This window comes from Euzebyales bacterium, from assembly GCA_036374135.1.
Lineage (GTDB): Bacteria > Actinomycetota > Nitriliruptoria > Euzebyales > JAHELV01 > JAHELV01.
The window spans coordinates 1-56346 of the sequence record DASUUK010000067.1; the positions used below are offsets into that span (position 1 = coordinate 1).

The 56346-nt window shown below is 70.4% G+C and carries 56 protein-coding genes and 1 tRNA gene (1 of these 57 only partly in view); 27 read left to right on the plus strand and 30 right to left on the minus strand.

The window, feature by feature from the left end; all coding sequences use genetic code 11:
* The first annotated feature begins 367 nt into the window (after positions 1 to 367).
* On the plus strand, positions 368 to 1513 hold the full coding sequence (locus VFZ70_10955; protein HEX6256314.1) for a M14 family zinc carboxypeptidase: 1146 nt from the start codon (positions 368 to 370) through the stop codon (positions 1511 to 1513).
* A 795-nt stretch (positions 1514 to 2308) separates the two neighbouring features.
* The gene (locus VFZ70_10960) at positions 2309 to 3133 is read left to right on the plus strand and encodes a MerR family transcriptional regulator (GenBank protein ID HEX6256315.1); all 825 of its coding nucleotides are present in this window, start codon (positions 2309 to 2311) and stop codon (positions 3131 to 3133) included.
* Between the two features lie 30 nt (positions 3134 to 3163).
* Here VFZ70_10960 and VFZ70_10965 read toward each other — a convergent pair whose 3' ends face one another.
* From VFZ70_10965 to VFZ70_10975, 3 genes are all read right to left on the minus strand, one after another.
* Positions 3164 to 4342, minus strand: coding sequence for a cystathionine gamma-synthase (locus tag VFZ70_10965; protein HEX6256316.1), 1179 nt, complete (start codon positions 4340 to 4342; stop codon positions 3164 to 3166).
* 17 nt (positions 4343 to 4359) lie between these two features.
* Positions 4360 to 5733, minus strand: a complete 1374-nt coding sequence (locus VFZ70_10970; GenBank protein HEX6256317.1) for a cystathionine beta-synthase — start codon at positions 5731 to 5733, stop codon at positions 4360 to 4362.
* An 81-nt stretch (positions 5734 to 5814) separates the two neighbouring features.
* Positions 5815 to 6540 carry a histidine phosphatase family protein gene (locus VFZ70_10975; GenBank protein HEX6256318.1) on the minus strand — a complete coding sequence of 242 codons (726 nt, stop codon included), beginning with the start codon at positions 6538 to 6540 and terminating at the stop codon, positions 5815 to 5817.
* Positions 6541 to 6804: 264 nt separating this feature from the next.
* Between VFZ70_10975 and VFZ70_10980 the strand changes: the two genes are divergently transcribed.
* The 7 genes from VFZ70_10980 to VFZ70_11010 all read left to right on the plus strand — a co-directional run bounded on the left by VFZ70_10980 (position 6805) and on the right by VFZ70_11010 (position 14536).
* Entirely contained in the window at positions 6805 to 7845 is a 1041-nt protein-coding gene (locus VFZ70_10980) for an aldo/keto reductase (protein ID HEX6256319.1), read from the plus strand.
* A gap of 130 nt (positions 7846 to 7975) precedes the next feature.
* On the plus strand, positions 7976 to 8278 hold the full coding sequence (locus VFZ70_10985; GenBank protein ID HEX6256320.1) for an antibiotic biosynthesis monooxygenase family protein: 303 nt from the start codon (positions 7976 to 7978) through the stop codon (positions 8276 to 8278).
* A gap of 10 nt (positions 8279 to 8288) precedes the next feature.
* Entirely contained in the window at positions 8289 to 9044 is a 756-nt protein-coding gene (locus tag VFZ70_10990; GenBank protein ID HEX6256321.1) for a hypothetical protein, read from the plus strand.
* Positions 9045 to 9831: 787 nt separating this feature from the next.
* The gene (locus VFZ70_10995; GenBank protein HEX6256322.1) at positions 9832 to 10638 is read left to right on the plus strand and encodes a hypothetical protein; all 807 of its coding nucleotides are present in this window, start codon (positions 9832 to 9834) and stop codon (positions 10636 to 10638) included.
* A 268-nt stretch (positions 10639 to 10906) separates the two neighbouring features.
* Entirely contained in the window at positions 10907 to 12025 is a 1119-nt protein-coding gene (locus VFZ70_11000; protein ID HEX6256323.1) for a low temperature requirement protein A, read from the plus strand.
* A gap of 77 nt (positions 12026 to 12102) precedes the next feature.
* On the plus strand, positions 12103 to 12555 hold the full coding sequence (locus tag VFZ70_11005) for a peroxiredoxin (GenBank protein HEX6256324.1): 453 nt from the start codon (positions 12103 to 12105) through the stop codon (positions 12553 to 12555).
* A gap of 4 nt (positions 12556 to 12559) precedes the next feature.
* Positions 12560 to 14536 (plus strand): acetoacetate--CoA ligase, encoded by a 1977-nt coding sequence (locus VFZ70_11010; GenBank protein HEX6256325.1) that lies wholly within the window; start codon positions 12560 to 12562, stop codon positions 14534 to 14536.
* 7 nt (positions 14537 to 14543) lie between these two features.
* Here VFZ70_11010 and VFZ70_11015 read toward each other — a convergent pair whose 3' ends face one another.
* Positions 14544 to 15077 (minus strand): DUF4916 domain-containing protein, encoded by a 534-nt coding sequence (locus VFZ70_11015; GenBank protein HEX6256326.1) that lies wholly within the window; start codon positions 15075 to 15077, stop codon positions 14544 to 14546.
* Positions 15078 to 15260: 183 nt separating this feature from the next.
* Between VFZ70_11015 and VFZ70_11020 the strand changes: the two genes are divergently transcribed.
* Together VFZ70_11020 and VFZ70_11025 are read left to right on the plus strand one after the other, a co-directional pair.
* Entirely contained in the window at positions 15261 to 16406 is a 1146-nt protein-coding gene (locus tag VFZ70_11020; GenBank protein ID HEX6256327.1) for an acyl-CoA dehydrogenase family protein, read from the plus strand.
* Positions 16403 to 17539: a CaiB/BaiF CoA-transferase family protein gene (locus VFZ70_11025; protein ID HEX6256328.1), complete on the plus strand. Its 1137-nt coding sequence runs from the start codon at positions 16403 to 16405 to the stop codon at positions 17537 to 17539. Before VFZ70_11020 ends, VFZ70_11025 begins: the two co-directional genes overlap by 4 nt.
* Positions 17540 to 17550: 11 nt before the next feature.
* Here the strand turns inward: VFZ70_11025 and VFZ70_11030 are convergent, their stop codons facing one another.
* From VFZ70_11030 to fbaA, 6 genes are all read right to left on the minus strand, one after another.
* Positions 17551 to 18249, minus strand: coding sequence for an SdpI family protein (locus tag VFZ70_11030; protein HEX6256329.1), 699 nt, complete (start codon positions 18247 to 18249; stop codon positions 17551 to 17553).
* Positions 18239 to 18532, minus strand: coding sequence for an autorepressor SdpR family transcription factor (locus VFZ70_11035; protein HEX6256330.1), 294 nt, complete (start codon positions 18530 to 18532; stop codon positions 18239 to 18241). Before VFZ70_11035 ends, VFZ70_11030 begins: the two co-directional genes overlap by 11 nt.
* A gap of 124 nt (positions 18533 to 18656) precedes the next feature.
* On the minus strand, positions 18657 to 19448 hold the full coding sequence (locus VFZ70_11040) for a VOC family protein (GenBank protein HEX6256331.1): 792 nt from the start codon (positions 19446 to 19448) through the stop codon (positions 18657 to 18659).
* Between the two features lie 66 nt (positions 19449 to 19514).
* Complete coding sequence (locus tag VFZ70_11045; GenBank protein HEX6256332.1) at positions 19515 to 19949, minus strand: DMT family transporter; 435 nt, start codon at positions 19947 to 19949, stop codon at positions 19515 to 19517.
* A 340-nt stretch (positions 19950 to 20289) separates the two neighbouring features.
* Complete coding sequence (locus VFZ70_11050) at positions 20290 to 20988, minus strand: dienelactone hydrolase family protein (protein ID HEX6256333.1); 699 nt, start codon at positions 20986 to 20988, stop codon at positions 20290 to 20292.
* A gap of 227 nt (positions 20989 to 21215) precedes the next feature.
* Complete coding sequence (gene fbaA, locus VFZ70_11055) at positions 21216 to 22253, minus strand: class II fructose-bisphosphate aldolase (GenBank protein ID HEX6256334.1); 1038 nt, start codon at positions 22251 to 22253, stop codon at positions 21216 to 21218.
* A 631-nt stretch (positions 22254 to 22884) separates the two neighbouring features.
* Between fbaA and thrS the strand changes: the two genes are divergently transcribed.
* Entirely contained in the window at positions 22885 to 24147 is a 1263-nt protein-coding gene (thrS, locus tag VFZ70_11060) for a threonine--tRNA ligase (protein ID HEX6256335.1), read from the plus strand.
* A 179-nt stretch (positions 24148 to 24326) separates the two neighbouring features.
* Here the strand turns inward: thrS and VFZ70_11065 are convergent, their stop codons facing one another.
* Positions 24327 to 25799, minus strand: coding sequence for a helix-turn-helix domain-containing protein (locus VFZ70_11065; GenBank protein HEX6256336.1), 1473 nt, complete (start codon positions 25797 to 25799; stop codon positions 24327 to 24329).
* Positions 25800 to 25908: 109 nt separating this feature from the next.
* On the opposite strand from VFZ70_11065, the gene aceA reads away from it, so the two are divergent.
* Positions 25909 to 27201, plus strand: a complete 1293-nt coding sequence (aceA, locus tag VFZ70_11070; protein ID HEX6256337.1) for an isocitrate lyase — start codon at positions 25909 to 25911, stop codon at positions 27199 to 27201.
* A 200-nt stretch (positions 27202 to 27401) separates the two neighbouring features.
* Here the strand turns inward: aceA and VFZ70_11075 are convergent, their stop codons facing one another.
* The 5 genes from VFZ70_11075 to dnaK all read right to left on the minus strand — a co-directional run bounded on the left by VFZ70_11075 (position 27402) and on the right by dnaK (position 32444).
* Positions 27402 to 28094 carry a CAP domain-containing protein gene (locus VFZ70_11075; GenBank protein ID HEX6256338.1) on the minus strand — a complete coding sequence of 231 codons (693 nt, stop codon included), beginning with the start codon at positions 28092 to 28094 and terminating at the stop codon, positions 27402 to 27404.
* Positions 28095 to 28321: 227 nt separating this feature from the next.
* Entirely contained in the window at positions 28322 to 28726 is a 405-nt protein-coding gene (locus VFZ70_11080) for a MerR family transcriptional regulator (GenBank protein ID HEX6256339.1), read from the minus strand.
* A 45-nt stretch (positions 28727 to 28771) separates the two neighbouring features.
* Positions 28772 to 29950 carry a molecular chaperone DnaJ gene (dnaJ, locus tag VFZ70_11085; protein HEX6256340.1) on the minus strand — a complete coding sequence of 393 codons (1179 nt, stop codon included), beginning with the start codon at positions 29948 to 29950 and terminating at the stop codon, positions 28772 to 28774.
* 8 nt (positions 29951 to 29958) lie between these two features.
* A complete protein-coding gene (grpE, locus tag VFZ70_11090; protein ID HEX6256341.1) occupies positions 29959 to 30591 on the minus strand; it encodes a nucleotide exchange factor GrpE in 633 nt (210 codons plus the stop codon).
* On the minus strand, positions 30588 to 32444 hold the full coding sequence (gene dnaK, locus VFZ70_11095; protein HEX6256342.1) for a molecular chaperone DnaK: 1857 nt from the start codon (positions 32442 to 32444) through the stop codon (positions 30588 to 30590). Before dnaK ends, grpE begins: the two co-directional genes overlap by 4 nt.
* A gap of 219 nt (positions 32445 to 32663) precedes the next feature.
* On the opposite strand from dnaK, the gene VFZ70_11100 reads away from it, so the two are divergent.
* Positions 32664 to 33719 (plus strand): aldo/keto reductase, encoded by a 1056-nt coding sequence (locus tag VFZ70_11100; protein ID HEX6256343.1) that lies wholly within the window; start codon positions 32664 to 32666, stop codon positions 33717 to 33719.
* Between the two features lie 10 nt (positions 33720 to 33729).
* Here VFZ70_11100 and VFZ70_11105 read toward each other — a convergent pair whose 3' ends face one another.
* Positions 33730 to 34974 carry a saccharopine dehydrogenase NADP-binding domain-containing protein gene (locus VFZ70_11105; protein HEX6256344.1) on the minus strand — a complete coding sequence of 415 codons (1245 nt, stop codon included), beginning with the start codon at positions 34972 to 34974 and terminating at the stop codon, positions 33730 to 33732.
* Between the two features lie 63 nt (positions 34975 to 35037).
* On the opposite strand from VFZ70_11105, the gene VFZ70_11110 reads away from it, so the two are divergent.
* Positions 35038 to 35406: a VOC family protein gene (locus VFZ70_11110; protein ID HEX6256345.1), complete on the plus strand. Its 369-nt coding sequence runs from the start codon at positions 35038 to 35040 to the stop codon at positions 35404 to 35406.
* Between the two features lie 61 nt (positions 35407 to 35467).
* Here the strand turns inward: VFZ70_11110 and VFZ70_11115 are convergent, their stop codons facing one another.
* Genes VFZ70_11115 through VFZ70_11125 form a run of 3 tightly spaced genes read right to left on the minus strand, consistent with a single transcriptional unit; the run spans position 35468 to position 36961 of the window.
* Positions 35468 to 36232 carry an SDR family oxidoreductase gene (locus VFZ70_11115; protein HEX6256346.1) on the minus strand — a complete coding sequence of 255 codons (765 nt, stop codon included), beginning with the start codon at positions 36230 to 36232 and terminating at the stop codon, positions 35468 to 35470.
* A gap of 43 nt (positions 36233 to 36275) precedes the next feature.
* Complete coding sequence (locus VFZ70_11120; GenBank protein ID HEX6256347.1) at positions 36276 to 36422, minus strand: hypothetical protein; 147 nt, start codon at positions 36420 to 36422, stop codon at positions 36276 to 36278.
* On the minus strand, positions 36419 to 36961 hold the full coding sequence (locus VFZ70_11125) for a DUF192 domain-containing protein (GenBank protein ID HEX6256348.1): 543 nt from the start codon (positions 36959 to 36961) through the stop codon (positions 36419 to 36421). The genes VFZ70_11120 and VFZ70_11125 overlap by 4 nt, the downstream gene beginning before the upstream one ends.
* Before the next feature lie 80 nt (positions 36962 to 37041).
* Between VFZ70_11125 and VFZ70_11130 the strand changes: the two genes are divergently transcribed.
* The 4 genes from VFZ70_11130 (at position 37042) to VFZ70_11145 (ending at position 40518) form a co-directional block, all read left to right on the plus strand.
* Positions 37042 to 37260: a CopG family transcriptional regulator gene (locus tag VFZ70_11130; protein HEX6256349.1), complete on the plus strand. Its 219-nt coding sequence runs from the start codon at positions 37042 to 37044 to the stop codon at positions 37258 to 37260.
* 2 nt (positions 37261 to 37262) lie between these two features.
* Entirely contained in the window at positions 37263 to 37685 is a 423-nt protein-coding gene (locus VFZ70_11135; GenBank protein HEX6256350.1) for a type II toxin-antitoxin system VapC family toxin, read from the plus strand.
* 214 nt (positions 37686 to 37899) lie between these two features.
* On the plus strand, positions 37900 to 40014 hold the full coding sequence (locus VFZ70_11140) for a (Fe-S)-binding protein (protein ID HEX6256351.1): 2115 nt from the start codon (positions 37900 to 37902) through the stop codon (positions 40012 to 40014).
* 333 nt (positions 40015 to 40347) lie between these two features.
* Positions 40348 to 40518 carry a hypothetical protein gene (locus tag VFZ70_11145; protein HEX6256352.1) on the plus strand — a complete coding sequence of 57 codons (171 nt, stop codon included), beginning with the start codon at positions 40348 to 40350 and terminating at the stop codon, positions 40516 to 40518.
* A gap of 153 nt (positions 40519 to 40671) precedes the next feature.
* Here VFZ70_11145 and VFZ70_11150 read toward each other — a convergent pair whose 3' ends face one another.
* Positions 40672 to 41124 carry a nucleoside 2-deoxyribosyltransferase gene (locus VFZ70_11150; GenBank protein ID HEX6256353.1) on the minus strand — a complete coding sequence of 151 codons (453 nt, stop codon included), beginning with the start codon at positions 41122 to 41124 and terminating at the stop codon, positions 40672 to 40674.
* A 71-nt stretch (positions 41125 to 41195) separates the two neighbouring features.
* Between VFZ70_11150 and VFZ70_11155 the strand changes: the two genes are divergently transcribed.
* Positions 41196 to 42089 carry an ROK family protein gene (locus VFZ70_11155; protein ID HEX6256354.1) on the plus strand — a complete coding sequence of 298 codons (894 nt, stop codon included), beginning with the start codon at positions 41196 to 41198 and terminating at the stop codon, positions 42087 to 42089.
* 47 nt (positions 42090 to 42136) lie between these two features.
* On the opposite strand, the gene VFZ70_11160 is transcribed toward VFZ70_11155, so the two are convergent.
* A complete protein-coding gene (locus VFZ70_11160; GenBank protein HEX6256355.1) occupies positions 42137 to 44812 on the minus strand; it encodes an MMPL family transporter in 2676 nt (891 codons plus the stop codon).
* Positions 44813 to 45001: 189 nt separating this feature from the next.
* On the opposite strand from VFZ70_11160, the gene VFZ70_11165 reads away from it, so the two are divergent.
* Positions 45002 to 45072: transfer RNA gene (locus VFZ70_11165), tRNA-Gly, on the plus strand.
* A 286-nt stretch (positions 45073 to 45358) separates the two neighbouring features.
* Here the strand turns inward: VFZ70_11165 and VFZ70_11170 are convergent.
* From VFZ70_11170 to VFZ70_11180, 3 genes are read right to left on the minus strand one after another with little or no spacing between them, the layout of a single operon-like run.
* Entirely contained in the window at positions 45359 to 45679 is a 321-nt protein-coding gene (locus tag VFZ70_11170) for an AzlD domain-containing protein (GenBank protein HEX6256356.1), read from the minus strand.
* Complete coding sequence (locus VFZ70_11175) at positions 45676 to 46425, minus strand: AzlC family ABC transporter permease (protein HEX6256357.1); 750 nt, start codon at positions 46423 to 46425, stop codon at positions 45676 to 45678. The genes VFZ70_11170 and VFZ70_11175 overlap by 4 nt, the downstream gene beginning before the upstream one ends.
* Positions 46422 to 46661, minus strand: coding sequence for a hypothetical protein (locus VFZ70_11180; GenBank protein ID HEX6256358.1), 240 nt, complete (start codon positions 46659 to 46661; stop codon positions 46422 to 46424). The genes VFZ70_11175 and VFZ70_11180 overlap by 4 nt, the downstream gene beginning before the upstream one ends.
* 123 nt (positions 46662 to 46784) lie before the next feature.
* On the opposite strand from VFZ70_11180, the gene VFZ70_11185 reads away from it, so the two are divergent.
* On the plus strand, positions 46785 to 48254 hold the full coding sequence (locus VFZ70_11185) for a PLP-dependent aminotransferase family protein (GenBank protein HEX6256359.1): 1470 nt from the start codon (positions 46785 to 46787) through the stop codon (positions 48252 to 48254).
* Between the two features lie 6 nt (positions 48255 to 48260).
* Here VFZ70_11185 and VFZ70_11190 read toward each other — a convergent pair whose 3' ends face one another.
* Positions 48261 to 49472 (minus strand): patatin-like phospholipase family protein, encoded by a 1212-nt coding sequence (locus tag VFZ70_11190; protein HEX6256360.1) that lies wholly within the window; start codon positions 49470 to 49472, stop codon positions 48261 to 48263.
* 142 nt (positions 49473 to 49614) lie between these two features.
* Between VFZ70_11190 and VFZ70_11195 the strand changes: the two genes are divergently transcribed.
* Positions 49615 to 50565, plus strand: coding sequence for an L-lactate dehydrogenase (locus VFZ70_11195; protein HEX6256361.1), 951 nt, complete (start codon positions 49615 to 49617; stop codon positions 50563 to 50565).
* Positions 50566 to 50622: 57 nt separating this feature from the next.
* The gene (locus tag VFZ70_11200; protein ID HEX6256362.1) at positions 50623 to 50838 is read left to right on the plus strand and encodes a DUF2905 domain-containing protein; all 216 of its coding nucleotides are present in this window, start codon (positions 50623 to 50625) and stop codon (positions 50836 to 50838) included.
* A 33-nt stretch (positions 50839 to 50871) separates the two neighbouring features.
* Here the strand turns inward: VFZ70_11200 and VFZ70_11205 are convergent, their stop codons facing one another.
* On the minus strand, positions 50872 to 51222 hold the full coding sequence (locus VFZ70_11205) for a LysM peptidoglycan-binding domain-containing protein (GenBank protein HEX6256363.1): 351 nt from the start codon (positions 51220 to 51222) through the stop codon (positions 50872 to 50874).
* A 248-nt stretch (positions 51223 to 51470) separates the two neighbouring features.
* On the opposite strand from VFZ70_11205, the gene VFZ70_11210 reads away from it, so the two are divergent.
* Positions 51471 to 52415 (plus strand): DMT family transporter, encoded by a 945-nt coding sequence (locus VFZ70_11210; GenBank protein ID HEX6256364.1) that lies wholly within the window; start codon positions 51471 to 51473, stop codon positions 52413 to 52415.
* An 88-nt stretch (positions 52416 to 52503) separates the two neighbouring features.
* Here VFZ70_11210 and VFZ70_11215 read toward each other — a convergent pair whose 3' ends face one another.
* Together VFZ70_11215 and VFZ70_11220 are read right to left on the minus strand one after the other, a co-directional pair.
* Positions 52504 to 53544, minus strand: a complete 1041-nt coding sequence (locus VFZ70_11215) for an S-adenosylmethionine:tRNA ribosyltransferase-isomerase (GenBank protein ID HEX6256365.1) — start codon at positions 53542 to 53544, stop codon at positions 52504 to 52506.
* Positions 53541 to 54281: an SDR family oxidoreductase gene (locus VFZ70_11220; GenBank protein HEX6256366.1), complete on the minus strand. Its 741-nt coding sequence runs from the start codon at positions 54279 to 54281 to the stop codon at positions 53541 to 53543. Before VFZ70_11220 ends, VFZ70_11215 begins: the two co-directional genes overlap by 4 nt.
* A 124-nt stretch (positions 54282 to 54405) precedes the next feature.
* Between VFZ70_11220 and soxR the strand changes: the two genes are divergently transcribed.
* The gene (gene soxR / locus VFZ70_11225; GenBank protein HEX6256367.1) at positions 54406 to 54921 is read left to right on the plus strand and encodes a redox-sensitive transcriptional activator SoxR; all 516 of its coding nucleotides are present in this window, start codon (positions 54406 to 54408) and stop codon (positions 54919 to 54921) included.
* A 68-nt stretch (positions 54922 to 54989) separates the two neighbouring features.
* On the opposite strand, the gene VFZ70_11230 is transcribed toward soxR, so the two are convergent.
* Positions 54990 to 55412, minus strand: coding sequence for a CBS domain-containing protein (locus tag VFZ70_11230; protein ID HEX6256368.1), 423 nt, complete (start codon positions 55410 to 55412; stop codon positions 54990 to 54992).
* Between the two features lie 422 nt (positions 55413 to 55834).
* On the opposite strand from VFZ70_11230, the gene VFZ70_11235 reads away from it, so the two are divergent.
* A protein-coding gene (locus VFZ70_11235; GenBank protein ID HEX6256369.1) for a response regulator transcription factor crosses the window boundary here: on the plus strand, positions 55835 to 56346 show its 5' portion. It continues 226 nt past the right edge of the window; only the first 512 of its 738 coding nucleotides appear in the window; it begins with the start codon at positions 55835 to 55837; its stop codon lies beyond the right edge, outside the window.

Genomic DNA, 56346 nt, shown 5'->3' on the forward strand with positions numbered 1-56346 from the left:
GCCTCGAGACCGACCGCACCACGCCCTCGACCCTCGTAGGACGCCCGCCACCGTTGTAGGTCGGGTGGAAGCCAGTTCTCGCCGCGCTGCCACCGCGCGATCACTTCTTCCCATGTGCTGGGCATCTCGTTGAGCGTCGCCATGGCCGGAGGTCGCACATGGCCTGCGTTAGGTGGATCAGGCAACTCACCTGCCATAAGACCACCGACGTTCTGACTAGTTCCTCTTTCGCAGGCTCCTGCGGTCTGTTACACCTGATGCCGGAGCGTCGCGAAGGGCTCGCAGGGTGGGCGGCCAGCGATGCGGTCGACCCCCTCCGGCACCTGGCGCGACATTTAGGCGCATGACGGCAAGGGGGCGTGGTGTGATGACGATCCGACGACGTACGTTCGTGCTCTGGCTGTGCATCGCGGCGGTGCTGCTGGTCGCAGCACCGGTGGCCGCACAGGTACCCCAGAGCACGCCGAACGGTCCGTGGCCCACTGACGAACAGACGATCTCGTTGGAGGGCCTGCGCAGCTACGAGCAGCTGTGGTCGACGCTCGAGCAGATCGAGGCGACGGCGAAGGGTGCCTTCGATCTGTCACCCGCGCCGCGCCAGAGCAACCTCGGGCGCGACATCCCGGTCGTGACGATCGGCGACGGCGACAAGGACATCATGATCATCGCCCAGCAGCACGGCGACGAGTACGTCGTGAGTGACGCGATGATCGACCTGGTGCGGACGCTGTCGAACAACTCGGCGGCCTCACGCGCCATCCGTGACGAGGTCACCCTGACCGTGGTTCCCAGGGTCAACGTCGACGGCTTCGACGGCGACGTGACCGATGCCTTCGGCAACACGACGCCGTGGCGCCAGAACTACGACCCGTTCTGCGTCGAGGGCCCGTGTCCGCCCTTCTACCAGCGCGGACGCGGCTACGACATCAACCGCTACCACTCGTACTTCCCCGAGGCGGACGTGGATCCGTACGACCCGAGCCAGCCGAACCCGGTGCCCGAGGCGCTGGCGATGCGGCTGCTGTTCGACGAGCGCGACCCGCTGGTCGTCATCGACTTCCACCACCAGGGCTCCTACGTCGACGACGACGGGGACCTGATCACGGGTTCGACGCTGTGGCCGAACGCCACCGAGGCCGCTGCCGACCTGGGGGTCGAGGCGCAGTTCGCCGAAGCGGTCGAGCTGGCCAAGCGGGTCGTATCCACCATGGTCACCGAGCTCGACCAGTACGGCTACGCGAACATCACCAAGTACCCGGGGACGACGACGCCCGGCATCGCCCGCAACGCGTACGGGCTGCTCGGCGCGGGGTCGGTCCTGTTCGAGATGCGGGGCGGCATCGGGCAGAAGTCCAACGGCTACATCACCCGCACGGCGTACAACGCGGCCCTGTCCGTGGTGAGCGCGCTGGCGGACGACTCGCTGTTCTCCGCCGACATCGGCGTCGCCGAGTCCCTGCCGGAGCGCGGCGACTTCATCAGTGCCCCGAACGACGAGGAGCACGCGGGCTGATCCATCGGCGCACCGGTCCCCGGCGGCAACCGCCGGGGACCGCGTGTGTGGGGGGGCGATCTCGGCAGGCGGGCGGTGGGGATGCGCCCCGACGACTGGACGTTCTGCACCTAACGCGGCCACAACCACACGTTGGGGCGGGGCGCGCGATGGCGGATCGTGGGCGCGCACCTGCCATCCGACCGTTCGGCGGCGTACGGGCTCGAGCCGATCCTGCTGGACGGCAACAACGTCGAGGTCACCGACGAGCGCATCGGCGGCGCGATCGCGAAGGCACGCCAGGGGCGGTGGCCCGACCCTGATCGAGGCCCGAGACCTACCGGCACAGCGGTCACTCGCGGGCCGATCCCGGCAAGCACCGCCGCAGGAGGAGGTCGACTCATGGCTGGCGCGACCCGATCGCGGCCAACCGCGAGCAGTTGCTGTCCGACGGCGTCGACGCCGCGGCGTTGGACCAGATCGACGTCGACGCGGCCGAGGAGGTCGACGCCGCGGAGGCCGAGGCGTCGGCGGCGCCACCACCGGATCCCTCGGTGACCACCACGGAGTGTGGGCGGATGGAGGCTCGTCATGGCGGAACTGAGCTGCCGCGAGGCCCCTGGACCTCCGCACGTTGTCGGAGTCGGTCGTCAAGACGAGCCGGCTCGTCACCGCGGACGACCTGGAGGACCGGACGATCCCCACCGTCGACCGGGTCGTCGAGACGGTCCGCCGCCTGCGGTGAACGCCCTGGGGCGATCGCTTGACTCGTCCCCTGGGGGAGACGGCACGTTAGGGTCGGCAAGGGAGGAACCCATGGACCTGCTCGTCCCCATCGGCCGGTTCTCGGAGATGACCCGACTCACGGTCAAGGCGCTGCGGCTCTACGCCGAGTCCGGCCTGCTGCCGCCCGCGCACGTCGACCCGTTGTCCGGCTACCGCTACTATCGCCTCGGCCAGGCGAACCGCGCAGAGGCCATCAGGATCCTGCGCGGGGTCGACATGCCGCTGTCGGAGATCGCCGAGGTGCTGGCCACCGACGAGCCCGAGCTGATCCGCAAGCAGCTGGATCGCCATCGGGATCGTCTGGCCGCACGACTGGCCGATGACGAGCGCAGGCTGCGGTTTCTCGAACGTCTCATCGAACGAGGAGAGGGAGTCATGCCGTACGACGTCGAGCTGAAGGAGACCCGACCCGAGACCGTCGCCACGGTGCGCCGCCACACCGACCTGGCGGGCATCGGCGCCGCGCTGGACGAGGGCTTCGCGACGGTCGTGCACGCGGTCGGCAGCGCCGGTGGCACGCCGGTCGGGACGCCGTTCGTCGTCTACCACGCCGTCATCGACGAGTTCACGGCCGGTGACATCGACATCTGTGTGCCCATCGCGGCTGACGTCGAGATCGAAGGGGACGTCGATCGTGTCGACGTGCCTGCCCAGCGCGTCGCGAGCACCGTGCACCGTGGCCCGTACGACGAGCTCTCGCCCGCCTACCACACGCTCACCGGGTGGATCGCCGAGCACGGCCACCAGATGGCGGGCCCTCCGCGGGAGCGCTACCTCAACGACCCGCGGGAGGTGCCGCCCGAGGACCTGCTGACCGAGGTGCAGTGGCCCGTCACGACGGACCCGTCGGCGTGAGCAGTCCGCGGCCGCCGATCGCTACGGGACTCAGCCGAGCGCCTTGTGGAGATCGGCGACCAGGTCGTCGGGGTCCTCGATCCCCACCGACAGGCGGATCAGGTCCCCGGCGACCTCCAGCGGCGACCCGGCGACGGACTGGTGGGTCATGCGGCCCGGATGCTCGACGAGCGACTCGACGCCACCCAACGACTCGGCCAGCGTGAACACCTCGAAGCGCCGGCACGCCGCGAGCGCCGCCTGCTCGTCAGTGACGCGGAACGACACCATCGCGCCATAGTCCCGCATCTGCCGCGTCGCGATGTCGTGACCCGGATGCGTCGGCAGGCCCGGCCACAGCACGGCGCGGACGGCATCCAGCTCCGACAACGCCGCGGCGACGGCACGGGCGTTGTCGCAGTGTGCCCGCATGCGCACAGCGAGCGTCTTGAGCCCACGCAGCACCAGCCACGCGTCCCACGGTCCCGGCACGGCGCCAACCGCGTTCTGCAGGAAGCGCACGTGTTCGGCCAGGCGATCGTTGCTGGTCACCACCGCGCCGCCGACCACGTCGCTGTGGCCGCCCAGGTACTTGGTGGTCGAGTGCGTCACGACGTCGGCACCCAGTGCGAGCGGTTGCTGCAGGTAGGGCGTGGCGAACGTGTTGTCGACGACGACCAGCGCACCACGGTCGTGGGCGAGCTCGGAGAGACGCGCGATGTCGAACACATTCATCAACGGGTTCGTCGGCGTCTCGATCCACACGAGGGTCGTCTCGTCGCGCCATGCCGTCGCGACCGCATCGGCGTCGGACAGGTCGACCGGATCGAAGGCCAGGCCCCACGGTTCGTGGACGCGTGAGAACTGCCGGTACGTGCCGCCGTAGACGTCGTTGGCCATCAGCACGTGGTCACCCGGTTCGAGCGTCCGCAGCACGGCGTCGCCGGCGGCCAGGCCCGAGCTGAACGCGACGCCGTATCGTCCACGCTCGAGCGACGCCAGCGCGGTCTCGAGCGCGTCACGGGTCGGGTTGGCGCTGCGGGCGTAGTCCCAGCCGGCGTGCTCGCCCACCGCCGACTGGGCGAACGTGGACGTCTGGTACACGGGCACGGTGACTGCACCCGTGCGCGGTTCCGGATCCTGACCAGCGTGGATCGCGCGCGTCGCGAACCCCGCGCCGCTCCAGTCGGAGGCGGTGTGCGGCGTCCTGCCCTCGGTGCCTGCGGACATGTGTCACTCCTCGCGGATCAGTCGGGCCGGACCAGGTAGTCGAGGACGTCGGCGCGGGTCAGCACCGCCGAGGGCACCGGACCGTCACAGACGATCACGGCCTGCCACTCCGACGAGAACGACGACATGACCGCATCGACCGTCTCGCGCTGATCGACCATCGGCAGCGGCTCGTCCATCACATCCGCGACCGTCGCGTCGAGCATCTCGGGCTGCCGGTACACGCGCTCGAGCAGGCCCCGCTCCCGGATGCTGCCGATGACGTCGTCGCGTGACGCAAGTTCGTCGGTCTTGACGACCGGCATCTGGCTGACGTCGAACTCGTGCAGGATCGCGATCGCCTGACGCACCGACTCGTCGGGGTGCATGTGGACGATGGACGGCAGTCGCGACGCCTTCGCGGCCACGACGTCCGCGAGCCGGGTGCCCGCCCCGCGCCTGCTGAGGAACCCGTTGGAGATCATCCAGTCGTCGTTGTAGATCTTCGACAGGTAGTTGCGTCCCGAGTCCGGCAGCAGGACGACGATGACGGCATCGGCCGGATACTCGGCGGCCACCTCGCGAGCGGCGTAGGCGGCGGTGCCACACGAACCGCCGATCAGCATGCCTTCGGTGCGCGTGATCTCGCGCGCCGTGAGGAACGAGTCACGGTCGCTGACCGTGACGTACCGGTCGACGACCGAGGGATCGAACGTCTCGGGCCAGAAGTCCTCGCCGACGCCCTCCGTCAGGTACGGGTGCACATCGTCGTCGGAGTAGATCGAACCCTTCGGATCGGCCCCCACGATCTGCACGCGGGGGTTGCGGCGCTTGAGGTAGCGCCCGGTGCCGGTGATGGTGCCACCCGTCCCGACGCCGGCGACGAAGACGTCGATGCGCCCATCCGTCTGGTCCCAGATCTCCGGCCCGGTGGTGGCCTCGTGCGCGTCCGGGTTGTGCCGGTTGAAGTACTGGTTGGGCTGGAACGCGCCAGGGATCTCACGCGCCAACCGGTCGGCGGTCCGGTAGTAGCTGCGCGGATCATCGGGTTCGACCGCCGTCGGGCAGACGACGACCTCGGCACCGTAGGCGCGCAGGAGGTCGACCTTCTCCTGGCTCATCTTGTCGGGCATGACGAACACGCACCGGTAGTCCCGTTGTGCGGCCACGATCGCGAGTCCAACGCCGGTGTTGCCGCTGGTCGGCTCGACGATCGTCCCGCCGGGACGCAGGTGGCCGTCGCGCTCGGCGGCCGCGACCATCGCCAGGCCGATGCGGTCCTTGACGCTCCCCCCGGGGTTCAGGAACTCGACCTTGGCGAGGATCGTCGGTGGGACCGACGCCGAGAAGCGTTCCATCCGCACCAGCGGCGTGTTGCCGACGAGGTCGACGAGGGAGTCCACGGTCTGCACTGACCCCACCTCCTTGGGGCGCAAGCCTACTCGCGGTGCACGACGTCCCCATGCGCGACCGGACGGCGCCGGTACCTGCGTTCAGCGGGTGACCTGGGCCGCGGGCAGGTGCGCGACGTCACCGAAGCCGGTCATGCCGAAGGCCACGGCGTGGGCGACCTTCTTCGTGCGCAGCGTGGCGATCGACGTGTGCGCGGACTCGAACCGGTCCCACTCCCACGGCGTCGGCGACAGCCCCAGCAGGTGGCCGAGCGCCACGGCGTTGGTGCCACCGTGCGCGACGAACAGGATGGTCACGTCGTCGGGCTCGCTCCACAGATCCGGGTGGTCATCGTCGGTGACGATGGGCCGCGCGCCGTGCGCGGCGAGGGCACCGGTCAGCCCACTGGTCACCCGGTGGTGGAAGCGGTGGACCGACTCGCCGCCAGGCAGGCCGTCCCACAGGTCGTCGATCGCGCGGAGGTTGAACTTCTCGAACATCGCCTCGAGGTGATCGACCGGGCTGCCGTCCCACTCGGGCGGGGACGTGATCTCGTGCATCCAGTCGTGCGTGACCGGTGCGAGACCCAGTCGGTCCACCAGCGGGGCCGCGGTCTGCTGGGCGCGCACCATCGGCGACACCCACAGTTCGTCGACCCGCCCCCAGTCGCGCTCGGCGAGCATCCGTGCCTGCTCGTGCCCGAGCGCCGTGAGCTCCGGGTCGTTGTACATCGCGCCCTCCACGACGTAGGCCGGCTGCGCATGACGGACGAGTCGGAGCAGCACGCGCACCCCCGGCGGATGTCGACGGACGTGACCGGTCGCCACGTCCGGTCACGACACGGTAGCGTCGCCGCCCCGCGTCAGCGGGCCACGACACCCCAGGAGCCAGTGGCGAGCTGGGTGGCGGTCACCGGGCCCGACCCGCGCCTGCGGCGAGCTGTGCGACGGCGCGGTCGTTCAGCCTGCCGCGACAACCGTACGGTTCGGCGTGTGCGGGCCGGGCGGGTGTCGTGCGTTGACGTCACGTGCGCCCACGATGGTTCACTGGGGCACGACCACCGTCGCAATCGTGTGAAGCGGGGCCACCAGATGAGCAACGACGCCTACGTCCAGGTCGGCACGTCGGGCCTGTTCGTCCATCGTGTCGGGCTCGGCACGATGCAGTTCGGCTGGTCGATCGACGCGGCGGCGGCGTTCGACGTCCTCGACGCGTACGTGGAGGCCGGCGGCAACTTCGTCGACACGGCCGACGTGTACAGCTCGTGGTCGGCCGACATGGGTGGACCGCCGAACAACGGAGGGGTGTCGGAGGAGATCATCGGGCGGTGGATCGCGAGGCGCGGCAACCGCGACGACCTGGTGATCGCCACCAAGGTCCGCGGCGCGATGGGCGAGCGCTTCTCGCAGGGTCGCGACACCCGGCATCAGCGTGAGGGCCTGTCGCGCGGCTGGATCACCCGCGCGTGCGAGGACAGCCTCCGCCGACTGGGCGTCGACCACATCGACCTCTACCAGGCGCACTGGATCGACCCGCTCGTGCCGATCGAGGAGACGCTGGCGGCGTTCACTGACCTGGTACGTGCCGGCAAGGTGCGCTACATCGGCTGCTCGAACTACAGCGCCTGGCGGATCGTCGAGTCGCTGTGGGCGGCCGATCACCACGGCTACGAGCGCTACGTCAGCCTGCAACCGGAGTACCACCTGCTCGACCCCACGCGCGGTGACGTCGAACGTGAGCTCGCACCCGTCTGCCAGCGCCATGGCATCGGGATCATCCCGTACAGCCCGTTGGCAGGCGGTCTGTTGACCGGCAAGTACCGTCGCGGCGAGCCACTGCCTGACAGCGTCCGCGCGGAAGAGAACCGGGACAAGTGGCTCACGGACAAGAACTGGGACGTCATCGAGACGTTGGTCGCTGTCGCCGAGCGCAACGGCATGTCGCCCGCGTCCGCGACGATCAACTGGCTGCGTTCCAAGCCGTGGGTCAGCGCGCCGGTCATCGGCGCGAACCACCCGGACCAGCTGCGCGACACGCTCTCGGACCTCGACAGCCCGCTGGCGCCCGAGGACATCGCCGCGCTCGACGCGGTCAGCGACTTCCGTCGCCCCCGCGCATCCCGGGAGATCTGACGTACCCGGTCCGGCGCTTCGCCGCCGACGGCTCGAACCCTCGCGCGAGCACCACGCCCGACTCGGATGGACCGGCGACCGCCATGGCATCATGACGGCGTTCCGGCCCACGAAGGACAGGCACCGCGGCATGACCCTCGAGATCGCCATCATCGATGTCACCGAGGGCGAGGAGGATGCGTTCGTCACGGCGTTCGGGCACGGCCGCGAGGTGATCGCCGCCTCGGAAGGCTGCCGGTCCGTCCGGATGACGCGCGGTGTCGAGTCCCCGTCGCGGTTCGTCCTGCTCGTCGAGTGGGACTCCGTCGAGGCGCACGAGGCGTTCCGCGCCAGTGACCGGTTCGGCGAGTGGCGCGGCCACGTGGGCCCGCACTTCGCTGCCGCGCCGGTCGTGGAGCACTTCGAGGACGTCGGCGGCGGAGGCGCCACGTGATGGCGGCGTGGTGACGCGCGGCGCCCGTCCGGCGTCGACCGTCCTCGTGGCGCGCGACGGCGACGACGGCATCGAGATCTACATGCAGCGTCGTCCGGCGAGCATGGCGTTCGTGGGCGGCCTGTGGGTGTTCCCGGGTGGCCGCGTCGACGACGCGGACGGCGACCCGGTGATCGACGCGTGGTGGGACGGCCCCTCGCCCGCTGTGTGGGCGGGTGTGATGGACGTCGCGGTTCCGCTCGCCAGGGGGCACGTCGTGGCGGCGTACCGCGAGACGTTCGAGGAGTCGGGGATCCTGCTGGCTGCCAGCTCCCCGCCGTCCGACGACCTGGCCGAGGCGCGCCGGGCGCTGCTCGACGACGAGGCGACGTTCGCGGAGGTGGTCCACCGGCTCGGCGTCCGGCTCGACACCGCACTGCTGCGCTACTGGGACTGGTGGGTCACACCCGCATCCGAACCCCGCCGCTACGACACCCGGTTCTTCGTGGCCCGGCTGCCCGCGGACGCGACCGTCACGCCGCATGACGACGAGGTGATCGAGGAGCGTTGGGCCGTCGTCGGCGACGCCGACGACCTCGCCATGATCGCGCCCACATTCCACACATTCCGGAGCGCCCAGGCGCACCCGTCCGTCGATGCGCTGCTGGCCGCGGCCGCCGCGCGGTCGATCGCCAAGGTCCAGCCGGTCATCACCGATGGCTGGGTCGTGTTGCCGTCCGGCGATCGCTACCGGTTGCCGTCCGGACCATCTGACCACCCTGGCTGACCCGCCTGTGCGGCTCTGCGGTCTTGGCCTGCGCCCTCGTGGCCGTCCGCGCTCCGTTGCCGGTGCGAGCATCCTCATTGGTTCGGTCACCGGCGAATCGGTCAGCGGACGGGACGATGTTCGGCATCCCGTCACGTTCAACGAAGGAGGTCGGCGGTGAAGGCCCACTGCGCGCCGCGAGCGTGCGCAGCACTGGTCCGACGACCGGGACCAGGCAAGCGCTGGGGTTCTGGGCCGCGCTGGCACAGGTGTTCCCCACGACTCGGATCCAGCGCTGCTGGGTGCTCGTTTCTTGGCCAAGGTCTTGCTCACCGCACTTCCATGGTGGATGCTTCCCGTCGGTGAGTGACGGCGCGGGGGCGCTCAACGTCGACATCACGGTCCTCCTCTTCTCACCGGCGCACCCTGGCCGGTACGTCGGCCTTCGCAGGCACGTCGACGCCTGCTCCTGCAGTCGGCCCGCGGCCGGAGCTCAGCATGACCGTGCCCGCCGGGTTCGCCACTGCGCGCGTCGGACCGCATTCCGGGTCGACGTCCGGTCGTGATCCGCCGACCGGGTCAGAACGCGAGGCGTCGTCGACCGGTGTGACGCCCGGAGACGTCGTCAGACGGCACGCGAACGCCGTCTTCCTAAACGAATCGCCCCCGTCCGCTCGAGCGACACACGGAACTGCCCGCACCCGGAAGGAGAGAGTCTTGAAGCGATCCGCCGTCTTGACCGCACTGTTGATCGCGTGCCTGCTCGTTCCCGCCACGCCCGCCAGGCCGCCACCTCCACACGAAGGACGTGCTCTACGGGCCCTACACCATTCCGGCGGCCTCTGACCTGGGCCCCGGAAAGGTCGACAAGCTGAAGCTTGCGGTGCGACGGCCTTGCGTCGGCTGTTACATCACGTCGTTCACGCCGGATCTGGTCTATGCCGACGGAACGCCCGCGACGATGGACACAGGCGCCATGCTGCACCACTTCGTGCTGACGAACCAGGCGCGAAGCGATGCGACCTGCCGCAACTCCTGGCTGGGACTGGCGGGTGAACGGTTTTTCGCATCCGGCGACGAGCGCACCGCGATCACCTTCCCAGCCGGATATGGCTATCGCGTCCGCTGGTATGACTCCTGGCACCTGCTCGTCGATCTCATGAATCACTCGCCCGAAGCCAAGACCGTGTATATCAAGGTGACCTACACCTATCGCCAACCCTGGGAGTCGGTGAAGCCACTGAAGCCGGTGTGGCTCGACATAGACCAGTGTGGGGACTCGGAATACTCGATACCGGCCGGACCATCGGACAAGCACTGGGATTGGAATGTCAACGTACCCGGCAAGGTCGTGGCAATGATCGGACACGTCCACGGCCATGGAGTCGCAGTCGAGGCCACGAACGAGAGTAGAGGCGGTAGGTCCATCTGCCTGTCCAAAGCCACGCTGGATTCAACTGACACCCATCGTGTCCTAGAGATGTCCACATGCACCGGTGACCCGCTCGCGGTGGTGAAATCGGGACAAGTCGTGCGCCTCCACAGCATGTACGACAGTCCTCAGCCCGCTGACGACGTCATGGGCATCATGCTCGCATACATCAACCCCAACTGACCACGGCCCAGTGCGCTACCAGGTCCAGCCTTTGCTCTGATGGAGCAGAGGCTGGACCGGCGTCCAGGTCTGGACTGTGCTGGCCCCGCTGCGTCAGTACAAGGCCGAGTCAAGCTCGACCGCGAGATCCACCACAAGGCGGCCGACACTCCGCGCCAATCTGTGCGGTGCGGCGCTCCACAGGGCACAGCAATCAGTAGCTGGCCGATAGCATGCTGCAAGTCACCACGGCTCACCGACGATCACCGTACGTCCGGAGGAGCGCCCGATGTCCAGCACCGTTCGGGCGACGAGCGCGCAGGGCGCGACCTTCGTCGAGCTGTTCTTCGACCTGGTCTTCGTGTTCGCCGTCACGCAGGTGGCGGGGGTCCTGCGCGAACACCTGACGGTGACGGGCCTCGTCGAGGCGACCTTCGTCTTCTGGCTGGTGTGGTGGGCGTGGACGCAGTTCACGTGGACGCTCAACGCCGCTGACACCGAGCACCCGCGCATCGAACTGCTCACGATGACCGCCGTCGGCGCGGCCTTCCTGATGGCGGTCACGGTGCCGGACGTCTTCGAGGCGAGCGGATGGTGGTTCGCCGGCTCCTACATCCTCGTGCGCGTGCTGGGCATCGCCGGCCAGTGGTGGGTGTCGGCCGGTGACGCCGAGTGGCGGGCCGCCATCCGCACCTGGACGATGCTGTCGACGGCGGGACTGGTGGCCATATCCGCCGCCGCGGTCGCACCACCGGAGAACCGCCTCGCCCTGCTGGCTGCTGCCGTCGCCATCGACGTGTTCTCGGCGACGCGCGCCGGCGGGGGCGAGTGGCGGCTGTTCACCGGGCACTTCGCGGAGCGGCACGGACTGTTCGTCATCATCGCGCTCGGCGAGTCACTGATCGCGGCGGGCGTCGGCGCGCGGGACCTGCCGCGCTCGGCGACGCTGGCCGCGGTGGTCGTCCCCGCGGTCATCGGCGTGTGCGCCCTGTGGTGGACGTACTTCGCGCACGCCAGGGACCGTCTCGAACAGGCGATGGAGGCGACGCCGGCGCCAAACCGGGCGCGGTACGCGCGAGACGTCTACTCCTTCCTGCACTTCCCGATCATCGGCGGTGTCGTCGGGTTCGCGGTGGCCATGGAGGAGGCCGTGGCGCATCCCGCCGACCACCTGGAACCCGGTGCGGCACTGGCGCTGTTGATCGGTGCGGCACTGTTCATCGGCGGGACCGGCCTGGCGCTGCTGCGCGCCGGTGCCGGGCGCCCGGTGGTGCGGGCCGGTGCGCTGGTCGCGCTCGCGGCCCTCTATCCACCGGTGGTCGCATGGCCACCGGCCGCCGCGTTGACAGCCGTCGCCGCCGTGGTGGTCACCGTCGCCGTCGCCGAGCAACGGGCGGGCCGCGCCTGATCCCGCGGCGGCCGTATGCTCCATGCGCGCGGCCGACCGCCGGCCGGTTCCTGACGTCGCAGCGATCGGGCACGACCATGAGCGACCTGTCCTTCACTCTCGCCGACCACCGTGGAGTCCCCGTGTCCAGCGGTGACCTCGCCGGGCGGCACCTCCTCGTCTTCTTCTACCCGAAGGCGATGACGCCGGGATGCACCGGCGAGGCGTGCGACTTCCGCGACCGCTACGAGGTGTTCACCGAGGCCGGTTACGCCATCGTCGGCATCAGCCCCGATCCGCCTGCGGACAACGCCGAGTTCGCGTCCACGTACGACCTGCCGTTCCCGCTGCTGTCGGATCCCGACCACGAGGTCGCATCACGCTACGGGGCATGGGGCACGAAGAAGAACTACGGGCGCGAGTACGAGGGGCTGATCCGCTCGACGTTCGTGCTGGGACCGGACGGAGCACTCGAGCACGAGTGGCGCAACGTCCGCGCGAAGGGGCACGTCGCGCGCGTGGCACGTGACCTGGGGCTGAGCGAGGAGTGACCCGATGACGACGCCGACGGCCGGGAGTGATCCCGACGTGCTGTGGTCGCCGGCCGACGACGCGTGGGAGGCGACGCAGATCGGTGCGTTCGCCCGCACCGTGGGCGACCGCCACGGTGTCGGGCCGGGCGATTACGATGCCCTGTGGCGGTGGTCTGTCGACGACCCCGACGCGTTCTGGCGTGCGGTCATCGATCACTTCGCGGTGCGCTTCCACGACGAGCCGTCACAGATCCGTCGTGGTGAGCAGATGCCGGGTACGTCGTGGTGTCCGGGCGCGACGCTGAACTACGCCGAGCACGCACTGCGCCACGCCGACGGCGACCACACCGCGATCGTCGCGCGATCGCAGACCCGGGATCCGGAGCGCTGGACGTACGCGGAACTGCGCGACGCCGTCGCGCGTGCCACAGCCGGTCTGCGGCGCCTCGGCGTCGGGCACGGCGACCGTGTCGCGGCGTACCTGCCGAACATCCCCGAGACGATCGTCGCGTTCCTGGCGACGGCGAGCATCGGCGCGATCTGGTCGTCGTGCGCGCCGGAGTTCGGCGTGACATCGGTGATCGACCGCCTCGAGCAGATCGCCCCGAAGGTGCTGCTCGTGGTCGACGGCTACCGCTACGGCGAACGCGCGGTCGACCGCGCCGCGGAGGTCGCGGCGATCCGTGACGCGCTGCCGACGCTCGAGCACACCGTCGTGCTCGGCTACCTCGACCGCGCGGCCAACGTCCCGGATGCCGTCAGCTGGGACGCCCTCGTGGCCGAGCCGGCAGAGCTGACCTTCTCGCCGGTGACGTTCGATCATCCGCTGTACATCCTGTTCTCCTCGGGTACGACCGGCATCCCCAAGGCGATCGTCCACGGGCACGGGGGCATCACCCTCGAGCACCTCAAGATCCTCGGTCTGCACCACGACCTCGGTCCCGACGACACGTTCTTCTGGTTCACCACCACCGGCTGGATGATGTGGAACTTCCTCGTCTCGGGGCTGTTGATGGGATCGACGCTGGTCCTGTTCGACGGCGACCCCGCACATCCGGACCTCACCACGTTGTGGAGGCTGGCGGACGAGGCCGGCATCACCGTGTTCGGCGTGTCTGCGCCGTACCTGATGACCTGCCGGACGCAGGAGCTGACGCCGGGCGCGGACCATGACCTGTCGCGGCTGCGCCAGATCGGCTCCACCGGCGCACCGCTGCCGCCCGAGGGCTTCGATTGGTGCGTGGAGCACGTCGGCGCCGGGGTGCAGGTCGCGTCGGTATCGGGGGGGACCGACATGTGCACGGCGTTCGTGGGCGCGTCCCCGGTCACACCGGTCTGGGCGGGCGAGATCTCGTGCCGTTGCCTCGGGGCGCACGTGGAGGCGTACGACGCCGACGGTCGGCCGGTGATCGGCGAGCGCGGTGAGCTGGTCATCACCGCTCCCATGCCATCGATGCCGGTGGGGTTCTGGGGCGACGACGACGGGTCGCGGTACCGCGACGCGTACTTCGACGTCTATCCGGGCGTCTGGCGGCACGGCGACTGGATCCGGATCACCGAACGCGGCAGTTGCGTGATCACCGGCCGGTCCGATGCGACGCTGAACCGCGGGGGCGTGCGCATGGGGACCAGCGAGTTCTACCGCGTGGTCGAGGACCTGCCGGACGTGGCCGACGCGCTCGTGGTCCACCTCGAGGACCGGGCCGGTGGAGCGGGCACCCTGCTGCTGTTCGTGGTGCCGGCCGGGGATCGCCATCTGGACGCCGAGTTGCGCGACAGGATCCGCAGCCACATCCGATCGCGGCTGTCGCCCCGCCACGTGCCCGACGAGCTGCATGCGGTGCCGGCCGTCCCGCGGACGCTGTCGGGCAAGAAGCTCGAGGTGCCGGTCAAGCGGCTGTTCGCCGGCGCGTCCCTCGATGACGTCGCCAGCGAGGGCGCGCTGGCCAACCCCGAGTCACTCGACGCCTACGAGCGCCTCGCGCACGAGGGGCGCTGAACCGGTCCTACGGCAACGCGCGGCAGGACGCCAGGGCGTGGCGGACGACCCGGTCGTGGCCCTGCGACATCTCGGACACCACCGCGCTGGACGTGACCTCCTTGACGGTCAGCCACGCGAAGTCGAGCGCGTCCTTGGCGGGACGGCACTCACCGTTGACAGGCACGACATAGGCAAGGCTGACGGTGTGCTGGCGCGGGTCGTGGAACCCGCTCCGCTGCGGATCGGGGAAGTACTCGATCACGGTGAACGGGGTGATCGATGCCGGCAGCGACGGATCGCAATCCGGTCCGAGGTCCTTGGTCAGGTGGCGCCACAGCGCCTCCCGCACGGTCTCGCCACGCAGGATCCGTCCCGTGACGATCGCGCGGCTGACGGTCGTGTCGGGCAGCGCGCGCAGCAGCAGCCCCACCTTCTCGATCTGCCCGAGGTGGTCCAGTCGCACGGGGACCGCGTCGATGCCAACCATCGGCACCCGCTCTCGGACCCATGCCAGGTCCTCTTCGGCCAACCAACTCGGCGTGGTCGAGATGTCGTGCACCTTCGCGGTCCTTGGTCGTCCGGTGGGTGTCGGCAGACGTCGCGGTCGCCAACAACCTAACGGCGCGCGCCCCGGCGCTGCGCCCCGGTTGTGGACGACCAGCGCCGGCCGCTTCCGGGCGGCCGGCACGCGACCTATCGTAGTGTGCGCTGACCGGAGGTCCGAACGACCGGAGAGGGCGGCATGCGCCGGACGATCTTCGAGCCCGAGCACGAGAGCCTGCGGGGCGTCGTGCGCGACTTCGTGGCCGACCGTGTCGTCGACCACTTCGACGACATGGACGCCAAGGGCATGATCGACCGCCGGTTGTTCACCGAGGCCGGCGCGCTCGGGCTGCTCGGGTTCGCCGTTCCCGAGGCGCACGGCGGCGCCGGCGGCGACGACTTCCGGTTCAACGCGGTCGTCATCGAGGAGTTCGCTCGAGCCGGCGCGAACAGCGTGGGGCTGTCGTTCAGCCTCATCAACGACATGGTGCTGCCCTACCTGCTGGATCTCGCGGACGACGAGCAGCAGGCGCGCTGGCTGCCCGGGGTGACGAGCGGCGACACCGTGCTGGCCGTGGCGATGACCGAGCCGGGCGCCGGCAGCGACCTGGCGGGGATAAGCACACGTGCCGAGCGTGACGGCGACCACTACGTGGTCAACGGGTCGAAGACCTTCATCTCCAACGGCCAGCACGCCGACCTCGTGGTCACCGCGTGCCGGACCGGCGAGGACCGGCACAAGGGGCTGACGCTGCTGGTCGTCGACGCCGGGACGCCGGGGTTCTCGCGGGGGCGCAACCTGCACAAGCTCGGGCTGCACGCGCAGGACACGAGCGAGCTGTCGTTCACCGACGCACGCGTGCCGGTGGCCGACCGGCTCGGTGCGGAGGGCGACGCGTTCGGCGCGCTCGTGTCGCACCTGCCCCAGGAGCGGCTGGCGATCGCGGTCAGCGCCGTTGCGGCGGCCGAGGGTGTCCTGGAGCGCACGCTGGACTACGTCAAGGAGCGCACGGCGTTCGGCGCACCGATCGGGTCCTTCCAGCACAACCGTTTCACCCTGGCGGAGCTCGACACCGAGATCGCCTTCGCCCGGGCGTTCATCGATGCGTGCATCGCCGCGCTCGTCGACGGCGAGCTGACCCCGGAGGACGCCGCAAAGGCGAAGTGGTGGGCGACGGAGCTGCAGGTTCGGGTGGCGGACCGCTGCCTGCAGCTGCACGGCGGGTACGGCTACATGCGCGAGTACCAGATCAGCCGCGACTTCGCGGATGCGCGCGTGCAGACGATCTACGGGGGCACGACCGAGATCATGAAGGAGATCATCGGGCGCGGACTCGGGCTGTGAGCGAATCCGACGCGCCGTCGCAGGCGCGCCGGTCGGGCAGAGGACCGCTCGACGGGATTCGCGTGCTGGAGCTGGCGGGGCTGGGGCCCGCGCCATTCGGCTGCATGCTGCTGGCAGACCTCGGTGCGCACGTGCTCCGCGTCGAACGGCCGGGCGGCGGCACCGCGCTGCTGCCCGCCCGTCACGAGGTGACCAACCGTGGTCGCGCCTCGGTCACCATCGACCTGCGTGACGACGACGGAACCGCACAGGTGCTGGATCTCGTCGACCGCGCCGACGCGCTGGTCGAGCCGTTCCGACCGGGCGTCGCGGAACGCCTCGGCGTGGGCCCCGACGTCTGCGCACGACGCAACCCGCGGTTGATCTACGCACGCATGACCGGGTGGGGGCAGCGCGGCCCGCTCGCGGACCGCGCCGGCCACGATCTGACATATCTCGCGATCTCCGGCGCGCTGTCGCTCATTGGCCCGCCCGGTGGCCGGCCGGCCATCCCACTGAACCTGGTGGCCGACTACGGCGGCGGGGGCATGTTGCTGGTCGCGGGCGTGCTGGCTGCCCTGCTCGAACGCTGCCGGTCAGGTCGGGGTCAGGTGCTCGACGTGGCCATGGTCGACGGCGTGGCCCTGCTGCTCGCGCAGACGTGGAGCTTCCGCAACGCCGGGATGCACACCGATGCCCGTGGGGCCAACCTGCTGGACGGCGGGGCGCCGTTCTACGACACCTACCTGTGCGCGGACGGCGACCACGTCGCGCTCGCGGCGCTCGAACCGCAGTTCTACGCCACGTTCGTCGACGGTGTGGCCGACGTCGCCGACACCTCGGCCTGGCCCGACCGCGACGACACATCGCAGTGGCCACGACTGCGCGCGTGCATCGCGGCCGCGTTCCTGCAGCACCCACGGGACGTCTGGGCGGAGCGATTCGCCGGGACCGACGCGTGCGTGGCACCGGTCCTCAGCCTGGACGAGGCGGTCGCACACCCGCATCTGCAGCAACGGGGAAGCCACGTGCCATGGGCCGCCGGTGGGCGCCAGCCCGCCGCGGCACCGCGGTTCTCGCGTACTCCCGCGCACGCGGCTGATCGCGTCGACGACGATCCCGAGGTGCGCACCGCGTGGGGGCTGGACCCCTGACCGGGCCGCGCTCAACCCGTCGCACGTCGATCCTGATCGCGGTCCGGCGCGGAGCGCCACACCAGGTAGCTGTAGCCGAAGACGCCGACGGTGAACACCGCCGCCGCGATCGCCAGCGCCGGTGCGCCCACACCACCCGTCACGAGCGCGGACACGACCAGCAGCAGGCCCAGCACCACCATGGCACGACCCGCGGCACGGTGCGTCCTGCGCCAGGTGTAGTCGCTGGCGAGCGTCCAGGGGGTGCGCACACCGAACAGGAAGTTGCTGCGGACCTTGGGCAGCCAGTTGCCGATGACGATCAGCAGCACGCCCGCGCCCGCGGCGATGACGCGTGTCGGATCGACGCCGTGACCCAACGCCGCGGCCACGACCGATGCGTGCACCACCACCAGCAGGCCCAGTGTCGCGTAGTACGCCATCCGGTACGCGCCGGCCGACCGTTGCAGGTTGCGCCGCCGCGGTTCGATGTGGGGGATCACCATGAGCAACGCGGCCGCGGCGGCCGCGACCGCGACCGTCGTGAACAGGCCGGCCAACCGGCCCGCGTAGCGGTCGACATCGCCGGCGGCGTTCCAGTGGATCGGCACGGCGGCGTCAGGGGGCAGTTGTCCGTAGGCCCACAGCGACGCGAGCGCCATGCCGGCCACCAGCGCCCCGCCGATCGCGACCATCCTCGAGGTGACCACCGGTGGTTCGTCAGCGGACATGGTCAGGCTCCTCGAGGTCGTCGACCCGACGGGCACCGAGCCGACCGAGCAGTCCCATCAGCGCGTCCTCGACGACCGACAGGTTCAGCGAGTAGATGATCGATGTGCCGTCGCGCTCCGCGAGCACGAGGTGAGCACGCCGCAACTTGTCGAAGTGACCCGACAAGGTCGGCTTCGACACGTCGAAGTGCTCGGCGATCTCGCCGGCGGACATGTCACGGTCGCGCAGCAGTTCGAGGATCCGCCGTCTCGTCGGATGCGCCAGTGCCTCGAACACGTTCATCGTAGTTAGCCTATCACCTTATTAGCCGGAAGGCTAACCACACGTCCCCGCGGGGCCGTGCGGTCGATTCGGAGCACGCCCGCGGGCCTGTCGCATCCGCCTGCGGGACTGACCGGGTTCGGTGTCAGCCGGACGCCACCGGCTGCAGGATCATGAAGCTGCCGCCCATCGGGTCGTGCAGCGTCGCGATGCGCCCGACGCCCGGCGCGTCGTCGGGGCCCTGGACCGTCTGGCCACCGAGCTCGGTGGCACGCGCGATCGTGGCGTCGGCGTCGTCGACCATGAAGAACACCGACCAGTGGTTGGGAACCATCTCCGGCACACCGGGTGGCATGGGCATCAGCCCACCGAGGCCGCCGAAGTCGCCGCCCTGGATCACCCGGTAGATCCCGAACGGCATCTCCATGTCCTGGTACGTCCAGCCGAAGACGTCGGTGTAGAAGGCGGCGGCCGCATCGACGTCACGGGTCATCAGCTCGTTCCACGACCAGGTGCGCGCTTCGTTGCAGATGCCCGCGCCGGTGTGCTCGCCCGCCTCCCAGACCGACACGACGGCACCGGTGGGATCCGAGTAGATCGCCATGCGACCGGCGTCCATCACGTCCAGCGCCGGCATCATCACCTGCCCGCCGGCGGCCTCGACCTTCTGGCTCGTCTCATCGACGTCGCTGGTTGCGATGTAGGTCGACCACACCGGCGGGGCGCCCTCCATCTCGGGCGTCTGCCCACCGAGGCCGGCGACGTCTCGATCACCGAGGCGGAAGTTCGTGTAGATGCGTCGGCCCTCGTCGTCGAACTGGTCCTCGCCGTCCCAACCGAACAACCCGGTGTAGAAGGCCTTGGAGGCGTCGACGTCGGGGGACATCAGGTCGATCCAGCACGGGGTGCCAGGGTCGTAGCCGTCACGTGTCGGCATTGATCATCACCAGCTCTCGCAGGCTGTCAGCGGTGGAAGCAGCCTAGGCGATCGGATCGCCGCGGCCTACCGGAGGACCAGCCAGCCACCGACCAGCAGCAGCACGATGCCGGCCGCCTTGCCAACCGTCATGGACTGCACCCGGGCGCCGAGCCACCCGAACTGGTCGATCAGCGCAGAGACGAGGAACTGGGCGACCGTCACGAGCAGCAGGCCGCGCACGACGCCGAGCCGGCCGACGCTGTAGGCGATCGTGCCGACGATGACCAGACCGAACACCCCCGACAGCCACACGTAGCCGGGAAGGCTGCGCACGGCCGCGACGTCGCTACCCCGTGCGACGAGCACGAGCAGGGCGCTCAGCACGCCCCCCAGGCCGTAGGTGACGAACACCGCCTCGAGCGTGCCGACCCGCTCGCTGATGACGCCGGTGGTCTGCGCCTGCAGCGATATCGCCGCGCCACCGGCGACGGCTACCACCATGATCACCCAGAGCGCCATCCGTCACCTCCACCGCGGGAGCGTAGACGACGAAGCCATGCGGCACCCGCGCCGTCAGCGTGCGTCGGTAACCCGCCCACTCGTACAACCCAGGTTGCGCGTGCTGCGGTGGCCGGTGAACAGCTCGAACGGGCGACGGGCCCGACAGCGTGCTCGATGGCCACGAGGAGTCGCCGCCCGATGCCGCACCCGTGGAGGTCGTCGAGCGTCTCGCTCAGCGGCGGAGCGCGCGGTCGTCATAGCGCTCGGCCTCGATCAGATGGGCGCTGCGTTGCAGGTCGAGGATCTGCAACGCGTCGGTCGGACGGGCCGGCCCGATCTCGATCGAGTCCACGGACGGTCAATCGGCTCCACGGAGGTGGCGGTCGAGGAACGCGTCGATCCGACGCCAGGCGTCGGCTGCGGTGTCCTGGTCGTAGCCGACGCCCGGCACGCGGTCCACGACCCGAGCCCAGCCGTCGTGGCGGTTCATAAAGCTGTGTCCGACCCCCGCGTAGGTCTTGACGTCGTGCGGCACGTCGGCCAGGCGCAGCGCCGCCGCCAGGCGGTCGCCGGCACCGGCCAGGCCGAGGTCGTCGGCGCCGTAGCTGGCGACGACCGGGCACGCGTCCCGCAGCGCGCCCGGTAGGCCACGGGGCAGATGTCCGTAGTTCGGCGCGGCGACGTCGTAGCCGCGACGGGCGGCCAGCAGGGCGAACCCCCCGCCCAGGCAGAACCCGACGACGCCGACGCGGCCGTTGCAGTCGGGGCGTGCGAGCAGATGGCGTCGGCAGGCGTCGACGTCAGCGACCGCGCGACCATGCCCACGCCACAGGCTCCGGAACGCGGCCACGAGGCACCGCACGGTCGGACCCCAGGAGAACAGGTCGGGTGCGAGCGCCAGGTAGCCGCGGTCCGCCATGCGGTCGGCGATCCTGACGATGTCATCGGTCAGTCCGAAGGCCTCGTGGATGACGACGATCCCCGGCACGGCGGTCTCGTCGTCCACCGCGGACGGGACGGCCAGATGGCCCGCGATCCGCGTGGGCCCGTCGATCATCACTCTCACCGGTGGCCACCACCGCATGTGAGATCCCTGGAGTGGGGCGGTCGTGATCCGTCGGCGTCGGTGACCGCCAGCAGCGCGTCACCGATCCGACTCATGTCGACCAGGAACGGCGCGCGCCAGCTCCACCCGTTCGTGGATGAGCGTCCGGCGGTCGTTCACGCGGGACGCAGCCGCAGACGCACGACGTTGACCTGCGCCGGGTGCACGGTGGGGACCGGTCAGGCGTCGGCCATCGTGGTGCCCGACGACCGCAGCGCCTCGCAGGCCTCGACCACACGGGCGGCCATGTTCTCCTCCGCCTTCTTGCCCCACGTCCGCGGGTCGTAGGTCTTCTTGACGCCGACCTCACCGTCGACGCGCAGCACGCCGTCGTAGTTCTTGAACATGTGGTCGACGATCGGCCGTGTGAACGCGTACTGAGTGTCGGTGTCGATGTTCATCTTGACGACGCCGTAGTCGAGCGACTCGCGGATGTCATCCAACGACGACCCGGAACCGCCGTGGAAGACGAGGTCGAACGGCTTGCTGCCGGGCTCGAGGCTCAGCTCTTCGGAGACCCGGTCCTGGCCACGCTTCAGGATGTCCGGCCGCAGCGTGACGTTGCCCGGCTTGTACACGCCGTGGACGTTGCCGAAGGTGGCCGCCAGGATGTAGCGGCCGTTCTCGCCGGTGCCGAGCACCTCCGCCGTGCGCACGAAGTCGCTGTCGGCGGTGTAGAGCTTCTCGTTGATCTCAGCGACGACGCCGTCCTCCTCGCCGCCGACGACGCCGATCTCCATCTCCATGATCACGTTGGCCTTGGCACACTCGGCCAGCAGGTCCTGCGCGATCTCGAGGTTCTCGTCCAGCGGCACGGCCGACCCGTCCCACATGTGTGACTGGAACAGCGGCAGGTCGCCGTTGGCGACGCGGTCCTGGCTGATCTTGACCAGCGGGCGCATGAACCCGTCCAGCTTGTCCTTGGGGCAGTGGTCGGTGTGCAGCGCGATCGTGACGTCGTAGTGGTCGGCGACGACGTGGGCGAACGTCGCCATCGCCACGCCACCGGTCGTCATGTCGTTGATCGTCGGACCCGAGAAGTACTGCGCACCGCCGGTGGACACCTGGATGATGCCGTCGCTGCGCGCTTCGGCGAAGCCGCGGATCGCAGCGTTCAGCGTCTGCGACGACGTGACGTTGATGGCGGGGTACGCGAAGGCGCCGTCCTTGGCGCGGTCGAGCATCTCGGCGTACGTCTCTGGTGTGGCGATCGGCATGGCTGCTCCGTCCCTGAGTGACTGCGTGGATCGTATCCCCAGACCCCCGCCCTCCATCACCCCCTCTCCGTGGTGAACATCCGCGAGCCGCCGCATCACCGGCGCCCGAGCGGCCGGCGCGGAGTCGGCCGGCCACCGGCCGGGCGATGAGTTCGGGCACGGCCGGACGTCAGCATCACCGCGACGACGAGAGGATCAGGCGATGACATCGGACGGCAGTGCCGGCACACTCCTCGACCTCGCGCCGGCGGCGGACGAGCTGCGCCGTGTGGCCGCTGGCGTGGGGTCGGAGGACATGGAGGGTCGGACGCCATGCTCGGACTGGACGGTCCGGATGCTGGTCGGCCACATCCTGGAGCTGGCGGCCGCATTCCGGGCCGCCGCCGACAAGCAGCCGCTCGACCCGGACGAGGCCGCCGCCGAGATCGACGATCGAGGCGCCTGGACACCTTCCCACTGCCCGTCGTGGTGGGTACGATGTGCACATGCAGCACCTGCGCGCGCTGACGACGACCACGGGAGCCGTCCCGGAGGTCTGAAATCGCGTTCGCGCACCGCACACCGCCCCGGGACCGGTCCCGGGGCGCTTCTGCGTCCGGCACCGGTCCCGCCGCACACAAGGAGGAGACCGATGTCCGTCGCAGACCCCGTCCGCCCGACAGATCCACCCGATCACCGTCGGCTGGGCCGCCAACTCGATCTGTTCGAATCGCACGAGTTGGTCGGCGCCGGACTGCCGCTGTGGTTGCCCGACGGCGCCGTCATCCGCTTCGAGCTCGAGCGGTTCGTCGTCGAGCTCGAACGCGTCGCCGGCTACCAGCGTGTGTTCAGCCCTGTGCTGGGCAAGCGCGAGCTGTTCGAGCGCTCCGGCCACTGGCAGCATTTCCGCGACGACATGTTCCCGCCGATGGACACCGGCGAGGAGCAGCTCGTCCTACGACCCAGCAACTGCCCACACCACCTGCTGATGTACGGCGCGCGCCACCACAGCTTCCGCGAGCTGCCGGTGCGGTACGCCGAGCTGGGCACCATGTTCCGCTACGAGCGGTCCGGAGTGGTCGGTGGGCTCAGCCGCGTGCGGGCGATGACCCTCAGCGATGCCCACGTCTTCGTCGCCGCCGAGCAGGTCGGTGCCGAGGTGGCCCGGATGCTGGAGCTGATCGACCACGCGTACGGCGTGCTCGGCATCGATCCGCATCGACTGCGCCTGTCGCTGCGCGGACCCGGTGGCAGCTACGTCGACGCGCCGCAGATGTGGGAGCGCGCCGAGGACGCCCTGCGGTCGGCACTGGCGTCGGCCGGCGCCCGGTGGGACGAGGCCGCGGACGAGGCCGCCTTCTACGGACCCAAGGTCGACATCCAGGTGGTCGACCCGCAGGGTCGTGAGGAGACCCTGTCCACCGTGCAGATCGACTTCCATCAGCCGGAGGCGTTCGACCTGTGGTTCCAGGCGTCGGACGGCAGCCGGCAACGCCCCGTCGTGATCCATCGCGCGTTGGTCTCGACCATGGAGCGGCTCGTCGCCCACCTGATCGAGCAGTACGCGGGGCGCTTCCCGGTGTGGCTCGCGCCGGTGCAGCTCGCGGTCGCGCCGGTCGACGCCGACCACGACGCCGCCGCGCAGTCCCTGGTCGACAGCGCGACCGGGGCGGGCCTGCGCGCGCGCATGGTCGACGCCCGCCACTCGCTCGGGGCGCGCGTGCGCGCGGCGCACGAGCAGGGTGTCCCGTTCGTCGGGATCATCGGCGACCGTGAGGTCGCCGACGGCAGCGTCAGCCTCCGTCGCCGCGACGGCGGTCAGCTGCCCGCGATGCCGGTGGCCGGGGCGGTCGGCTTGATCGCCGGGCTCGCGGCTGACCGGGCGCTGGGGCTCGACGCCGACACGCCGGGATGAGCGAGCACGAAGGTTGTCGACGTGGTTGCCCGATCGCGGACGAACGAGGTACTTCGACAACCACCTCGTGATTGCCGCGCAACGCTGGTTGCCCCTTCGCAGGGTGGTTGCGGAATGTCGCGGTGGGTTCAGCGGGACAGGGTGGAAACGCGGCGCGACGTGGGCGTCAGCCGGGTGGATCAGGGCTGAGCCGTGTCGAGGAACTCGTAGACCTCCGGCATGTCGACGCCCGGGAACGCCCCGACGGGCAGCGCGGCGAGCACGTGGCTGTGCGAGCTGGCCAGCGGGCGGGCGTGGCCGTCCCAGCGGTTGGCGAGCTCGGGCTGAGGTTCGCGGCAGCAGGGCTGCTCCGGGCACCCGGACGTCGTGCGCTGACGTGTCTCGCGACCCCGGAAGTGTTTCGCGTCGGCGAACCCGACCCCCACCGTGACGGCGTGCTGTGGCTGGCGGTCGGCCTCGCGGACGGTCACGCACCAGAACGTGCCGGCGGGCGTGTCGGTGTACTGGTGCCGCACGGTGCGCAGCTGCTCCGACTCGAAGACACGGCGGGTGCCCCACCGGCGGCACACCCGCTGCCCCTCGATCGCCCCGTCGGGGTCGGCCGGGAACGGTACGCCGTTGTTCTCGTACGCCTTCCAGATGACGCCCTCCTCATCGGACCGCAGGAAGTGCGTCGCGATGTCCAGGTGACGGGTCGCCAGGTTCGTGAAGCGGTGGGCGGCCATCTCGTAGGACACGAAGAAGTGCTCGGCCAGGTCCTCGATGCACAGGTCGTGGGCGTCCTGGGCGCGCTGCAGGTACGGCACGGCGGACGACTCGGGCACCAGCAGCGCCCCGGCGAAGTAGTTCGCCTCGACACGCTGCTGCAGGAACTCGCCGAAGCTCGCGGGGTCGCCGTGACCGAGTGCGAAGTGCCCGAGGGACTGGGCGACGATGGAACGCGACAGGAGGGTCCCGACGCGTTCCCGCTCGTGGACGAACAGGCGGCCGTTGCGCAGGTCAGCCAACGACCGCAGCCCGCTCGGAAGTCGTGGCACGGTGATCACGCGGAAGCCGAAGTGCCCTGCGAGGTCGTCGATCACACGCGCGGTCAGGTGGCCGTCACCGGCGTAGTCGACGGCCAGCAGCGCGGCACGCGCCGAGTCCTCGATGTCGGCGAAGTAGTTGTCGCGTTCCCGCATCATCGCGCGGAGCTGCGCGTTGTGCTTGCGCGCCTCCTCGGGTGTCTGGGCGCGCACCGAACTGACCCGGCGCAGCTCGGAGAACAGCGCGACGACGTGCTCCAGGACGTCGTCGGTCAGCCTGCGTGAGATCGGGAAGGGTTCGAGGCCCAGCCGCTGGTACAGCGGGTCGTCCTGGGCCCGCTGCAGCGCGACCTCGAGCTCGGCGCGTCGCGACGGCGGGGCTGGATCCAGCAGATCACCGGGCGGGACGTCCAACGCGTCGGCGAGCGCCCCGATCAGCGACAGGTTGGGCTCGCGCTTGCCGTTCTCAACTCGCGACAGGTACGGCGCCCGCCTGCCGACCCGGTCCCCGAGCTCGCTCAGCGTCAACCCGTGCTGCTGACGCAGGTGGCGCAGCCGTTGCCCGAACACCAGCGGGTCGAGTTGCGAACTTCCGACATACTCTGCGGTAGCCGCAAGATCTGCCATAGTTGTTCCACTCCCGGCTTGGTATGTCAAGCATGACACAACAACACTATAGGTTGCCATGAACCCATGGGTCGCGTTCGCACGTGGCCCCTCAGCCGAGGAGCACTGCATGGACGACATCGCACACTCCAGCGACGCCGACGCGCTGCGCGCGGAGTGGGAGACGGACCCGCGCTGGGCCGGCATCCACCGCGACTACGGGGCCACCGATGTCGTCGCGCTGCGTGGTTCGGTCCACGTCGAGCACAGTTTGGCCAGGGCCGGTGCGGAGCGGCTGCACGAGCTCCTCGCGGGCGACGAGCCGGTGCGCGCGCTCGGCGCAATGACCGGCGGCCAGGCCGTGCAGATGGTCAAGGCCGGCCTGCAGGCGATCTACCTGTCGGGCTGGCAGGTGGCAGGGGACGCCAACCTGTCGGGCAACACCTACCCTGACCAGAGCCTGTATCCGGTCAACAGCGCACCCACGCTGGTGCGCCGCATCAACTCGGCGCTGCGTCGGGCCGACCAGATCGCCTCGCTCGAGGGAGGCGACGAGCGCCACTGGATGGCCCCGATCGTGGCTGACTGCGAGGCAGGGTTCGGCGGCGCGCTCAACGCCTACGAGCTCACGCTGGGCATGATCGAAGCCGGCGCAGCGGGCGTGCACTTCGAGGACCAGCTCGCCAGCGAGAAGAAGTGCGGGCACATGGGCGGCAAGGTGCTCGTGCCGACCAGCCAGCATGTGCGCACACTGGCGGCCGCGCGACTGGCCGCCGACGTCGCGGGCGTGCCCACCTTCCTCCTGGCGCGGACCGACGCGGAGGCCGCGACCCTGCTGACCAGCGACGTCGACCCGCGCGACCGCGAGTTCACCACCGGTGTCCGGTCGCCGGAGGGCTTCTACGAGGTCCGCAACGGCATCGACGCCTGCATCGCCCGCGGCCTGGCCTACGCGCCCTACGCGGATCTGCTGTGGATGGAGACCGCCAAGCCCAACCTGGAGGAGGCGCGCAAGTTCGCCGACGCCATCCACGCCGAGTTCCCCGACAAGCTGCTCGCGTACAACTGCTCACCGTCCTTCAACTGGTCCGCCCACCTGGACGCCGACGAGATCGCCACCTTCCAGGGCGACATCGCCGAGTTGGGCTTCCGGTTCCAGTTCGTGACGTTGGCCGGCTTCCACGCGCTCAACGCCTCGATGTTCGACCTCGCCCGCGGCTACGCCACGGACCACATGTCGGCCTACGTGGCACTGCAGCAGCACGAGTTCGACCTCGAGCAGCACGGCTATACGGCGACGCGCCACCAGCGCGAGGTCGGCGCGAGCTACTTCGACCGCATCGCGCAGACCGTCAGCGGCGGCACCGCCTCGACGCTGGCCATGCACGGCTCGACCGAAGAGGACCAGTTCAGCGCGGCGTAGCCCCCCCGCGTCGTGGAACCAGGCTCCGCGAACTCAGCGCGGCGTGGTCGCAGGCCCAACGCGGCCGGGGCGCGCGGGGCCATGGCGGAGTCCGGGCGGGTGACCAGCGGCGGGTCGGGACGTCCAAGCGTCCCGGCCCGCCGGCCGCGTTGCCTCGGCCGCGCGCGACGGCTGCGAGCGCAACCGTCCAGGAGCGCGGCCTAGCGGAACCGCTCGGTGAAGTACAGGCGACCGCTGTCGTCGCTGCAGACACCGACGCCGTACTCGGTCCAGCGGTCGCTCATGCGGTTGTCGCGGTGGTCGGGCGAGTTCATCCATCCCTGGTGGACCTCGCTCGCGGAGCGCTGTCCCCAGGCGATGTTCTCGCCGTTGACGCCGGCCGACCGCAGATCGGCGTGGCGGAAGTTGCCGCTGGTGGCCATGTCGCACGACCACGACCGCGCACCACGCGAGACGTCGGCACTCACGGTCAGCGCAGCCTTGCCGTCGCTGGCACGGGCGGCGTTGAGCAGATCGAGGATCTCACGCTCGATCGCCGATTGACCTGTCGTCGAGCCGCCACCGGAGCCGGACGCCTCGGGCTTCTGCTGCGCCTTCGGCCTTGGTGCGGGCGTGTCCGCGTCCTGCGCGGTGGCCTGCGGCGCGCTCCCGCCGCTGTCACCCGACGGCGCGTCGGACGCTGGCGCGCCATCACCGTCGTCCGCGGACGCGTCCTCGGACGCGGAGGAACCGTCCCCGTCATCGGCATCGGTCGCCGTGGCCGCGGCCGGCGCGGCGGGGTCCGGACCACGCAGGAGCAGCATGACGTCGTCGGCGTCGCAGGCCGTCAACAGCAGGCTCAAGGCGAAGAGCAACGCGACCATGCGACCGGCGCGTGCACGTGTGCCAGTCATGCCGGGCGACTCCCGCACGCGCGTCTCTCGTTGCACCGCATCTGTTGCCTCATGCACCTGACGCTAGGACACCGCCGGCCGACGCGCGTTGTCCGATGGGGCTGCTCGGACAGGGACGGTGTCGTGCATCCGCTCAGGGCAGTGGCCCGATGGCCAGACCCGGCCCTCGCCACGGCTCCGCGGCCCGCACCGCGCCCACGCCCGGACGGCCGTCCGGGGCCCGGGCGTCAGCGCCGCGACCGGCGGTCCGCGTGCCGCTCGATCTGGGCCCGGCGGTACAGCACGAGTTCGGTCGAAGCACGGCGCTGCGCGTCGCGCAGCGCCTCCTGCGACGCGGCGTGCACCCGCTCGACCTCCTGGCGAGACCGCTCGAGCTGGCGCTCGAGGCGTTCGATCTCGTCCTCGAGCTCGAGGATGCGCAGCACACCTGCCAGGTTGATCCCTTCGCGCTGGGTCAGCTGCTGGATCAGCTGGACGCGTAAGACGTCGCGCTGGGAGTAGCGGCGCGTCCCGCCCGCCGTGCGTTTGGGAGCAAGCAGCCCCTTGCGCTCGTAGGTGCGGAGCGTCTGCGGGTGCACACCGGCGAGCTCGGCAGCGACCGAGATGATGTAGACGCCTGCATCAGTGGTCATGACCTGCACACCTCGCGAGCCGCGGCCACGGGCGTCGGCCTACGCTCATCGTACGTCGCCCCCGGGGGCGACGTACGTGTCCAGGTGCGCCCTGACGTCGCTGTCGTCGGTGGCGGCGAACTCCTCGAGCATCTTGCGCTGGGTGCGGGTCAACCGACGCGGGACCACGAGATCGACGGTCACCAGCAGGTCGCCGGTGCCACCCTTGCGCCGGGGAAGGCCACGCCCACGAACCCGCAGCGTGCGACCGGGCTCGGTGCCGGCCGGCACCTTCAGCGTGACCGAGCCGTCGAGGGTCGGCACGGTGACCTTCGTCCCGAGGGTCGCTTCTGCGAACGTCACCGGCACCCGCAGCAACAGGTCGTCTCCACGGCGGTCGAAGATCTCGTGCGGCGTCACGTGGACCTTCACGAACAGGTCCCCGGGCTCGCCGCCCATCGGCGCGGGTTCGCCCTTGCCCTTGAGGCGGATCCGGGCGCCATCCTTCACACCGGCCGGGATGCGTGCGCGGATCTCGCGTGCGCGGCGCTCGACACCGGTGCCACCACATGTCGCGCACGGATCAGGGATGACCCGCCCCGAGCCGCCACAGGTGTCGCACGGCTCCGAGAAGCTGAACATGCCCTGATCGCGGGCGACGGCGCCCGTGCCCTGACAGGTCGGGCAGGTCTGCGGCGTCGTGCCGGGCCGGGCGCCCGAGCCGCCACACGTGGAGCATGCGGCGTTGCCGGTGATGCGCAGCGTGGTCGTGACGCCGGCGACCGCGTCGGCGAACGACAGCGTCAGATCGGTCTCGAGGTCGCGGCCACGAGGGCCCTGACGACGCGGGCGGGTCCGACCGAACGTCGTTCCGCCCGGCTGCGGCTGACCCTCGCCGAACAGCCCTCCGAGCAGGTCGGACAGATCGAACTGCTGACCACCGCCGAACCCGCCGCCGCCCGGTGGCGGGTACCCGCCACCGGGGAAGCCGCCGGCGAACGCGCCGCTGCCGACCAGTTGGCGGACCTTGTCGTACTCGGCCCGCTTCTCGGAGTTCGACAGCACCGAGTAGGCCTCGCTGACCTCCTTGAACCGGATCTCCGCCTTGGGGTCGTCCGGGTTGGCGTCCGGATGCAGTTCGCGCGCGAGCTTGCGGTAGGCCTTGGCGATCTCTGCCTGCTCGGCCTTCTCGTCGACGCCGAGAGCAGCGTAGTAGTCCTTCTCGACGTAGTCGCGCTGACTCACCTGGCCTCCTACTGGGTCACGGCGACCGACGCCGGCCGCAGGACCCGTCCCTTGAAGCGGTATCCGCTGCGGAGCACCTGGGCCACCTTTGGCTCACCGTCGTCGGTCGTCTCGCCCTCGACCTGCATGACCGCGTCGTGCCAGGTCGGGTCGAACGGCGCGTCGACGCCTGGCACGTCCTCGAGCCCGGCGCGCTCGAGGATCTCCCGCAGCTCGCCGTGGACCATCCGGACTCCCTTGGCGACGGCGTCGTCGGAGTCCTTGGCGGCCTCGAGCACGTACCCGAAGTTGTCCAGCACGCCCAGCAGTTGGGAGATCAACGCCTCGGCACCGCGGTCACGTGCCTGCGTGCGCTCCCGCTGGCTGCGGCGCCGGAAGTTCTCGAACTCGGCGCGCTCGCGGCGCAGGTGGTCGAGATAGGTGTCGCGCTGCTGCGTCACCTCGGCGAGCGCCGCGGCCGCCGGATCGGCGTCTGCTGGCACGTCACCCGATCCGTCCTGCTGCGGCGTCTCGGATCCGGCGGACGGCTGCTTCTCCAGCTCGGTCGCCGGCCCCGGCCCCGCAGCGGGCACCTCGTCGGGGTGGGCGTCCTCGTCGGTCGAGGGCGCGCCGGGCTGACGTTCCTCGGGTGCGTCGGTCACGCAGCCCCCTCGTCGTCCGGATCGTCGACCACCTCGGCATCGACGATGTCGTCATCGCCGGCGGAGTCGCCGCCGTCGGCGAACCCACTCGCGGTCTGCTGTCCGGCCTGGTCCGCGGCGCCTGCCGCGTAGAGGGCCTGACCGACCTCCTGGCTGACCCGCATCAGCTCGTCGCTGGCATTGCGGACCGACTGGATGTCGTCGCTCTTCAGCGCCTCGCGCAGCTGACCCTGCGTCTGCTCGAGCTTCGCCTTGTGGTCGTCGGAGATCTTGTCAGCGTTGTCCTTGACCAGCTTCTCGGTCTGGTACAGCAGGTTGTCAGCCGTGTTGCGCGCCTCGGCCTCGTCACGACGCCGCTTGTCCTCGTCGGCGTGCTGTTCGGCCTCGCGGACCATGCGGTCGATGTCGTTCTTCGGGAGAGCCGACTGACCGGTGATGGTCATCGACTGCTCCTTGCCGGTGCCGCGGTCCTTGGCGGACACGTTGACGATGCCGTTCGCGTCGATGTCGAACGTGACCTCGATCTGCGGCACGCCGCGCGGCGCCGGGGGGATGTCGACCAGCTGGAACTTGCCCAGCGTGTTGTTGTAGGCCGCCATCTGGCGCTCGCCCTGCAGCACGTGGATCTCGACCTGCGGTTGGTTGTCCTCCGCCGTGGTGAAGACCTCGGACTTCCGTGTGGGAATCGTCGTGTTGCGCTCGATCAGTGTCGTCATGACGCCGCCCTTGGTCTCGATGCCCAGCGACAGCGGGGTCACGTCGAGCAGCAGCACGTCCTTGACGTCGCCCTTGAGCACGCCGGCCTGCAGCGCCGCACCGACCGCGACGACCTCGTCCGGGTTGACGCCCTTGTGCGGCTCCTTGCCGCCGGTGAGCTCCTTGACCAGGTCGACGACCGCCGGCATGCGGGTCGAACCACCGACGAGGATGACCTGGTCGATGTCGCCCGGCTTGACGCCGGCGTCGCGGATCGCCGCGTGGAACGGCTCGCGCGTGCGGTCGAGCAGGTCGGACGTCATCTGCTGGAACTGCGAGCGCGACAGCGTCTCTTCGAGGTGCAGCGGACCGTCCGCCGTCGCCGTGATGAACGGCAGGTTGATCGACGCTTCGGTGGTGGTCGACAGCTCCCGCTTGGCCTTCTCCGCGGCCTCCTTCAGCCGCTGCAGCGCCATGCGGTCCTTGCCGAGGTCGACGCCGTGGTTGTCCTTGAACCGCGCGACCATCCACTCGATGACCGCCTGGTCCCAGTCGTCACCGCCCAGATTGGTGTCACCCGATGTCGCCTTGACATCGAACACGCCCTCGGCGATCTCGAGGACCGACACGTCGAACGTGCCTCCACCGAGGTCGTAGACGAGTATCGTCTGCTCGCCCTCCTTGTCGAGCCCGTAGGCCAGCGACGCGGCGGTCGGCTCGTTGATGATGCGCAGGACCTCGAGACCGGCGATCTGTCCGGCCTCCTTGGTTGCCTGGCGCTGCGCGTCACCGAAGTAGGCTGGCACGGTGATGACCGCCTGGGTCACCTCGTCGCCCAGATAGGCCTCGGCGTCGCGCTTGAGCTTCTGCAGGATGCGTGCGCTGATCTCCTGCGGGGTGTAGGTCTTGCCGTCGACCTCCATGCTCCAGTCGGTGCCCATGTGGCGCTTGACCGACTGGATCGTGCGGTCCGGGTTGGTGACCGCCTGGCGCTTGGCCACCTCGCCCGTCAGGATCTCACCGGACTTGGAGAACCCCACCACCGACGGGGTCGTGCGCGAGCCCTCGGCGTTGGGGATGACCGCCGACTCACCGCCCTCCATCGCGGCGACGACCGAGTTCGTCGTGCCGAGGTCAATGCCAACTGCTCGTGCCATGGATGCACTTCCTTGTCGTCGTGAACGTTGTAGAGCCTGGCCCAAGGCTAGCAGGGCGACGCTGAAGTGCAAGAAGTCTTAGCGTGCAGCGCTCAAGTTTCCTGTCTCTACCGGTCGGGTGAACACACTTCCAGGGGACGCAAGATTGGCGCGACCCCAGCGTAGGTGTCAGCGTGTCGTCGGCGTGTGTCCACCCGGCGACCCGGGTAGTCCGTCGGCATGGAGTACAGGCAGCTGGGAGCGTCGGGCCTGCGGGTGTCGGCGTTGACGATGGGCACCATGACCTTCGGCGGCGAGGACGACTTCAGCGCCGTCGGCGACACCGGCGTCAACGGCGCCACCCGCCAGATCGACATGTGCCTCGAGGCGGGCGTCAACCTGATCGACACCGCGAACATGTACAGCACCGGCGCCTCGGAGGAGATCATCGGGCAGGCCATCAAGGGCCGTCGCGATGACCTGTTCCTCGCGACGAAGGTGCGCTTCCCGATGGGCGACGGGCCCAACGAGGCGGGGCTGTCGCGCACCCACATCATGGAGCAGTGCGACGCGAGCCTGCGGCGGCTGCAGACCGACCACATCGACCTGTACCAGGTGCACGCCTGGGACGGTCAGACTCCGCTCGAGGAGACGCTCGAGACGCTCGAGTACCTGGTCGACCACGGCAAGGTCCGGTACGTCGGCTGCTCGAACTACTCGGCCTGGCACATGATGAAGGCGCTGGGCATCGCGGAGATGCGGGTGCTGCCGCGGTTCGTCAGCACACAGAACTTCTACGCGCCGGCCTTCCGCGATCTCGAGTACGAGATCGTCCCCGCCGCGATCGACCAGGGGCTCGGGATCCTCGTGTGGAGCCCGCTGGCCGGGGGGCTGATGTCGGGCAAGTACCGTCGCGGGCAGGACGGGCCGGAGGGATCCCGGCACGTGGGCGAGTGGGACGAACCGCCCGTGCGCGACACCGAGGCGCTCTACGACGTGATCGACGCTCTCGTCGACGTGGGCGAGGAGCACGGGGTGTCGGCCGCACAGGTCTCGCTCGCGTGGTTGCTGACGCGGCCGGGTGTCACGTCGCTCATCATCGGGGCGCGGACCGACGAGCAGTTGGCCGACAACCTCGCGGCCGCCGATCTCGAGCTCAGCGACGAGCAGACCGACCGCATCGAGCAGGTGTCACGCCCACCGCTGCTATACCCGTACTGGCATCAGCACAAGACCGCCGCCGACCGGTTCTCCGAGGCCGACCTCACCCTGCACGGCGCCCGTCTGCACGACTGACAGCCGCCGGTCACACGGCGCGATCGACGCGGATCTCGAACCCCGCCGCCCGCAGGCGGTCGACGAGGACCCGCCCGATCCCCGTGGCCGGCGTGAGCACCCCGCCGCCGCTGGGCACCGCGGCCTGATCGGTCGCGAGCGCCAGCGCGCTCTCGCCGATCATCACCGACGTCGCCGCGTACCCGGGATCGCCCTGTGCACCGAACGCCACGCCGTAGCGCGCACCGGTCACCGTGTGGGCGTACAGGTCGAAGCGGAAGTGCCCATCGGCGCGGGTCCGTGCGTCGGGACCCGCCCCGGGCGCGGGCAGCACACGGTCGAGCAGCGCACGCGTGGGCGCGAACCGCATGCCACCGAACAGGACGGCGATGCCCGTTGTCATACCGAGCGCCAGCAGTGGGCGCGTCGGTCCACGGCCGAACCCGACCACCTCGCGATACCTCAGCCGCCGACCGTACGCCCATCCCTGCAGCGCGTTGCTGCGGCGCACGACGCGCGTGTTGTACGCCGCCATGACGAACGGACCGGTCCACGTCCCCAGGTCCCGATCGAAGCGTGGGCCGGTGACGTCGGGCTGTGGACCAAGGTCCGGCTCCGCGGACCGGTCCGGACTGAGCGCGTACGGATCGTCGACCACGCGCCGACGCGCCGGATCGTCAGCCAGGTGCTCCAGTTGGGTGCGCAGCGTCTCGATCGTCCCGCCGCTCACACCGCCTGAGGCCGACCGCAGCACCAGCGTCGCCCGGTCGAGCTCGCCGGTGGCGTCGTCTGCCGCCGCCCGTGCGGCCATCAGCACGCTCAGGTCGGACGGCACCGAGTCGAAACCGCACGAGTGGACGATGCGGGCGCCCGTCGCGGCCGCGCGCTCGTGGTGGCGGTCCGCGCTGTCGCGAACGAACAGGACCTCGCCGGTGAGATCGACGTAGTCGGTGCCGTGGCCTGCACATGCGGCGACAACAGCCATCCCGTACCTGGCGTACGGACCGACTGTCGTGGCCACGACCCGTGTGGCCGCGGCCATGGCCCCGACCGCGGCCTGATCGGCGGCGTTCACGACCAGCAACGGCCAGTCGGCGGATGGCGGCCCGAGGGCGTCGCGGACGGCCGCCAGCCGCTGCGCGGACCGGCCCGCCAGTGCGACCCGCACACCGGCCGGTGCACGCGCGGCCAGGTGTTCGGCGACCAGTCGACCGACGAAACCGGTCGCGCCGAACACCACGATGTCGTGGTCGCGTCCGTTGGTCTGGTCACGCACGATCGCGAGCATACGCGTCGCACAGCCGGGCACATCGACGCCCGGCCGGGGTATCGTTCGCCCATGGAGCCGATCGCCCGCCTGCAGCTGACCGCGCTCGACTGTGCCGATCCGGACGGTCTCGCCGCCTTCTACGGGCGCGTCACCGGCTGGCCGGTCGACTCCCGCAGCGACGGCTGGGTGCAGCTGGACAGCGGTGGCGGACACACGTTGGCGTTCCAGCACGTGCCGGACCATCAACCGCCCACGTGGCCGGAGCCCGCCGGTGCCCAGCAACTGCACCTGGACTTCCTCGTGGACGATCTCGATGTCGGCGAGTCGGCGGTGCTCGACGCCGGCGCGCGCAGGACGGACGTGCAGCCCGCGCCCGACAGCTTCCGGGTCTACCTCGATCCGGCCGGGCACCCGTTCTGCCTCGTGCTCGACGACTGACCGACCACTGCGCAGTGCGCGACCCGTGACGGATGACCCGTGACGGTCCTCCGCTCGCACGTCAGGTGCGCAGGTACGACGCGCCGTTGGCGTCGACGATCGCGCCGGTCGCGATGACGGCGCGGTCCGAGGCGAGGAACGCGACGAGGTCGGCGATCTCGTCGGCGGTGGCGACCCGCCCGAGCGGGCTCTGGGCGCGGATGGACGCCCCGTCGGGGCCGGCGAGCAGATCGGCGGTCATGTCCGTCTCGACGAAGCCGGGCGCGACCGCGGTGACCGTGATGCCGTGCGGCGCGAGGTGCTGCGCCAGCGACTGCCCCATGCTGTTGAGCGCGGCCTTGCTGGCACCGTAGGCCGGATGGTCCGGTTCGCCGCGGAACGCACCGCGGGACGACACGTTGACCACGCGGCCGCGACGACCGGTGTCGATCATGTGCCTGGCGACGGCCCAGGTGACGTTGGCAGCGCCGAGCAGGTTGACGGCGAGCGTCCGCTGCCATGCCGCGCACCAGTCGTCGTAGGACGTCGCGTCCAGGGGATGGGTGCGGTAGATGCCCGCATTGTTGACGAGCACGTCGATGCCGCCAGCCGCGGACACGACCCACTCGACCATCCGGCGGACCGCCGCGGGGTCGGCGACATCGGCCGCGACGGTCACATGTCCGGAGCCGCGAAGCGACGCGACGGCGGATGCGGCGGCATCGGCGTCCTCGCGGAACCCGAGCGCGACGGTCGCGCCGAGCTCCGCGAGTCGTCGTGCGACGGCCGCGCCGATCCCACGTGAGCCGCCGGTGACGAGCGCGACCCGGCCAGCCAGACCGGTCACACCCGCACGCCCTGGGACGTCGTGTCCGCGGTGCGCACGCCGGTCATCGACGATCGCGCCGCCGGCGCCAGCGGCTGCTCACACGACGGCCCCTGCTGTCGGCCACATCGGACCCGTGGAAGATCACCATCAGCGCCACGGGCAGCAGCAGCACGACCACGGCCACGAGCCACATCACCCAGACCGTCACCCGCCATCACCACCCCGTGGACCGACCTCCATCGTCCAGCCCGGCGCGATGCCGCGTGTCGCGAAGTAGCCCTGGTTGGCCTCGACCGCGTGGACGTACGGTGCGTCCGGAGCGTACGACGGACACGGTTCCGCGTCACACGGTTCCATGTCGACGAGCTGCTGCACCGTGCCATCCTGCCCCACGAACGCGATCGTCAGCGGCAGCAGCGTGTTCTTCATCCAGAAGCCGCCCTCGACGGGTTCCTCGTAGACGAACAGCATGCCCGCCTCTGCGGGCAGGTCGGTGCGGAACATCAGCCCCGTCGCCCGCAGACTCCGGTTGTCGGCGACCAGCACCGGCATGACCACGCGGCGCTCACCGTCACTGAACGTGACCTCGGACACGTCGAAGCCCTCCGACGGCTGCAACGGTCCACCAGTGCCGGTCGTGGCGCTCGGACGAGCGGTCCGCTCCGCGTCCGAGGTGGTGACGTCGGCGGCTCCGGCGCACGCGGCGAGCACGAGTGCGCACAGCGGGAGGAGCAGACGGATCGTCACGCGGCCACCCTAGACCCTGGACCTGCGCGGAAGCCGCCCGGACACACGTCCCGCCAGCATGTTCTAGGCTCGCACATGCGATGATCCGAAAGCAGCTGTACCTCGACGATGACCTCGACCACGAGCTCAAACTGCTCGCTGGGCGCACCGGGCTGTCGGAGGCCGAGCACGTGCGCCGTGCACTACGCCGCTACCTCGAGCAGGAGAACGCCGGTGGCGGGTTCGCGCCGCTCGTCGAGCTGGCTCAGAACGGATCGACGCCGCTGCGCAGGAACCGATCGCGGACCGCGGGAACCTGACGATGCGCCAGGTCTACGTCGACAGCGAGGCGCTCGTCGCACTGCTGCGTCCCGCCCATCGTTCACACAGGCGGATGCTCGGGCACTTCCAGCACCTGCTCGAGCAACGGGACATGCTGGTCACGACCGACATCGCCGTGGCAGAGGCCGCGACCGCGCTGCGGCGTGATCCGGGCCTCCACCGCGTGGTCGCGTTCCGCGACGCGCTCGCCAGGTCGGTCCGCGGCGGGGGCATCCGCATCGTCGGCAGCGACGATCAGCTGCGGCAGCGCGCGTTCGCGATCATGGCCGCCAACCCCGACGTGACGCTCAGCTACGGCGACTGCGTGGCGGCCGCGATGGCGAGCGGCAAGCGGGTCCAGGCGATCGTCGGCGTCAACACGGCACTGCGCAAGATGGGCTACGCGCTGGAGCCCGACGGCTGATCCGGCACGGTGGGGCGCGTGAAGGCGCGGAGCACGCCGATCACGACGACCAATCCGTCGCCTCGCTGCAGTCCTCCAGCGTCGCGTGGACGATGTCGAACTGCCGAGAGGCCATGGGCGGCACTGTGGACGTCCGTTGCACGGCGCGGCCGGACGCGTCTCAAGTACCATCGCGTCCCGCCGCGAGGTTGGAAGAGCGGCCGTAGGGAGCAACATGGACATGCTGGACATCCTGCGCCTGGTCGGAGGCCTGGCCATCCTGGGTGGCGGTGGTGCGCTGATCGTGCGCCGCATCGTCTACCTCGTCCGCCTCCTCGGCGTGGCCCAGCCGATGCCGGAGCGCGTGGCCGCGGTGCGGCAGCGGTGGACATCGCTCGTCGACGAGGTGCTGGGACAGCGCAAGATCCTCGCGTGGTCGGGCGTCGGCGTGCTCCACGCGTTCATCTTCTGGGGCTTCATCGTCCTGCAGAGCCAGACGGTCGAGGCCGTCGGCGAGGTCTTCGACCCCGAGTTCGCGATCCCGTTGCTCGGCGACAGCGAATGGCTGGGGTTCCTCCAGGACCTGTTCACCCTGCTCGTGCTGGTGGCCGTGGTCGGGTTCGTGCTCGTGCGGCTGGCCCAGGCGCCTGGTCGGGTGGGACGCCGGTCACGCTTCGCCGGTTCCAACCTCGATCAGGGCTGGTACGTGCTGCTGTTCGAGTTCGCGCTGCTGTACTCGGTGCTCATCCTGCGCGGTGTGCGCGGTGCCGAAGGCACGCTGCCATACCCGGACGGCGCGTTCGTGTCGTCGTGGCTGGGCGATCAGTTCGTGTCGCTCGGCCCAGAGACGCTGCACCTGGTCGGCACGCTGGCGCTGCTGGCGCACCTGCTGGTGTTCGTCGCGTTCGCGTTGTTCACCCTCCACTCCAAGCACCTGCACATCTTCACGATCCCCTTCACGATCCCGCTGGCGCGGAAGCCGAAGGCGCTGGGCAAGCTCGAGACCAAGCGCATCGACATCGAGGAGATGGGCGAGGACGAGGTCCTCGGCGTGGGCGCGATCGAGCAGTTCGGCGTCAAGCGGTTCCTCGACTTCTACTCGTGCACCGAGTGCGGGCGCTGCCAGAGCCAGTGCCCCGCGTGGAACACCGGCAAGCCGCTGTCACCGAAGCTGCTGATCATGGACCTGCGCGACCACCTGTGGGAGCGTGGGCCGTCGCTGCTGTCGGGCGTGGCCACCAACGGCGAGGTGCCTCCGCTGGTCGGCGACGCCCCGGGGGCCCCGGCCGTCATCGACTACGACGTGCTGTGGTCGTGCACCACCTGCGGCGCCTGCGTGGAGGAGTGCCCGGTCGACATCGAGCACGTCGATCACATCATGGACCTGCGCCAGTACCAGTCGCAGATGGAGTCGGCGTTCCCGTCGGAGGCGGGCGGGATGCTGCGCAACCTCGAGAACTCCGGCGACCCGTGGGGGCTGGGCGCGTCGAAGCGGCTGGAGTGGGCCGGCGACCGCGACGTCAAGGTGCTCGGCGAGGACGTGGACCCCGACGAGGTCGACTACCTGTTCTGGGTCGGCTGTGCCGGCGCGTTGGAGGACCGCTCGAAGAAGACCACGCGGACGGTCGCGGACCTCCTCGACGCGGCCGGGCTGCGCTGGGCGGTGCTCGGGCAGGCCGAGACGTGCACGGGCGATCCGGCGCGCCGGCTGGGGGTCGAGTACCTGTTCCAGATGCTGGCCGAGCAGACGATCGAGACGCTGACCGAGGCGGGGGCGGACAAGCTGAAGATCGTCGCCACGTGCCCGCACTGCTTCAACACGCTGGCCAACGAGTACCCGGACCTCGACGGCCGGTTCGACGTCGTGCACCACACGCAACTGCTGGCGCACCTGATCGCCGAGGGCCGGTTGTCGCCGCAGTCCCCCGTCGCCAAACGGGTCACCTACCACGACCCCTGCTACCTCGGCCGCCACAACTCGGTGTACGACGAACCGCGCTCGGTCGTCGACGCCGTCGAGGGCCTCGAGCCGGTCGAGATGCCACGCTGCCGCAACCGCGGATTCTGCTGTGGTGCCGGTGGGGCGCGGTTCTACATGGAGGAGACCATCGGCAAGCGGGTCAACACCGAGCGGATCGACGAGGCGCTCGCGCTCGAGCCCGACGTCGTGTCGACGGCCTGCCCGTTCTGTCTCGTCATGCTGGACGATGCCGTCCAGGACCGCACCGGCCCCGATGGCCTGGCCGAGGGCCAGGTCAGGGTGGTCGACGTCGCGTCCCTGCTGGCCGACTCGCTGCTGCCGGTCGCCGCCGTGAACGGCGACGACATGCATCCGTCGACCACCGCCTGACACGGACCGCCGGCGCGTCGACCGGCCTCGCCACCCCCTTCCCGCCCCTGGGGAGACTTGTCAACACATGACGCCCGGAATTTCCCCACAGGCGGGCGCCCGCCGCCCCCCTGGGGAGACCTGTCAACACACTGCGCCCGAACTCTCCCCACAGGCGGACGCCCGCCACCCCCTGGGGAGACCTGTCAACACATGACGCCCGGAACTTCCCCACAGGCGGGCGCGCCCCGTCGGCAACGGCACATGCGGGCGGATTCACCAATGCTGATGACGACAGGGCCGCGTTGATCGGCCATCGTGGTCGCTGCAGGAACGAACGCGGGAGACACGACGATGGCGCTGACGGTCGCACACGATGTGGCACGGCTCACTGCGGCGGGACACTCGCTGCGCGACGCGGTCCGGCAGCTGGCGCGGCGGGCGCTGGCCGATGCGGAACGCGGCGTGGCGCACTCCTCGGCTTACCTTCAGGAGGTCCACCGGCTGATGGTGGCAACGGCCTGACGGTACGCGAGGCGGGAGCCGGGGCGGCGGGAGACGAGGCCCGGGGGCGGTTGGCGGGAACCGGCCCGGGCCTCGTCGCGTCCGCGTGCCGTCGACCAGCCCCGGTCCGCGTTGTTCCTCCAGCGGTGGCGCGATCCCGGCCAGGCTCCCACATCAACTGGTGCGCGTGAGCACGTCGCGCAGCGCGCGTCCCACCACGTCCTCGGTGGCGGCGTCACTCGCGCTGAGGATCCGGGCGCCGGCCTGGTACAGGTAGCCGAGGATGAACCGGCTCACCCGCTCGTCGGGACGGTGCAGTGCCAGGACCGGCGTGTCCGCGTTGCACGCGAGCACCAGTTCGGCACCCACGCCGAGCGAGGGCGCGCCGATGTACGCGAGCACCAGCCGGGCTGAAGCGAGCGCGGCCGTGTCCTGCTCGAAGACGGCCTGCGGCGACAGTTCACTGTGGTGTTCGGGGTCCGTACGCAGGTGCGGCACATAGGGGTCGAGACCACAGGACGCGCAGACCGCCGCCAGCCGCTCGTAGTAGCGCCGCGCCGAAGCGAGGTCGTCGACACGCGTCAGTGCACCGCTGATGTAGGCCGTTCCGGCGTTGCCGTCTCCCATGTCACTCCGCTGATGCACGTGGCCCGATGGATGCGCCATGATGCATCACGTGCGAGCGACGCAGACGACAGATGGGTGCGTGGATGTACGTCGGGATCGAGGCCGGGGGAACGAAGTTCGTCTGTGCGGTCGGGACGGGCCCCAGCGACCTCGGGGACGTCACCACGTTCCCGACCACGACGCCCGAAGAGACGCTGGGACGCACCTGCGAGTTCGTCGAGCGCCACGCTGACGGCCTCCGCGGCATCGGGGTGGCCTCTTTCGGACCGGTCGACCTCCGCGACGGATCGGACACCTACGGCTACATCACGTCCACACCCAAGCCCGGCTGGCAGAACGCCGACGTGCTGTCACCGCTGCGTCGGGTCGCCGACGTGCCGATCGGGTTCGACACCGACGTCAACGGCGCCGCGCTGGGTGAGGCACGGTGGGGTGCGGCATCCGACGTGCCGTCGTGCGTGTACGTGACCGTCGGCACAGGGATCGGTGGGGGTGGCCTGCAGGAGGGGATGCCGATCCACGGTCTGCTGCACCCGGAGATGGGGCACCTGCCGATCGCCCGCCACCCCGACGATGACTACGCCGGCCGCTGCCCCTTCCACGGCGACTGCCTGGAGGGCATGGCGGCGGGTCCGGCGATCGCCGAGCGCTGGGGCAGCCCTGCGCAGGACCTGCGGGGCGACGAGCTGCACCGGGCGATCGACATCGAGGCCGACTACTTGTCACAGATGGCCGCCGCGATGAGCTACATCCTGTCGCCACACCGGCTGATCTTCGGCGGCGGCGTGCTGCACCTCGAGGGGCTCGTCGACCGGCTGCGCGCGCGGCTGGTCGAACGGCTCAACGGCTACCTGGACGTGCCGGACATCACCGAGCACGTCGATCGTTACGTGGTGCGTCCGGCGCTGGGCGACCACGCCGGCGTGCTCGGCGCCATCGCACTGGCCGATCGCGCCGCGGGCTGATCACGCCACTGGCGCGCAATGCACGTCGCGACGGCCGCCGACCGCGCTCAGACGCCCGACGGTGTGGTCTCCCTCGCCGACGCCGGCGTCGGCGCGTCACCGCGGCGTCGGTGCCAGCGGTCCCACAGCACCAGCAGGCTCGGCAGCACCAGCACCGCAGCGACGAGCGAGCAGCCGACCGCGATCGCCACGACCGTGCCCAGTTGCTGGAACGGTGGCAGCGACGAGAACCGCAGCACGAAGAACCCGGCCATGGTCGTGAAGGCCGAGCCCGCCAGCGCGCCACCCGTGAAGCGGGTGGTCGACCGGATGGCGTCCTCGGGATTGTCGAACCGGACGCGGTCCTCCTGGAAGCGGATCGCGACGTGGATCGTGAACGGCACGCCGATGCCGATGGCGAGCGCCGAGATGGTGGCCGTCACCGGGCTGAACGCGATGTCCAGCGCCGCCATGATCCCGAACGTCCAGAGCAGCACCAGTCCGACGGGCAGGACGGTCAGCACGCCGAGGAACGGCCGGCGCACGCGGATCCAGAACACGATGATCAACAGGACCATCGCGGCGAGCACGGTGATCACCAGTGACTGCACCTGCGCGTCCCGAATCTCGGTCACGACCACGTCGCTGACGATCGCATCTGACGTCACGGTGACGTCGACGCCGGCGTCGGCGACCGGCCCGAACGCCTCGCTGAGGCTGTCGGCGAGCTCACCGGCGCCGGTCTCTCCGGCGGACGTCTGGATCTGCGCCTGAGCGACGAGGCCGTCATCGGTCACAGCCAACACGTTGGCGGCGCGGTCGGGTGCCGCGTCGATCATCGCCTGGTAGAGCGCGGGGACGTCGGCGTCCTCCGCGACGCGCAGGTCCTCGCCAAGCTCCGTGTCCGCCACTGCCTGCAGCAACTCCGGTGGCGCCGCCGGCACCTGTGCCGCCTGTCCACCGGCGGAAGCCTCACCCTGCTGCGCGCCCTGGGCGTCCCCGGGCGCCTGCTCGGCGTCCGGCGCCTGACCACCATCGCCTGATCCTGCCCCCGGCGGCGGTCCGCCGGTTGGGGCCGGCGCGAGCAGCTCTCCGAGGAGCGTCGGCGGCATGCTCACGAGCGGGGTACCGCCCGCCGCGCGCACGTCGTCGACATCGCTCAGGTTGTCGAGGGCGTCGACCATCGCGTTGTGGGACTCCGGCGTGGCGATGTCGCCGTCGAACATCACCGTCGTGGTCTCACCGAAGCCTCCACCGAAGTCGGACTGCAGCGTCTCGTAGGTCTCGAGGATCGGCTCGTCCTCGGCGATGAAGTCGGTGAAGCTGAACTCGGTCGACAGCTGCGTCAAGCCGTAGGCGCCAAGCCCGGCCAACAGCAGGGTCACGCCGAGCGTCACGAACGGGATCCGTTCGGCGAGCACCGCGGTCCGCGACATCGCGGCGGGCAGCGCCTTGCTCTGTGTCGATGCCAGTGACCGCCGCGGCAGCCGCTCCCGGCGTTCGGCTCCGCGGTCCAGCAGGAACCGCGCCGCCAGCACGAACGTCATCAACACCAGGAACGCCGCCACGATGCCTACCGAAGCGAGGATCCCGAAGTCGCGCAGCGCCGGCAACGGGTTCGTGAGGTTGGTCATGAAGCCGACGAACGTCGTTACCGTCGCGAGCACCAGCGCGACGCCCACGGTGGTCAGCGCCGTGCGGATGCCCTCGCCGACGCCCTTGCCCGAACTGACCTCCTCGCGGTAGCGCGAGTTGAGGTGGATGGCGTAGTCGACCCCCAGACCTATGAGCAGGATCGGGATGATCTGCGTGATCGGGTTGAAGTAGCCGATGACGTCCAGGTAGTCGGGCCCGAGCAGCACCCCGATCCCGTTGGTCCACGTGATCGCGATGACGATCGCACCCAGGGTGAGCGCGACGTCCGCGACGGTCCGGCGCGCCGCGCCCAACCACGAGCCGTCCCCCCGCGGACGGATCGAGTAGACGAACATGAGGACGACGAGGATGATCAGCGCGGCGATGCCGAACAACCGCGCGATCTCGGCGGCGACGTCCTGCTCCTCGAACAGCAGGCCGAACGCGAACGCGTCGGCGCTGAGGTCGTCGGGCAGCTCCGCCTGATCGACCGCCTCGACGATGGTGGTCTGCAGCTCGGTGATCGCGGCGAAGTCGTCGCCGAAGTCTGCGGTGTCGAGGAACAGCAGCAGCAGCGCCTTGCCGCCCTCCGCCTCCGCGATGTCACCGCCCTCGGCGACCAGTGGGTCGACGAAGCCCGTCTGCTCGTCAGGCAGCGACGCATAGGCCTGCCGGTAGAGGTCCTTGAGCTGCTCGTCGTCGAGCGCCAACAGGTCGCTGCCCTGCGCGGCCGCCACCTGCTCGACCGGCGCGAACCAGGTGATGACGCTGTCTCGACCCGGCTGCTCGGCGAGCCGGTCCGCCGCCTCGCTGTCCTGGATCGCCTCGCGCAGCGTCGTGGCCGCCCGGTAGGCATCGGCGGTGAACACGTCGCCCGACTCGGACTCGACGATCACCTGCATCACGGTGTCGGTGCTGCCGAACAGCTCGCCGGAGCGCTCGAGGGCCGTCAGTTCCTCGTTGTCCGGTGAGAACCCCTCGTTGCCGGTGACCTGCTGCTGCTCGCTGTTGAAGTAGCCGAGGCCCAGGGTCACCAACAGGACGACGCCGATCACCACCCACGGCGCCCGCATGACCATGCCCGCGATGGCTCTGACGATCTGGTTCATCGACCGCTCCTCGGCGGTGACCGGAAAGGGTGGTGCGGCGGCAGAGCTTGTGCACGCCTTCACAGTGGTGAAGGCGTTCCACAGAGTCTAGGTGCGATCCGTGGCGGTGGCGCGAGCGCGGGGGCGGAGGGTGTGGACGTGCGCCGCGTTGCAGCACACGCGGCGCGGCCGCTACGATTCGGCCTCCATGCGGGTGTAGTTCAATGGCAGAACACGAGCTTCCCAAGCTCGCAATGGGGGTTCGATTCCCCTCACCCGCTCCGCAAGACCGTAGGTCACACGCCTACCGCAGCCACGATCCACACGACGCCCGCGCGGCGCTGGAGGACTTCTACAGCCGACCGGTGTCAGCGCGGGGGGCCTCTCCGGTGAGCCCGTCGACCGACTCGCGGATGAGATCGGCGTGACCGACGTGCCACGCGAGGTCCCGGGGCCGGCGGTGAAGGTGACGCTCGCCTCGTCGAGATGGTCGGACCGTCGCGCAGGACGGTCATGTCGACTGCGATGTCGTAGCGGCCGATCCGGATGGCGCGCGCCCGTCGCGCATCAACCGAGCTGGTACTGCAGCGTCATGAGCGTCGCGAACCCCACGACCAGGCTCGCGACGATCGAGCGGAACCGGAATGCCACGACGGCCGCGGCGAGCCCGGCGATCGCGGTCGGTCCGAGCAGGTCCCACTGGCCGTCCGGTCGCAGCAGGGCCGGCGCGGTGAGCGCCGCGAGGGCGGCAGCGGGGATCATCCGCAGCACGGTGCGCACCTGATCGGGGACGGTGGACATGCGGTGCGCGAACGCCAGGAACGACGCACGGATCAGCAGGGTGCCGAGCCCGGCCACGATGACGACGGCGACGGCGTCCGGCGTCATGACGGCATCCCCGCACCCGCGACCTCCCGCGCAGGCAATCGCAGAGCGATCACCGAGCCCGCGACGATGCCGCACACCGCGCCGGTCAACATGCCCAGGTTCGCGGGCCACGCGGCACCGACCGTGGCCACTGCGGCACCCACGATGGCCGCGACGACCGTCGGGCGGTCGCTCACCGCCGGCGGCAGGAGCGTGAGGAAGACCAGGGGGATCACAAAGCCCAACGGCACGCCGTCGGGAATGCCGCCGCCAGCGACCGCGCCGGTGATCGTGCACACCTGCCAGGTGAACCACAACGTCGCGCCCGCGCCGAGGTAGAAGGGCAGACGGTCAGCGGCCCGCAGTTCCTCGTCGTCGGGATCGGTGTAGCGGGCCAACGACACGGCGTACGCCTGGTCGGTCAGCACGTACGCGGCGATGCCCCGGCGTGCGACCGGCTCATGGGCCAGCCACGGCGACAACGACGCGCTGTACATCATCATCCGCAGATTGACCACCAGCGCGGTGAAGACGGCGACCAGGATCGAGCCGCCGGTGCCCAGGACTTCGATCACCGCCAGCTGTGCGGCACCGGCGAAGATCCCCACCGAGAGCGCCATGGCGTCGGCGGCGGTCAACCCCCGCTCGACGGCGGCGGCGCCGGCGATGAGACCGAACGGGACGACGCCGACGACGATCGGCGACACCGCCACGGCACCGGCGCGGGCGGCCGGAACCCAGGAACGTCTCGCGCCCCGAGCGCTCATCCATGCGCCTGCGTGACCCGACCAGCACGTGCGTGGAGGGCAGCGTCAGCGTCGACCCCGTGCACGGTCTCCTCCATGCCCGCGCGACGGCGGCCCGTACGCAGGAGCACGAGGTCGTCGCACGCACACCGGATGAGCACGTCGATCTCACCCCGGCGCGGGTTGGCGACGGACACGACGTCACTCGACCAGCGCAACACCGCACTGCCGATGACGGGACACCACAGATCGAACATCTGCCGCCCTCTCTGAAGACTCAACACCAATGCACAGATTGGACTGAAATCTTTGCGCTCTGGCCTATTGGACTGCAGACTAGGACATACAGTTCGGTCCATTCAACGCAGAATGGCTGGTCAATGGATGTCCCTATTCCGCAGCTGCTGGATGCAATCAACGGTTGGGCGATCGGTGACGGGGCCCTCTACACACGGCTCGCGACCGCCCTGGGTGATGCCATCGAGGACGGTCGCCTGGCGCCCGGCCACCGCCTCCCAGCGGAGCGTCAGCTGAGCGTGGATCTCGCGGTCAGCCGAAGTACCGTCGCGTCGGCACTCGAGGAGCTGGAGCGTCGCGAGCTCGTGGCTCGCCGCCAGGGCTCGGGAACCTATGTCCGCAGCATCACCCGTCCACCGGCTGATGGGCGGCGCGAGCTCGTGCACGAACTCGACGAGCATGCGCTGCTGCGGGACCTGTCAGGTGGCCCGGTGGCGAGCATCGAGCTGCTCGCGGCAGCCGTCGACTGCGCGCCCGAGGTGCGTACCGCGATGGCTGACCTCGACGAGCACGAGATCCGACGGTGGACGGCCGGGCACGGCTACGTCCCCCTCGGGCTGCCACCGTTGCGCGAGGAGATCGCCAGGCATCTGTCAGATCACGGGCTGGCGACCGCACCCGACCAGGTGATGGTGACGACCGGTGCCGTCGAAGCGGTCCTGCTGGCCGGTCGGCTGTTCGTCGAACCGGGCGATCCTGTCGCCGTGGAGGCGCCGTCGTACATCGGCGCACTCGACGTCCTGCGATCGATCGGCGGCCGGCTGCTCGGGGTCGACGTCGACGGGCATGGAGCGCGCACCGACCAGCTGGCCGCCCTGATGACGCGATCGCTGCCACGCATCGTGTACCTGATCCCCGACTTCCAGAACCCGACGGGTGCGGTGCTGTCGGCCGCTCGCCGGCGGGAGGTCGCCCGCCTGGCGGCGGAGTTCCGCGTCCCCGTCATCGAGGATCTCGTCCAGCACGACCTGTGGTTCGAGCGCGAACCGCCCCCACCGATCGCCGCCGTGGATCCTGAGGCGCCAGTGCTGACGCTCGGCTCGATGAGCAAGGTCTTCTGGGGTGGCCTGCGCATCGGTTGGGTGCGCGCGGATCCCGCGACGATCGAGCGGTTGGGACGGATCAAGACGGTGACCAACTACGGCACGCCGGCGATCGACCAGCTGGTCTCCACACGGCTGCTGCCACGCACCGACGAGGTCGCGGCTCGCCGTCGGGAGCAGCTGGCGCGACGGCTGGCCCGGTTGCAGGACGCCATGCGCACCCACCTGCCGGACTGGACCTGGCGATCGCCCGCCGGTGGACTGTCGCTGTGGATACGACTTCCCGCACCGGACGCGCCGGCGCTCGTGCGCGCGGCCGAGCGGCACGGAGTGGCGCTCGCGACCGGCGCGAGCTTCGGGCTCGCTGCGGGCGACCACCGCGACCACGTCCGGCTTCCGTTCGTGGCCGCCCCCGATGCGATCGCCGAGGGCGTTCGCCGCCTCGCAGCGGCCTGGAACGACGTCGCCCGCGGCCGGGATCGCGGCAGCCCGCGCGCGGTCGTCGTGTGAGCCAGGTTACGCGTCCAGTGCGGTGCGGAACCCCGCGCCGTCGTTCGCCCGCAGCCATCGCCGCGCGTCGCGTCGACCCAGCGCGACGAGCTCGGCGTGGAAGACCTCGTCGAACAGCACGAAGCTCAGGACCTCGCCCTGCAGCGGGCTGTCACCACCCAGGAGGCGATGCATCACCTCGATGTCGGGATCCCGCAGTGCCCGCCACCCGCCGTAGCGGTCGTGGAACACCGCTCGTGCCAGATCGCCGATCTCGTACGGATCGCCCGGTGCGATGGCGATGAACGGCACGTCGCGGTACGGGGGCCGGCCGGACACACCGCGCAGAAGCGCAACGGTCGCGGGATCCGTCTCCGTGGCGGCCAGCCACGTGTTGATCCGCGCGAGACGGCGGACATCGCGACGCAGCGAATCCTCGACCATCGCGTGCAGCAGCGTCACCGCGGTGTCGCCGAGGTCGACCGCACGGTGATCGGTCGCGCGGCGCTCCCGCTGCCGCAGGCTGGTCGTGCCGATCACGACCAGACGGTCCGCACCCAGGTCGAGCGCGGGCCGCAGCGGCGTGTGCAGCCGGGTGGACCCGTCGACGTACCACGCCGCCGCCTCGCTGGGCTCGTCGATCCACGACGGCGGGAAGAGCATCGGAATGGCAGCGGAGCCGATGACGTGGTCCGTACCGAGCGTCGCGGCATGGTAGTCGAGGTCCTCCTCGTCGGGCAGCGGGCGGGCACCCGCGCGCTCGACGAAAGTCACGCTGCGGCCGGACACCACGGCCGTCGCGGTGACACCGATGGCGTCGAGCACGCCGTCGGCCACGTTGCGGTGCATTCGATCCCAGCCGATGCGGTCGTCCAGCATCCGGCGTAGGGGCGTGACCGACAGCAGCCCGCGCAACGCGAGGCCCGGCACGCCGAGCGTCTCACCGGCGTACTGCAGCGCGATCGCCGGAAGCTGCCGCCACAACGGCGCCAGCACCTCCGATCGCGCCGACGACAGCCAGTGGTCGACCAGCGCCTCGGCCTGCACCTGTGCCCGCTCGTGGGCGTGGGCCCCCAGCACGGTGCTGTTCAGGGCACCCACGCTCTCGCCGATCAGCAGCGTCGGAGTCGCCCCTCGCTGCGCGAGCGCCGGGAGCAGTTCCGCCAGCGCACCGGCCTGGTACGCGCCGCGCGCGCCGCCGGCCGCCAGCACCAGACCGGTCGTGTCGGAGGTGGACATCAGTTGCCTTCGTCGCGCGCCCTTGCCGCGTGGCCCGTTACGGTAGCCCACGTGCCCTGCGACGGACCCGCACGACGCCTGGGGGATCGCGGCGCCATAGCGTACGGTGAACCGACTACCGCATCGAGCGGAGGAACCGCCCATGGCCAGCTCGACCAAGGTCGCGATCGTCGGCGCTGGCAGCGTCGGCGCCAACCTGGCATACGCATGCCTCATCCGCGGCGTCGCGGCGACCGTGGCGCTCTATGACCTCAATGCCGCCAAGACCAGCGCCGAGGTGCTCGACCTGAACCACGGGCTGCCGTTCGTGCCGCCGGCGCGGATGATCGGTTCGGACGACATCGACGTGTGCCGTGACGCCAACGTCGTAGTGATCACGGCGGGAGCCAAGCAGAAGCCCGGTCAGAGCCGACTCGACCTGGCGGGCGCCAACGTCGCCATCTGTCGCGACCTCGTGCCGGACGTGCTCGCGGTGGCGCCCGATGCGACCCTGCTGCTGGTGTCCAACCCGGTGGACGTGCTGACCTACGCGAGCCTGCGGTTCTCCGGGCTGCCGACCGGGCGTGTGCTGGGGTCGGGCACGCTGCTCGACACGTCGCGACTGCGCCTGCACATCGCCCAGCACTGCGATGTCGCGGTGCACAACGTCCACGCCTACATCGCCGGTGAGCACGGCGATTCCGAGCTGCCGCTGTGGACCAGCGCGACCATCGGTGCGGTGCCGCTGCTGAAATGGGACGTGCCCGGACGCTCAGCGCTCGACGCCACGGCGCGCGCGGACATCTTCCAGCGCACGGTCACCGCCGCGGAGACGATCATCCGTGGCAAGGGCGCCACGAACTACGCGATCGGACTCGCAGGAGCCCGCATCGTCGAGGCGATCCTGAACGACGAGCAGGCGGTCCTGTCGGTCAGCTCACTGCTGGACGAGGTCTACCCGGATCTCGCCGGCGTCTGCCTGTCCATGCCGTCGCTCGTGGGCCGCGATGGCGTCGCCGCCGTGCTCGATGTCCCGTTGTCCGACGACGAGGCACGCGCGCTCAGCCGGTCGGCAGCCACGGTGCGGGAGGTCGTCGCCGCCGTCGGCCTGTGACCCGGGGACCGGGCGGTTGCGCGACGGCCCGCCGCGCCGCCGGGCATGATGGGCTACATGGACTCGGACGGCCTCTCGCGTCTGCTGATCGTCGTCGGCGTGGTCGCGATCGCGCTGGGACTGCTCGTGCGCACGGGCGCGCTCGGGTGGTTCGGGAACCTGCCCGGGGACATCCGCATCGAGTCGGGCAGGACCCGCGTGTTCATCCCGGTCACGTCGATGCTGATCGTGTCGGTCGGCCTCAGCCTGCTGTTGTCGCTGCTGCGCAGGTGACCGGCGGCGCGCGGCGGCTCTGGCCGTGGTGGCTCACCCGCCAGGGATGCGCAGCCGCTGGCCGATGTCGATGACATCGGGATCGCTGATGTCGTTGGCGCGCACGATCGCCTGGACCGTCGTGTCGAACCGCTGCGCGATCGTCGACAGCGTGTCGCCGGACCTGACCACGTAGATCTGTCCTTCCTCACCCGCATCGTCGCCGCCCTCATCGCCCGCGGGCCCGGGCGCCTGCGACGGTGTGCTCGACGGCTCCTCCTGCCCCGTCGTGGGAGCCGCGCTCGCCTGTCCGGCGTCGGATTCCTCGTCGCCGCCACCGCATGCGCCGAGGAGCAGCGTGGACAGGAGCACCGCAGCCGCGCAGCGAACGACACGTGCGGCCATGACGGCCCCCCTTTCCACCCGGGCGTGTGCGCCGGGCCGTAGCTCGGTCGTGTAGTCGAGTGTGCCCGATGGAGCTCACGACCACCCATAAGCCGGACTGATGACGAGGCGCAGAAGTCATCGCGACCATTGATCGCGCCGCCGGAGTAGCGTGGGCACGACCGCCTGAGCGACCCCGGCTCCATCCGGAGGGGGAGGCGGCGGCACGCGCCGGCGTCGGACGGCGCCCGACCCGAGGATGTGTTGCCATGCGTGACCCCGCCGCGCCCGCACACTCCCAGGGGCCGACTCCCATCCGGCGTCGACTCGTCGAGACCAGCACCGGCACCATCACCGACGCGTTCGGCATGACCGAGTGGGGCCTGCTTACCGGGATCGCCGCGATCTGGGGCTCGTCGTTCCTGTTCATCGCGGTCGGCCTGGAGGCGTTCGCCCCCGGGGTCGTCACGATGGCCCGCGTCGCGCTCGGCGCCCTCGCGCTGGCGCTCGCCCCGCGGGCGCGGGCGGCGGTCGATCGCGAGGACTGGCCCCGGATCGCCCTGCTCGGCATGACGTGGGTTGCCATTCCGTTGAGCCTGTTCCCGATCGCCCAGCAGTGGATCGACTCGTCGGTCGCGGGCATGATCAACGGCGCGGTCCCGATCACCACGGCCATCTGGTCGACGGTGCTCCTACGGCGGCTTCCGGGCCGCGTGCAACTGCTCGGCATCGCGCTGGGGTTCGTCGGTGTCGTCGCGATCTTCCTGCCCGAGCTCCGCGGATCGAGCGCGACCGCGCTGGGCGCCGGCCTCGTCGTGCTTGCGATCGTGCTGTACGGCCTGTCGGCGAATATGGTGGTGCCGCTCCAGCAACGGTACGGGGCGCTACCGGTGCTGCTGCGCGCGCAACTGGTCGCGCTGGTCGTCGTCGTGCCGATCGGCCTGTGGCAGTTGCCCGCGTCGACATTCACGTGGCGCGCCGCCATCGCGATGGTGCCGTTGGGCACGCTGAGCACCGGTCTCGCGTTCGTGTTCATGGCGACGCTCGTCGGCCGCGTCGGGGGTCCCCGCGGTGCGGTCGCGATCTACTTCGTGCCCGTCGTCGCGATCGTGCTCGGCGTGCTGCTGCTGGGCGAGCGGGTGGCCGCCATGGCGGTCGCCGGGACCGCGCTGGTGCTGGTGGGCGCCTGGTTCGCGTCCCGGCGCGAGTCCTGAGCACGGCCGGTCGCCCACCCGCTGGTGCCCCCGAGCCAGCGGCACCAGCCGGTCGCGTCCCCCCGTCCGGCGTCGGTCACGACGACGATCAGGGCAGCAGCAGGCACGCGTCACCGAACTCGTGCCACAAGTAGGGGCCGTCGAGGGCCGCGGCATAGGCACGGTCGACCAGCGCCGCGCCGGCGACCGCCTCCAGGAGCAACAGGTGCGACGCCGCGGCCTCGTGCCAACCTGTTAGGAGTCCGTCGACGACACGCGCGGGCCGGTCCGGGCCCAGCACGAGGTCGGTCCATCCGGCGCCCGGCGCCACGCCACCGTCAGCTGCGGCGACCGTCTCGAGTGCACGTGTGACCGTCGTGCCGACCGCCACGACCCGCCGGCCCGCACGGCGCGTCTGTCTGACCTGCGCGGCCGTCGCCGCCGGAACCTCATACCACTCGGGTGAGGGATCCTCGTGCAGCTCCGGCGATGACACCCCGGCGTGCAACGTGACAGGTGCGACAGCGATGCCGGCCCGCACGAGGTCGACGACCGTCCGGTCGCTGAACGGACGGCCCGCCGAGGCCATCTCGGCGCTGCCCGGACGCGCGGCGAAGATCGTCTGGTACGCGGTCAACGGCCATCGTTCCACCGGGCGTCCATACGTGATCGGCCGGCCGTGCACGGCCATGTGGTCGTCGACGACGGCGCCCGGCACGGCGACGCAGGCCCACCACAGACGTGTGGCCCCGGGCGTCGCCGGGGCCAGCAGCGTCACGCATCCGGCTCCCGGCAGCTGGATGCGGTCGCCGGGCGATCGATCCAGCACGGGGCCCGTGCCGTCGGCGCGCCGCACCTCGACGATCCACGTGTCGTGGGCGTGCCTGGTGGACAGGTGCACCACGACGTCGCGACCACCCAGGTCGCCGTCGATCGCCGCCGGCCGCGTCGCGGAGACGTTGACGACCACCAGGTCGCCGGGAGCGAGGAACCGGGGCAGGTCAGCGAACCGCGCGTGATCTATCCGGGACGGCCCGGCGACCAGCAGGCCGATGGCGTCCCGCGCGATTCCCCGGTGCTCCGGCGGTGCGGTCGCGACGCGGTCCGCCGGCACGACGAAGTCACGCCGCGACGCCACGACGGTGCTCACCACGCCACCTCCGCGGCCTCGGTGTCAGCGGCCAAATCGGGTGCCCGATACCGACCGCTGGCCGCGCGTCGATCCAGCAGCGACAGGATGGCGGGAACGACCGTTGACGGCGCTGGGCGGTCGGAGATGTCCTCGCCGAAGAACGCGGCCTGGTGCATGTCGGTCCGCAGATCGCCGGGATCGACCGCGTAGACGGCCAGATCGGGATGCTCGGCGGCCAGGACGCGGGTGAACTGCTCCAGCGCCGCCTTCGATGCGCCGTAGATGCCCCACCCCGGCCACGGGCCTGTGGCGGCATCGGAGGTGATGTTCATGACCGCGCCGGCGGCGGCCGTCAGCGCAGGTCGCACGGCCTGGAAGAGCATGAGCGGCGCGACCGCATTCGTGCGGTGCACCGCCACGAGCGTGTCCTCATCAACGTCGACGAGTGCCGGCAGCGGGCTCGGACCGAGCGCGCTGGCGTTGTTGACGAGCAGATCAAGGCGGCCGCGCGCGTCCACCGCCGCGCGCAGCCGAGCACGGTGTGCGGGATCGGCGACGTCGCCCGGCACTGCGGCGACCTGCGTCCGCGTCGCGAGCGCGTCGGCCGCCCGGGTGAGCGCACCGCGGTCACGACCGTCGATGATCAGCGTCCAGCCACGGTCGGCGAGTCCATCGGCGAGCGCGCGTCCGAGGCCGCGCGAGGCGCCGGTGATGAGCGCGGTGGGGTGGTCCTGGGAGGTGGTTGTGTGATCCATGACGCGTACGGTAGAACTTGAAGTTGACTTCAAGTCAAGACGCTACGCAGAATGCACGACAGTAGCGACGCCCGTGGGGCACCCCTTGGGCCCGTCGCGGCCCGAGCGACGTGAGGAGCGGACGATGAGCGACCGTCTGACGGTGAGCCAGGTGGCGCGGCGCAGCGGGTACGCCGAGTCGGCACTTCGCTTCTACGAACGCAAGGGCCTGCTCACCGCGGAGCGCACCGCCGGCAACCAGCGTCGGTACCAGCGGGAGGTGCTGCGGCGTCTGGCCTTCATCGCGGCGGCCCGCCATGTCGGCCTGTCACTCGACGAGATCGCCGCCGCGCTCGACACGCTGCCCGCCGGACGAACGCCGACGCGGGCGGACTGGACGCGCATCTCCCAGGGTTGGCGCGCACGGCTCGATGACGAGATCGCCGCGCTCGTCGCGCTCCGCGACGGCCTGGACAGCTGCATCGGGTGCGGGTGCCTGTCGTTGGACCGGTGCACGATGTCCAACCCCGGCGACATCGTCCGCGACCGCGGTCCCGGTGCGGTCTTTCTGCCCTCTCCGCTGCACCCGCCCACCGAGGCGACGACAGGGTCCGGCCAGGCCGACACCACCCCCGGACCGCGGCCGACCGACGGGTCGTAGCCAACGGCTTCCCGGTCAGACCCGACCGTCGCCTCGTGCGCGACCGACGTCGCGACGCAGCGAGACGGTCAGCTGAACCCGGGCTCGGGCTGCAGTGACGCGAGCAGGCAGTCCACGGCGGTGATGATGCCCACGAGGCCGTCGTCGGCGTCGACCACGGGGAGGGCGCCCACCCGCCGGGACACCAGCAGGCGCGCCGCATCATCCACCGCGGCGTCCGGCGCGATGACGTGTGGCGACGACGACATGACAGCCTCCACCGGTCGGGCGTCGTCGAGCAGGTCCTCGACCGCGCGATCGCGCATCGCGGCACGCAGCGCGCGCGGGCGGATCATCACGTCCCGGTCACTCACGATCCCCACCAGGGAACCCCGCTCCACGACCGGCAGGTGTCGGAACCCGTGGTCGGACAGCAGTTCCCGCGCCTGTCGTACCGTCTCATCGATCTCGATGGTGACGGGGTCGGGGCTCATCCACTCCCGGACGCGCACGTCGTCGCCTTTCCTGTCGCGCCGCGCTGACCTGCCCTGCCGCGGCTGCTCACCTGCAGCATCGCCGCACTGCCTGAGATCGGTCACGACGAACGACCCCGCGGAGCGGGGCGAACGTCCCGCACCGCGCGGACGTGGGCGTGCAAGTTGGTCAATTGTGCGTATGACCTGCAGCACCAAGTGCCGTGACCATGAAGCTGCGCCCCGATGACAGCAGGGACCCTGATGGACGGCGACCGGCACCGGAAGCGATTCTCCGCCGCCTTCATCACGTCAGGGAAGCGGGCCCGGCCACGCGTCGCGTCATCGGGACGCCGGACGAGAGGTGGACCGCCGATCGCACGGACTGTTCAACGTCGACCAGTCCGTGCAGCTCACGGCAGCGAACCTCCGTACGTACACGATCCGGCGGAGGCGATGTGATGGCAGCAGCAGAAGCAGAGGCGTTCGAAGACCGGTCAGCGTCGGACGTGCACCTGAGGCACGCATTGGTGTGGGACGACGATCCCGCCACGGTGGCGCGCATCAGTGACACACTGCGCCGCCGCGGCCACCACGTGCACCCGGTGGACGACGGTGACGAGATCACCGCATGCCTCGCCGACCACGACCCGGACATGCTCGTGATCGGAGTCGACGAGCCGCAGCGGCTCGCGCACGTGCGGGACCTGCGGCGACGCTTCTCCGGTCTCGTCGTGTGCTACAGCGACACCGCAGGCGCCCGCGACCGAATCGCGCTGCTCGCCAGCGGCGTCGACGACGTGGTTCCCAGTCCGCTGTCGTTCGAGGAGCTCGTGCTGCGGGTCCAGGCCGTGGCGCGGCGCGCCGACGGAGCGGACGTGGGCGACGACGCGCGGGTGCTCACCTGCGGAGCCGTCACCGCCGACCGCGGCACCCATCAGATCCACCTGCGGGACGAGTCGGTCCAGCTGAC

Excerpts from the sequence above, each read along its gene's own strand:
- VFZ70_11000 (HEX6256323.1), top strand. The coding sequence starts at position 10,907 with ATGTCCAGCACCGTTCGGGCGACGAGCGCGCAGGGCGCGACCTTCGTC.
- VFZ70_11195 (HEX6256361.1), top strand. The coding sequence starts at position 49,615 with ATGGCCAGCTCGACCAAGGTCGCGATCGTCGGCGCTGGCAGCGTCGGC.
- VFZ70_10960 (HEX6256315.1), top strand. The coding sequence starts at position 2,309 with ATGGACCTGCTCGTCCCCATCGGCCGGTTCTCGGAGATGACCCGACTC.
- VFZ70_11100 (HEX6256343.1), top strand. The coding sequence starts at position 32,664 with ATGGAGTACAGGCAGCTGGGAGCGTCGGGCCTGCGGGTGTCGGCGTTG.
- VFZ70_11150 (HEX6256353.1), bottom strand. The coding sequence starts at position 41,124 with ATGGGAGACGGCAACGCCGGAACGGCCTACATCAGCGGTGCACTGACG.
- VFZ70_11005 (HEX6256324.1), top strand. The coding sequence starts at position 12,103 with ATGAGCGACCTGTCCTTCACTCTCGCCGACCACCGTGGAGTCCCCGTG.
- VFZ70_10955 (HEX6256314.1), top strand. The coding sequence starts at position 368 with ATGACGATCCGACGACGTACGTTCGTGCTCTGGCTGTGCATCGCGGCG.
- fbaA (HEX6256334.1), bottom strand. The coding sequence starts at position 22,253 with ATGCCGATCGCCACACCAGAGACGTACGCCGAGATGCTCGACCGCGCC.
- aceA (HEX6256337.1), top strand. The coding sequence starts at position 25,909 with ATGGACGACATCGCACACTCCAGCGACGCCGACGCGCTGCGCGCGGAG.
- VFZ70_11135 (HEX6256350.1), top strand. The coding sequence starts at position 37,263 with ATGCGCCAGGTCTACGTCGACAGCGAGGCGCTCGTCGCACTGCTGCGT.
- VFZ70_11020 (HEX6256327.1), top strand. The coding sequence starts at position 15,261 with ATGCGCCGGACGATCTTCGAGCCCGAGCACGAGAGCCTGCGGGGCGTC.
- VFZ70_11080 (HEX6256339.1), bottom strand. The coding sequence starts at position 28,726 with ATGACCACTGATGCAGGCGTCTACATCATCTCGGTCGCTGCCGAGCTC.
- VFZ70_10980 (HEX6256319.1), top strand. The coding sequence starts at position 6,805 with ATGAGCAACGACGCCTACGTCCAGGTCGGCACGTCGGGCCTGTTCGTC.
- VFZ70_11140 (HEX6256351.1), top strand. The coding sequence starts at position 37,900 with ATGGACATGCTGGACATCCTGCGCCTGGTCGGAGGCCTGGCCATCCTG.
- VFZ70_11145 (HEX6256352.1), top strand. The coding sequence starts at position 40,348 with ATGGCGCTGACGGTCGCACACGATGTGGCACGGCTCACTGCGGCGGGA.
- VFZ70_11170 (HEX6256356.1), bottom strand. The coding sequence starts at position 45,679 with ATGACGCCGGACGCCGTCGCCGTCGTCATCGTGGCCGGGCTCGGCACC.
- VFZ70_11035 (HEX6256330.1), bottom strand. The coding sequence starts at position 18,532 with ATGAACGTGTTCGAGGCACTGGCGCATCCGACGAGACGGCGGATCCTC.
- VFZ70_11185 (HEX6256359.1), top strand. The coding sequence starts at position 46,785 with ATGGATGTCCCTATTCCGCAGCTGCTGGATGCAATCAACGGTTGGGCG.
- VFZ70_11160 (HEX6256355.1), bottom strand. The coding sequence starts at position 44,812 with ATGAACCAGATCGTCAGAGCCATCGCGGGCATGGTCATGCGGGCGCCG.
- VFZ70_11155 (HEX6256354.1), top strand. The coding sequence starts at position 41,196 with ATGGGTGCGTGGATGTACGTCGGGATCGAGGCCGGGGGAACGAAGTTC.
- dnaK (HEX6256342.1), bottom strand. The coding sequence starts at position 32,444 with ATGGCACGAGCAGTTGGCATTGACCTCGGCACGACGAACTCGGTCGTC.
- VFZ70_11040 (HEX6256331.1), bottom strand. The coding sequence starts at position 19,448 with ATGCCGACACGTGACGGCTACGACCCTGGCACCCCGTGCTGGATCGAC.
- VFZ70_11130 (HEX6256349.1), top strand. The coding sequence starts at position 37,042 with ATGATCCGAAAGCAGCTGTACCTCGACGATGACCTCGACCACGAGCTC.
- VFZ70_11030 (HEX6256329.1), bottom strand. The coding sequence starts at position 18,249 with ATGTCCGCTGACGAACCACCGGTGGTCACCTCGAGGATGGTCGCGATC.
- VFZ70_11200 (HEX6256362.1), top strand. The coding sequence starts at position 50,623 with ATGGACTCGGACGGCCTCTCGCGTCTGCTGATCGTCGTCGGCGTGGTC.
- VFZ70_11045 (HEX6256332.1), bottom strand. The coding sequence starts at position 19,949 with ATGGCGCTCTGGGTGATCATGGTGGTAGCCGTCGCCGGTGGCGCGGCG.
- thrS (HEX6256335.1), top strand. The coding sequence starts at position 22,885 with ATGTCCGTCGCAGACCCCGTCCGCCCGACAGATCCACCCGATCACCGT.
- VFZ70_11220 (HEX6256366.1), bottom strand. The coding sequence starts at position 54,281 with ATGGATCACACAACCACCTCCCAGGACCACCCCACCGCGCTCATCACC.
- VFZ70_11110 (HEX6256345.1), top strand. The coding sequence starts at position 35,038 with ATGGAGCCGATCGCCCGCCTGCAGCTGACCGCGCTCGACTGTGCCGAT.
- VFZ70_11065 (HEX6256336.1), bottom strand. The coding sequence starts at position 25,799 with ATGGCAGATCTTGCGGCTACCGCAGAGTATGTCGGAAGTTCGCAACTC.
- VFZ70_11175 (HEX6256357.1), bottom strand. The coding sequence starts at position 46,425 with ATGAGCGCTCGGGGCGCGAGACGTTCCTGGGTTCCGGCCGCCCGCGCC.
- VFZ70_11210 (HEX6256364.1), top strand. The coding sequence starts at position 51,471 with ATGCGTGACCCCGCCGCGCCCGCACACTCCCAGGGGCCGACTCCCATC.
- soxR (HEX6256367.1), top strand. The coding sequence starts at position 54,406 with ATGAGCGACCGTCTGACGGTGAGCCAGGTGGCGCGGCGCAGCGGGTAC.
- VFZ70_11010 (HEX6256325.1), top strand. The coding sequence starts at position 12,560 with ATGACGACGCCGACGGCCGGGAGTGATCCCGACGTGCTGTGGTCGCCG.
- VFZ70_11190 (HEX6256360.1), bottom strand. The coding sequence starts at position 49,472 with ATGTCCACCTCCGACACGACCGGTCTGGTGCTGGCGGCCGGCGGCGCG.
- VFZ70_11050 (HEX6256333.1), bottom strand. The coding sequence starts at position 20,988 with ATGATCGACGGGCCCACGCGGATCGCGGGCCATCTGGCCGTCCCGTCC.
- VFZ70_10985 (HEX6256320.1), top strand. The coding sequence starts at position 7,976 with ATGACCCTCGAGATCGCCATCATCGATGTCACCGAGGGCGAGGAGGAT.
- VFZ70_11205 (HEX6256363.1), bottom strand. The coding sequence starts at position 51,222 with ATGGCCGCACGTGTCGTTCGCTGCGCGGCTGCGGTGCTCCTGTCCACG.
- VFZ70_11180 (HEX6256358.1), bottom strand. The coding sequence starts at position 46,661 with ATGTTCGATCTGTGGTGTCCCGTCATCGGCAGTGCGGTGTTGCGCTGG.
- VFZ70_11075 (HEX6256338.1), bottom strand. The coding sequence starts at position 28,094 with ATGACTGGCACACGTGCACGCGCCGGTCGCATGGTCGCGTTGCTCTTC.
- VFZ70_10965 (HEX6256316.1), bottom strand. The coding sequence starts at position 4,342 with ATGTCCGCAGGCACCGAGGGCAGGACGCCGCACACCGCCTCCGACTGG.